The sequence below is a fragment of the Rhizobium sp. ZPR4 genome (genome assembly GCF_040215725.1).
Taxonomy (GTDB): domain Bacteria; phylum Pseudomonadota; class Alphaproteobacteria; order Rhizobiales; family Rhizobiaceae; genus Rhizobium; species Rhizobium rhizogenes_D.
Genome location: NZ_CP157967.1, coordinates 1015252 through 1071978, shown reverse-complemented (window position 1 = coordinate 1071978; position 56727 = coordinate 1015252). Strand labels below are relative to the sequence as shown.

The window sequence follows — 56727 nt, the reverse complement described above, 5'->3', positions numbered from 1 at the left end:
CGCTGGGCAAGGCTGATATACGGGTTCAGTGCGACCCCACCATGGATGGTGATCTTTCCCAACCGGGCAAACAGGCGCAGGAAGGTCTGCTCGAAGCTCCAATCGTGAGCGGAAACCACCCTCCACTTCTGACTGCGTCTGGCCGAGAAACCTGCAAGCACGATCGCGCCGGGCAATTTCAGATCGCTGAGCCAGAGCGCCATGGCAAAGCCGCTCGTCGGCGTCTTGCCCTCCGTATAGAAATCCGAACAAAAGCCCACAAGGTCGAGGTGGCCGGTCGGCGCTCCCTGAAAATCGGCGGCGGGATTGAGCTTTTCCTCCAGCCCGAGACGAATGTTCATGATGCCGAGGAAATATTCCTGCGGAAAGAATTTGACGACCTCGCCCACTTCGCCGCGATAGACGATGTTGGCACCGCGCGGCTGACCACGCGAGATCAGCAGCGAATGCCCATGGAACGGGCGATCCAGAACCTTGTAGACCTTATTGAAGAAGACGAAGAGCGCCGTCTGCGGAAACTGCGCCTGCAGGCTTGCGATATCGACCGCGTCGCTATTGGCGACCAGGACGATATGGGAAAACCCCATCAATATGGCCCGCCATTCGTCGGCGCTGTTCAAACCGGCCGCGGAGCCCGCAGCCGGTATGCCGACATCGATGTTTCCTGTCGTCTTATGATCCAAATCGCTCACTTCTGCTGGACGTGCAGCATGCGGTCGCGCATGGCAAACCATTCTTCAGCGTAATCGTCGTTGCGATATTCATCAAAATACGGGCCGCCATCGGTGAAGTGCACGAGCTTGGCATCTTCGCGATAGTCGTATTCGTTGACGAGATAGTTCCAGACGACCGGCACTTCGCCGATCTGATCGTCATTCTCCAGCCACTTGAACTGATGAAGCTGGAGGCCGGTCGCCGTATTGACGAAATCCTTCGTCAACGCCGTGCATTTGGCATTGTTGAACAGGATCATGCTCGACCAGTTCTTCTTCTCATACTTCGTCTGCGTCTGACCGAGGAACTTGGTTTCGATCTTCGGCTGATAGTCGTGCTTGACGCACATGGCGGCATAGCGGTCGTCGCGCAGCGCCCAAAGCTCGGCAATATCGGTGCGGGCGAGCATGTCGCAATCCATGAAGATGCTCCAGCCCTGGTAATCGCTGAGATAAGGCACGAGGAAGCGCGAGAAGGAAAATTCGGTCGACTGCAGCGGGTTGCGCTCGCGCGTGAAGATCCCCTCAAGATTGTTGAGCACGATCGGCGAGAACACCACCGGAATAGACGAGCGCTCGATGATGCTCTGGGTCAGGACGTGATAGGCCACGACCTCCTTGGAATCGAACCCGACAAAAATACGTGCAACATTATCCTTCATGACACCTCCGAAACGGCTGAGCGCTTACAGGTCAGCCGGCTATTATCTTTCGCTACGACGCAAATCGCGCGCTGTTCACCCTTGAGACCCATCGGCCGGAGGGTGCTGGTTCGAAACACGGGCGCGGATATACCGGCCATGCGCTGCAATCTCTAGGAGATGCTTCGCGAACGCAACCCTACTTAAATAAACGGCGTTATTTGTCGAGTGTTTGGGGAAGCATTTTTGGTTTTGTTGCGTAACAAATGGAGAGGCACCCTTATCCGGATTGATGCCTTTGCCGGGCGCCAATGCAAAGCGCCCGGCCGATCGCAGGGACCGCGTCCCCTCAGACCTTCACATATTTGCGCCAGTCGTGCTCTTCCTTGAAGCCCAAGACTTCGCGGATCTTGCGATTGGACAAGAGGCCCTCGTATTCACCGATCTCGCGCGTGAACGGAACGTTCGGAAAGTGCCTGGCAGCGAGTTCGCGCGACGGTGTGCTGGCCGATACCGTATCGTTGGCGGCATTGAACACCTGGAAGCCGAGGCCATTCTTCTCGATGCAGAGATGGACGATCTGGCCGAGATCGCGAGCATCGATATAGCTCCAGGCGATACGCTTGCGGATCTCGCTGTTGGCGAAAAACTCGGGGAAGCGCTCGTACTCGTGCGGCTCGATGACATTGCCGATGCGCAGCGCATAGATGTCGATGCCGAAGCGCTCGGCAAAGGCGCGGGCAGTCTTCTCGTTCACGACCTTGGACAGACCATAGGAATCCATCGGATTGACGTCGTAATCCTCTTCCAGCGGGAACTGATGGAAGTCGCGATGGCCTTCGGCGAAGCAGATCCCATAGGTCGTCTCGCTGGAGGCGACGATGATCTTCCTCACACCGAGCTTCGCCGCCGCCTCGATGACATTGTAGGTGCTCATCGTGTTGATGCGGAAGGTCTCGTTGTCGGGCTTGATCAGGATGCGCGGAATGGCGGCGAAATGCACGACGGCATCGAACGGCTGCACGCCGTTGCCATGATCGAGATCAGGAAAATCGCGATGCATGCTGAGGACATTATAGACTTGTCCCGCATCGGTGACATCGGCCTGCAGATTGGTGACGCCGGGGCTATTCAGCGGCACGAGATCGACATTGTGGACTTCATAGCCGGCATTGACCAGCCAGGGAACAGTGTGACGTCCAGCCTTGCCGCTGCCGCCAGTGAACAAAATACGTTTCTTCATGAAATCTCCTCCAGATAAAATCGAGCGATACATAGGCCCTTGCCTCCGTTTCGCAAGACACGGCTTGGTGACCTCACACTTTCCCGGCAAAATAATAGCATCGACTCGGCAAAGCATATGTCGCGCGGCGAAAGGAGATAAGTGAGATGCGGCCGATCGCGCTCGTCGAATATGATCCGCAATGGCCCCTTCTTTTCGAACATAGAAGCAAGGTAATTGGCCTGCTGCTTGGCCAGCCCGCTGCGTTTCATCATATCGGCAGCACTGCCATCACCGGATTATGCGCCAAGCCCAAGCTCGACATCGATGCGGTCCTTTTCTCGGAAGAGGACAGGCTCGCCGCGACGGAGCGCCTGAAGGAAGGCGGATATCGTTTTCACGGCGATCTGCATGGCGCCGGCCGCTGGGCCTTCACCAAGGATGAGACGCCTTGCGGCACGCGCCTTTATCTTTGCCTGCCCGACAATCAGGTCCACCGGGAGCGCCTTCTCTTTCGCGATTATCTGCGCGCCCATCCCGAACTTGCGGCGAATTATGCGACCTTGAAACGGCGCCTGGCCGAAGAGGCCAACGGTGACTGGGACCGCTATACCAGCGGCAAGAGCGATTTCGTTGAGGATGTCGTGCGCCGTGCGAAGGCCGAATTCGGATCGACGGAAAATATCACCGCCTGGTGATAACATTCTCGGACTAATCGATCAGGTGCCTCAGAACACCATCTACGCTCTGCTTGAGCGAAAGATGGCTCGTATCGAGAATCTCAAAGCCGATTGCCTGGGCTTCGTGGCGCAGATAGGCGGCCCAGTTCATCATGTTCGCATCGGCAAGCTCCGGCTGGCCCCGCTCGACGGACAGGCGATGTCTCCTGGTTGCATCATCGCAATCGATCAAGATGATACGATAGTCATCGAGGCTGGCAGCCACAGCCGCCTCGACGATGAAGGATGGCCGCATCTGCCCCTCGAAAAGAACGGCCCTGCCCTTCTGTGCCTGCGGCACGAGCCGTGCCAGCCATTCGATGGTCTTGTCGCGCTGCCATGCCTCGGGCGAACCATGATCCCTGGCCATGGCCTCAAGCGACGGTACGCCGATGCTGTCGAAATGATAGACGGCTAATGTCTCCGCGCTGTCCCTGGCGATCGCCTCCGCGATAGCAGTCTTTCCCGAGCCGGAAGCGCCGGTCAGAATGATCAAGCTCATGCGAACCTCCGAATGCAAAAAGGCCCCGCTGTTTCCAGCGGGGCCTTCTTATAAAGGAATAATCCTGAGATTACTCGACGATGGATGCGACGATGCCTGCGCCGACGGTACGGCCGCCTTCGCGGATTGCGAAGCGAAGCTTTTCTTCCATCGCGATCGGAACGATCAGCTCGACGGCAACCGTCACGTTGTCGCCAGGCATAACCATTTCCGTGCCTTCCGGAAGCGTCACGATGCCCGTCACGTCCGTCGTACGGAAGTAGAACTGCGGACGGTAGTTCGTGAAGAACGGCGTATGACGGCCGCCTTCTTCCTTCGTCAGGATGTAGGCTTCTGCCATGAACTTCTTGTGCGGCTTGACGGAACCCGGCTTGCACAGGATCTGACCACGCTCAACGCCGTCACGGTTAACACCGCGGATCAGCGCGCCGATGTTGTCGCCGGCCTGGCCCTGATCGAGCAGCTTGCGGAACATTTCAACGCCGGTAACCGTCGTCTTCGACGTCGGACGAATGCCGACGATTTCGACTTCTTCACCAACCTTGACGATACCACGCTCGACGCGGCCCGTCACAACCGTACCACGGCCAGAGATCGAGAACACGTCTTCGATCGGCATCAGGAACGGCTGGTCGATCGGACGCTCTGGCGTCGGGATGTAGGCGTCAACCTGAGCCATCAGCTCGCGGATCGCGTCTTCGCCGATCTTCTTGTCCGAATCTTCAAGTGCAGCAAGCGCCGAACCCTTGACGACCGGGATATCGTCGCCCGGGAAGTCGTAAGACGACAGAAGTTCGCGAACTTCGAGCTCGACGAGCTCGAGAAGTTCTGCGTCGTCAACCTGGTCGACCTTGTTCAGGAACACCACGATCGCCGGAACGCCAACCTGGCGAGCAAGCAGGATGTGCTCGCGCGTCTGCGGCATCGGGCCGTCAGCGGCAGAGCAAACCAGGATCGCGCCGTCCATCTGCGCGGCACCCGTGATCATGTTCTTGACGTAGTCGGCGTGGCCGGGGCAGTCAACGTGCGCATAGTGACGGTTCGGCGTCTCGTATTCAACGTGGGCCGTCGAGATCGTGATACCACGAGCCTTCTCTTCCGGAGCCGCGTCGATCTGGTCGTACGCCTTGAACTCGCCGAAGTACTTCGTGATCGCTGCCGTCAAGGACGTCTTGCCGTGGTCAACGTGACCGATCGTACCGATGTTAACGTGCGGCTTATTGCGCTCAAACTTACTCTTTGCCATTTGAATGCTTCCTGTGAACGTAATGAGTGACCCCGGCGAACCGGTTTAGTGCCGCCGTTTAAGGCTTTCGTCGCATTTGCGCAAGACTTAATTGCAGCCCCTATTCCGGGCGAAGCCTGGTTGACGGCGGATGATCTCAAGCCTTCAACATTCCTTCGCCGCGCAAGGTTCGCCGGTCGATCCGGTAAGATGTAAAAGCATTTGCCGGTTCAGGCGCTTAGATAGGAGCGCTAAGGAAGGAATTCCAGATGTCCGGCGCGTGAAGCCCGGCCAGACATCTGGCCGCTACACAACAAAACGCGCCCTCGCCCATCGGCGGGAGCGCGCAATCGCTAAACGACAATGATCGCTCACTGCCACGATCGGTATTGCGATCCGGCGGCGTCCGCAATGGGCCGACCGCCGGGACGAAAAACGATCAATCGAGAAGATCGGCCGGCACCTTGCCGCCATTGTCGGCAAGCTTCTGCAAAAGAGCTTTGTGAAGGAACATGTTCATCTTGGCGGAGTCACCGGCATCGCCGGTATAGCCAAGCTCCTGCGCCAACTCCTTGCGCTCCGAAAGGCTCGCATCCATGCCGAGCGCCTTCATCAGGTCGACGATCGAATGTTTCCAGTCCAGCTTCTGACCGCTCTTCTTGACGGCGGCGTCGAGGATCGAGGCGACATCCACTGGCGCGGATGGAGCGCTCGTCGCGGGCGAGGTTGCCGCCGTGGTCGACGAAGGAGCCGGCGTCGACGCAGGTTCCGGATTGGCGGTTGCGGCGGTGGTCGTCGGTGCAGGCGCGGCCTCGGCAGCCTTTGCCTCTCCCCAGATTGCACCCTTGATCTTGTCGAAGATACCCATTTGCGCTCTCCCGTTTCGGTTGCCTGAGCAATATCTATCGCTCGCGGGGATTTAAGCAACCCTTCGTGTCAAATATGCAAAGATGGGAGTCGCACCACCTAATGAGGTCAATAAGTCGGAGACGCCTGGAGGGTAGATTGCCGAATTCTGCAAGTGCAGCTATGCGATAACGTCAAGCCGCGGATTAACGTCATTGACCTCGACCTGGAGATCATTGCCGAGGTCAAATAACGACAAAACTTACTAGCGTTCGCGATGAACTAAGGACTGTGTAAGCAAATTTGTCACCGCCCAATCTGGTAGTGGATCGTCAATCAGGCCAGCGCCATCAAGGGGACCGGTCGCTTTGCATGAAGGACAAAATACGATCGATTGATTTCCGACCTCCGCCGCGTGCAATTCAATCGTGCACCTTTGACAGGTCTGATGGCGAACATTTTTGTTTGGCACAATAGGCCTCCTTTGAATTGAAGGCCCGACACGAACTCGGCTTGAGAAGTTCGGGGGTGGACGGAAAACCTCGGCCCGAGGCTCTTTACCCGTCTCACGATATTTAAAAGCCCTCAAAGAACAATTCAAGAGGAAGAGAGAGTAGCCCTCGGGAAGAGCATCTTGGATGGCCCTTGCCAAAGGCAATTGGCCACATAGTGACATGGGATATAACTAAATGACTGAAATAGCTGGAGCGGGTAGCGGGAATCGAACCCGCGTATTCAGCTTGGAAGGCTGCTGCTCTACCATTGAGCTATACCCGCGCGGGTGGCCAAGATCCTGTCCGGAATGGTGGAGGGAGTTGGATTTGAACCAACGTAGGCTGAGCCAACGGATTTACAGTCCGTCCCCTTTAACCACTCGGGCATCCCTCCAGTATTCCGACTGGATCTTGCGACCAAGTTGCTAGACCGTGGCGTCGCCGCTTCGATCTGCGCCGCGTATATGGCCGGACCACTTCCTTCTGTCAACACAAGGAATTGCCAAAAATGACAAAAAAATTTCAGCCCGTGGAAAAAGTCCACAGGTCAAAGAGGGCTATGCGCTCGCGGACACGCTGGTTATAAAGCCGCATGAGCAAAGATAAAACACCCGGCCACCAGGGCCAAGACAACACCGCCGGCGACAAGTCCGCCAAGGACGCCCACTACGCCACCCTGCGGCGCGCGCATCGCGACGCCAAGCGCGAGCGTGGCGAAATCCCAACGCCGGCGCCGCAGAAGCGCAAGAAGGCCGGCGCCGACGACTGGAAGCCGCCGGCGCTCGCGCCCGATCAGGTCTTTCTCTATGGCCTGCATACGGTTCGCGCGGCGCTGAGCAACCCTCAGCGCAAGAACATCAAGCTGTCCACGACGCAGAATGCGCTGGTGCGCCTGGAAGTCGGCCCGGTCGATCAACTCGGCATCCCGGTCGAGATCGTCTCGCCGCAGGATATCGACAAGGTGCTTGGCCCGGAAGCGATCCATCAGGGTGTGATGCTGGAGACGCGTCCCCTGCCCGTGCGCCGTCTCGAGGCGCTGAAGGACAGCCCGCTATTGCTCGTTCTCGATCAGGTGACCGACCCGCACAATGTCGGCGCCATCATGCGCTCGGCCGTCGCTTTCGATGCGGGCGCCGTCATCACGACGCAGCGCCACAGCCCGACCGAATCGGGCGTGATGGCAAAGTCGGCCTCGGGCGCGCTCGAACTCATACCTTATATACAGATCACCAATCTCGCGGATGCGCTCAGCGAGCTACACCGGCTCGGCTTCACGACGATCGGGCTCGATTCGGAAGGCCCGGCACCGCTGGAAGGCACCTTCAGCGGTGACAAGATCGCCCTCGTGCTCGGCTCCGAGGGCAAGGGCCTGCGCCAGAAGACGCGCGAAACGGTGAGTGCGCTTGCCCGGCTCGACATGCCGGGCGCGATCAAATCGCTCAATGTCTCGAACGCAGCCGCGATCGCGCTATATGCGACGCGGTCCTATCTCAAATCATAGTGACGCCTGTGGCGGCCGCAGCACGTTGGGAGAATTTGCTTTGATCCGTCTTCTCGGTCTAGCGGCGGTTTCCGCCGCCTTTGCTTTGACAGCGGTCCTGCCGGCGCGCGCCGCCGATGACGAAATGGTCCAGGCGCAGGCCGGTCAATGGCTGGTCGCACCCGAAAGCGGCGCCAAGGGCTGCCGCCTGACCTTCGGAACGAACACTGCTTCCGGCGGCTACGAAATCACCGGGGCGGATGCCTGCACGACGCCCCTGCCCGCTCTCGCTAAGGCCAAGATCTGGAATTTCACCGACGACGGTTCGCTTGCCATCGCCGATGCCGAGGGCAAGCCGCTCATGCGCTTCCAGCAGGAGGAAGGCTCGCCGTGGGAAAGCGAAGGCGGCGACCCGACCTGGCTGCTGCCGGCGCTCGGCGACGTCGATCACGTGCCGACTGCCGCAAGCCTTGCCGGTGCGTGGCGCATCCAGACACCGGACGGCAAGCCCGTCTGCGATATCACGCTCACCACCGACAAGGATCAGGACGGCACGGCCAAGATGTCACCGGCCAGTGATTGCGCCAGTGAAGTCGGCGACCTCAAGCTCTCCCTCTGGGCGACGGAAGGTTTCGGGCTTGTCATGCTGGGCAATGACGGCTCCTCACTCTCCTTCGATATGAAGCCCGACGGCAGCTTCCAGAAATCCGAGGAAGAAGAAGGCGAACCGCTGCTGCTGGTCCGCAAATAGAGCCGCTGAACCATGCCCAAGCGCGCTGCGGCTTGACGTATCAGAAATGTGACTATGTTTTTTTAAACCGGCATGAGGTCGGCAAAGAGTGTCACATAAGCGGACGGGTGCGGCGCGCATGGTACCATCGAATATCCGAAAATTCATTTTCCACGACCTTCGCAGCGTGGAGGGATATATCGATCCACCGGACGCCCTCGTTTTTCTTTCACTCCTCGAATGCCAGAGACAACACGGCCTTCATGGCGGCCTGGCCGAAATCGGCATCTATTTCGGACGATCCTATTTTCTCCTGAAGAAGATCGCCGCGCCCAACGAAGATGTTCTCGGCATCGATCTCTTCGACATCGGTAACGTGTCGGATGGCACGTCGGACCAATATCGTCTGTTTCTTGAACACGGAGATCGGCTCGGCCTGCCCGTCGACGAGGAGATGCTGCTTGTCGGTGACAGCAGGACGTTCTCTGCGGAGGAGATTACGGACAAGATCGGTGCGGTGCGTTTCTTCAGCGTCGACGGCGGGCACAGCCTGCCCAATCTCGTCTCCGACAGCCATCTGGCCCGGGACACGGTTGCGGATCATGGCATCATCGTCTTCGACGATACGTTCAATCCGGCCTGGCCGGAAGTGACTGTCGGCATGGCGGATTTCATCCGCGATAACGACGATGCTTTTTCGACCTTCTGCATGACGAAGTACAAAACCTACGTCTGCCGTCGCGAGTTTCACGACTTCTATCGTGCGGCCATAGAGCAGGCTCCGCATCTCGGAGCATTCGAACTGGCCGACACGCATTTTCTCGGATGCGATGCCATACGCCTGCACAACCCCTTCAGCCGCCGCCTTCTTTACGAGCTTATGACCCGCTCAGGCATGGGCGCCCTATCCGAGCGCGCCTATCGCTGCCAGTAGGTTGGATTGGCAATGCTCAGCGAAGCAACATCGGCGCCGGATGCCAGGCCGATTGCCGCAAGGGCAACCTCTCGGTAACCGGACATCCGTCTTGCAGCTTTGCCCATGAGGTGACATTCAGATTCATCTCGCATTGCGCAAGATAACTCTTGTCGCCCACGGTCATGCAGGCGATCTCGCCGACCGCATGCTGCTTTCCATCCGTATTTTTGCAGTAGCAATTTTCGCCAGCTGAAACCGACGCGCTTGCAATCACCGCGATCACGACAAGCGGCAATCCCAAGACGACATGCCTCGATATCTCGCGCATGAACGCATCCTCACCCGCCATTGACGAGCGAAGTCTATGCCTATTTCCGGCGTTGTAAAAGTTCCGGCATTTCAGCCGATGACCGGCCCCCGCTCCACCACGAGCTTCTGCACGGCAAGACAGCTCGAAACGCGCAGGCAGGATCAGTGAATCGCAGGGTCCGCTTCGTCGAAGAACGACCTGATTCCATCGCGAGCGATCGTCGCCAGGAACTCATCGAATGCCTCGCGATCGGTCGCGAAGGGTTCCTCCCATTCGATCAGATCTTCTTCCGGAGTGATGACCTCCATCCTCCAGTCGGCGTTGGTGCCGGCCGGGCGAAAGATATCGACCAGGACGGTCACGCCATCGTCGGTGAATTCACCCGAAAGCTCGGAGTGTTCGAGTTTAGGCTTCTTGGGCTTGCTCGGCATATGGTTCCAGGCACACGGATATAATATTGATGACTGTTACGAGCGTTCGGAGCTCGTTAGCAACGACATATTATGTCTCTGCCGCCGGTTTTCCATACCAGAGATGAAACGATCGATGATTTTCAGCAAAAAATTCTGGTGCCCCCGGCAGGGTTCGAACCCGCGACCCCCTGATTACAAATCAGGTGCTCTACCAACTGAGCTACAAGGGCGTATCGGCATGCCAAGTAACAGATTTTGAAATCCTGTAAAGGGAAAATCGGTCGATCCGCGTCAAAGCTGGGGATCGGCGATTCACCAGTTCAAGCGAAACGTCTTGTCGCGGCAAGGGAATAACATTACGTAGAATCGCCATTCAAAGGACATTGCATGTCGCGCAATCTTCAATCCGTTTGTTTTCTCGCCTCCACCGCGCCAGAGGCTCAAGCGGCGCAGCAGGAGCTTATTCTCCTCTACGGCCAGACATCGCAGGAAGATGCGGATATCGTCGTGGCTCTCGGCGGCGACGGTTTCATGCTGCAGACGCTGCACAAGACGATGAATACGGGCAAACGCGTCTATGGCATGAACCGCGGGTCCATCGGCTTTCTGATGAACGACTACCGCACGGACGGCCTGGCCGAGCGCATCGAGGCGGCTGTCGAAAACGCGTTTCATCCCCTGCAGATGACCACGCGCAATGCTGATGGCAGCTCCTGCGTCGCGCTCGCCATCAACGAAGTCTCGCTGTTTCGCCAGTCCTATCAGACGGCAAAGCTGAAGGTGGAGATCGATGGGCGGGTCCGCCTGCCGGAACTGATCTGCGACGGGCTGATGGTGACGACACCGGCGGGCTCCACCGCCTACAATCTCTCCGCCCATGGCCCCATACTGCCGCTGGAAGCGCCGCTGCTCGCCATGACACCCGTCAGCGCCTTCCGTCCCCGCCGCTGGCGCGGCGCTCTTCTTCCGAACAAGGTGACGGTCGACATCACCGTACTCGAAGCAGAGAAGCGGCCGGTCAACGCGGCCGCCGACAATACCGAAGTCAAATCGGTTCTCGGCATCCAGATCCGGCAAAGCGAAGATACGACGGCTCGCATTCTATCCGATCCGGACAGATCATGGTCGGACAGGATTCTTGCGGAACAATTCTCGGATTGAGCGGGACATCTGCGCCAGGCCCAAGAGGCCGGAGGCAGTCAGGCAGGATGCACCATGAAAAAAGCCCCGTCTCCGGGGCTTTTTTCATGCTTGAACGGATGCGACCTTATTCGACGTCGTCGATGACGGCATCGGCAGCACCGCTGATGCGATGCGCAAGGGCTGCTTCCATGAACTCGTTGAGATCACCGTCCAGAACGTCGCTGGGCGCCGTGCTGGCAACACCGGTGCGCAGATCCTTGACGAGCTGGTAGGGCTGCAAGACGTAGGAGCGGATCTGGTGACCCCAGCCGATGTCCGTCTTCGAGGCGGCTTCGGCATTGGCAGCCTCTTCCCGCTTCATCAATTCGGCCTCATACATGCGGGCGCGCAGCATGTCCCAGGCCTTGGCGCGGTTCTTGTGCTGCGAACGTTCCTGCTGGCACTGCACGACGATCCCGGTCGGGATATGCGTGATGCGTACGGCCGAGTCGGTCGTGTTGACGTGCTGACCGCCGGCGCCCGACGATCGGTAGGTATCGATGCGGCAATCGCTTTCGTTGATCTCGATCTGGATCGAGTCGTCGACGACGGGGTAGACCCAGATCGACGAGAAAGACGTGTGACGGCGCGCGTTGCTGTCATAGGGCGAGATGCGCACCAGGCGGTGCACGCCCGATTCGGTCTTCAGCCAGCCGTAGGCATTGTGGCCCTTGACGAGCAGCGTCGCGGACTTGATGCCCGCTTCTTCACCGTCATGAACTTCGAGCAGCTCCACCTTGAAACGCTGGCGTTCGGCCCAGCGGGTGTACATGCGCAACAGCATGTTCGCCCAGTCCTGGCTCTCGGTACCGCCGGCGCCGGAGTGGACTTCGAGGTAGGTATCGTTCGAGTCGGCCTCGCCCGAGAGCATGGCTTCCACCTGCCGGCGTGCGGCTTCTGCCTTCAGGGCTTTCAGGGCGTCCTCGGCGTCGCGGACGACATCGGCGTCGCCCTCTTCCTCGCCAAGCTCAATCAGCTCGATATTGTCGGCAACCTGCTGCTCGAGCGCACGCACGCCGTTGATACCGTCATCAAGCTGCTGGCGCTCGCGCATCAGCTTCTGCGCTTCGGACGCATCGTTCCAGAGGGTCGGGTCCTCTGACTTGTTATTCAACCAGTCCAGTCGTCTTACCGCCTGATCCCAGTCAAAGATGCCTCCTCAGCAGGGTGATAGCCTGCTTGGTTTCGTCGACTATTTTCTCGATTTCGGCTCTCATGATCCTGCTTCTTCAGTTCGCCGCCCAGGACGAGCGACATTCAATTCTGGAGCTCTTCCGCTTATTTTCGAATCGCGAAAACGCTCAATCTTTTGTTTCTTGACGCATTCCTGACGGAAAACCGCTGCGCACTTTTCCCGGAAATGCTCTAGGAGTGCTGGTGACATAGATATACATGCCGCTGGTGTAAAGCCCCGCAGCACGATGATCGGAAAATTGGAAAGGATCAGAACAGGCCGCCCGATCCGGACGTGACAGCCTGGTTCGCCTGCGGCGAGGTACGCAGAATTTCCTCAGGCGCAACCTGCGCGGCCGCATCGCCGCCGCCAATGACCTGCAGGCTGGTGGCCGGGCCGGTGCCGGGCTTGAAGGCTTCCATGATGGCATTCGGCTCGCCGGGCTGTGCGGCCATGCCAGTGGCGCGGTTAACGGCGACCATGGTCATGCCGGCCGGAACCTGGAATTTCTCCGGCGCCTCGTCCTTGGTGGCAGCCTGCATGAATTCGTTGAAGATCGGTGCCGCGAGCGCGCCGCCCGTGCCGCCACGGCCGAGCGTGGCCGGCGTGTCGTAGCCGATGTAGAGACCGGCGACGAGGCTCGGCGTGAAGCCGACAAACCAGGCGTCCTTCTCATCGTTCGTGGTGCCGGTCTTGCCGGCGACATCAGTGTTGAGCTTGATCTTGCCGGCGGCCGTGCCGCGGATGATGACGCCCTGCATCATCGACGTAACCTGATAGGCCGTCATCGGGTCGAGCACCTGTTCACGGTTGTCGGCGATGACAGGCTCGTCCTGGTTCTGCCAGGCGTTGACGTTGCAATTATCGCAGACGCGTTCCTCATGTTTGAAGATGGTCTTGCCGTAACGGTCCTGAATGCGGTCGATCAGCGTCGGCTTGATCTGCTTGCCGCCATTGGCGATGACCGAATAGGCAGACACCATGCGCAACACGGTCGTTTCGCCGGCACCGAGCGACATGGCGAGCACAGGGTTCATATGGTCGTAGATGCCGAAGCGCTCGGCATATTCGGCAACCAGCGGCATGCCCATGTCGGAAGCAAGACGGACCGTCATCAGGTTGCGCGAGTGCTCGATCGCGAAACGAAGCGTATGGACGCCACCGCCCTCGCCTTCGTAGTTGGTCGGCTTCCACACATCGCCATTGCTGAGCGTGATCTGCAGCGGATCGTCGAGAATGACCGAGGCCGGCGTATAGCCGTTATCCATCGCAGCCGCGTAGACGAAAGGCTTGAACGACGAGCCCGGCTGGCGCTTGGCCTGCGTGGCGCGATTAAATTCCGACTGCGCGTAGGAGAAGCCACCGACCATGGCGAGCACACGGCCCGTATGCGGGTCCATGGCGACCAGGCCGCCCTGCACCTTCGGCGGCTGGCGCAGGCGATAGCTGCTCGAATCGGCATTACCGGTCTTCTGCACATAGATCACGTCGCCCGGGCTCAGGACGCCACTGGGCGATTTGACGGACTTACCGCCGGCCGAGCGATAGGCCCAGCGCATGTCGGCGGGAGCGATCGTGCCGCGCGTCCGCTCCGTCGATACCTTGCCGGCGGCATCGACGCGCGGCTGCAAGCCGATATCGACACCTTGATCCGATACGGACAGGACAACAGCGACCTGCCATTCCGGCACATCGCTCAGGCTTGGAACCTTGGCAAGCTCGGCGCCCCAATCCTGCGAGGTGGCAATCTGCTTGACCGGGCCGCGATAACCGCGACGCTCGTCATAATCGACCAGACCATCCTGCAACGCCTTGCGAGCTTCGAGCTGCATCTGCGGATCGAGCGACGTACGAACGGAAAGGCCACCTTCATAGAGGGTCTTTTCGCCATATTGGTCGATCAGCTGGCGACGAACCTCTTCGGCAAAATAGTCGGAGGCAAAGAGCGAAGGGCCGCTCTTCGGCGGTACGACGCCGAGCGGCTGCTTCTTTGCCTCTTCGCCGTCGCTCTGGCTGACATAGCCATTCTCGACCATGCGGTCGATCACCCAGTTGCGGCGGGTCAGCGCTGCCTCGGCCCGGCGGAAGGGATTGTAGTTCGACGGGCCTTTCGGAAGCGATGCTAGATAGGCCGATTCGGCAATGGTCAGTTCGTTGACCGACTTGTCGAAATAGGTGAGAGCGGCGCCGGCAATGCCGTAGGAATTGAGGCCGAAATAGATCTCGTTCAGGTAGAGTTCGAGGATCTTGTCCTTGCTGTAGGCCTGCTCGATGCGGAAGGAGAGAATCGCTTCCTTGATCTTGCGGTCGAACGTCTGGTCGGCGGACAGCAGGAAGTTCTTGGCGACCTGCTGCGTGATGGTGGACGCGCCGACGAAGCGGCGGCCGGAACCGATATTCTGCAGGTTCACGGCCACGGCGCGGATCAGACCGCCGACATCGACGCCGGGATGGTTGTAGAAATTCTTGTCTTCAGCCGAAAGGAAAGCCGCCTTGACGCGATCGGGAATCGCCTGGATCGGCACGAAAAGCCGGTTCTCGCGCGAATATTCCTTCATCAGCGCACCGTTGCCGGCGTGAATGCGCGTCGTTACCGGCGGCGCGTATTTGGCAAGCACCTCGTAGTCGGGCAGTTCCTTCGAGACCACGCTCAGATAGATGGCAGCCGCAGCCGCTGCACCCAGAAACAGGAGGCAGCCGAGGCCAAAGAAATATCCAATCAGTCTGATCATCTGATACTACCGGTGCTTGTTCTTCATGCGGCACGTGCGCGAGATCATCGCATAGTCACGGGCGTTTTGCACGCTCGCGGCGTGAATGCAAGACGGCAATGGGACAAAGCCATGCTTCATACGCGAGCAAATGATACTTCGCTGTAACGGCGGGAATGTGAGCAAAATAGGGCTCGCCGCCGGTATTCCAATTTCATCCAATTCTAAAGTGCATCGCTGTTACATGGAAGCCACGGCAGATCGCCCCATCCGGTGTCATCAGCCGCCGTTTGCGATAATCGATACGCGATACTGCTTCACCGCTTCCGTCAGCCGGTCGGCGACCTTCTGTCGCCAGTCGGCATCAAGTAGCAGCTTCTCATCCTCCTTGTTGGAGAGAAAGCCGAGTTCGAGCAGGATCGAGGGCACATCCGGCGCCGTCAGAACCTGAAAACCGGCATGGCGATGCGGATTGTTGATCATGGAGATCTGGCCATTGAACGAGGACAGTACATCCTGCGCCAGCGAAATGGAGAAGGCCTGGGTCTCGCGGCGTGTCAAATCCATCAGAATGTCATTGACGGCGGCCGGCTGCGTCTGGGCCTCGGCGCCGGCGATCTGATCGGAATTGTTTTCACGATCGGCCACTTCACTGGCGAGCCGGTCAGAGGCCTTGTCCGAGATAGTATAGACGGTCGCGCCGCGAATATCCTTCTGCTTCAGCGTATCGGCATGCAGCGAGATGAAGAGCGAGGCGCGATTCTGCCGGGCGATCGTCACACGTTCGGACAGGGACAGATACTGATCCTTGTCGCGCGTCAGGAAGGCCTTGATGCCAGGCTGCGCATTCAGCTTGTCGGCAAACATCTTCGCAAATGCGAGCGTGATGTCCTTTTCCTGCGTGACACCGTCCGTGCCGGTCGCGCCGGCATCGATACCGCCATGCCCGGCGTCGACGGCAACAAGGAATACATTCGGATCGGCTTTCTGGGTCGGCTCGACCGGACCGACGTCCTTGGCGGTATCGTCGCTGGTCCAGCTCTGTTTCTTCACCAGTTCGGCAAATTGTTCAGCCGGCAACATCTCGGCATCGAGCACAAGGCGCTGCCCCTTGCCGTTTTCATCGGCCTGAACCTTGGCCGTGACCAGCTTCACCGGTTTCTTTGCCGTCAGCACGATGCGGGCGCTGTCCGCATCCATCGTGCCGTAGCGAATGTCCTTGAAGAGGCCTGTCGGCTTGAGATTACCGGCCGGAAAGCCGAATGCTGTCGCCGGGAGATCGACGACGACACGGACGGGATTGTCAAGGTAGTGAACCGTGAAGGTAGGAGCTCGGTCCATGTCGATCACGATACGCGTGCGGGCATCGTCACCGGCAATGCGGGCGCCATAGGCAAGCACCGAATCATCCGCCGCCGCTACGGGCGCAAATGCCGAAACCGAAACGAGAATCACCAGGGCGAAGGCCGCCGCCACAAATCGCAAAGCCCTCACGCCAATCTCCGCCACATGCCGCAATCCCTTTACCAAGTGTCCAACGCGCCCCATATTGGTTTCGACGTTGTTTTTGAAGTCCCAATAACGGGAACCAGGTTTGACCTGTGATGGCTGCATCGATGATGCGCCGGGAGACGAATCGACAAGACACCCTCCAGCGTTCTCATCATCCGACGAATCCATCAATATTATGGCATACTTGGCTTTTCCCTTGCTATTGTGACAGATAAACCATACAACGCATATTAGGGTAGAAGTGTTGACGGGATAGAGTCGTCGCAAAGGCAGCCGCCTCCGAGTACCAGGCGCCAATAAGCGGCATTCATCCGCCGTCTGCAGTACTTCTGCTCGAAACAGTGGATATCTGAATTTCCGGTTTCAAACGGGAAATTCATCGGTGGAGAGCCACCAAACGCTCTTTAGAGAGCACATTCATCGGGCCCATTTGTGGGCCTAAGGCATAGTCGATCTCGCTTGGTTACGGATGCTACCGCAGCAGCTTTTTCAGGAAGTGAACAGACCCCAGGGATATGATGCCCCGGCTGCCGTCTGGATGCTGTCATCGCCGAACCAATCGCGACTTTCATTATCCGGTGCAACAATTGCGGATCATATCCGGCCTGTCCCTGCGACAGGCAGGCCCCCATCCGGTTGTCTGCGCCGAGGAGCACAGCTTTCATGGCAGACAAAATGCTTATCGATGCGTCTCACGAGGAAGAGACGCGCGTCGTTGTCGTTCGCGGGAACCGCATAGAAGAGTTTGACTTCGAGTCACAGCACAAGAAGCAAATTCGCGGCAACATCTATCTTGCAAAAGTAACGCGGGTAGAACCTTCGCTTCAGGCCGCTTTCGTCGATTACGGCGGCAACCGGCACGGCTTCCTGGCCTTTGCCGAAATCCATCCCGATTATTACCAGATCCCGCTTGCCGACCGTCAGGCGCTGCTGAAGGCCGAGGCCGAAGAACATCGCCGCGAAGACGATGTCGAGCATGTCGAGACGGCGCTTGATCTTTCGCAGCAGGAACAGCCCGATATCGGCATCGTGGCGAAGGAAGGCGAAGAAGCCGAGGTGCCGGCTGCGACCGGCGAAGAGGCTCCTGCCGCAGAGGCAGCCGCACCCGCCGAAGAAGCAGCTCCGGCCAAGAAGGCAAAGCCGCGCCGCAGCCGCAAGAAGGCGGTAGCAGACGCTCCCGCCGAAGAGACGCCCGCCCCCGAAGCAACGGCTGCCGTGGATGCGCCAAGCGACGAAGAAGAAGGACCGTCGGGCGAAATGGCCGCGATGGTCGAAACCGATTCGATCTCCGAGGATGTCGCGACCTCCAAGCGCCGCCACGATGACGACGATGATGACGACGATCACGACCATGAAGAGGAAGTGATCGAATCCGTCGGCGCCGAGGACGCGATGGAAGAAGTTCCGGATCGCACCCAGCGCAAGCCGCGCAAGCAGTACCGCATTCAGGAAGTCATCAAGCGCCGCCAGATCCTGCTGGTGCAGGTGGCCAAGGAAGAACGCGGCAACAAGGGTGCCGCACTCACCACCTATCTCTCGCTCGCAGGCCGCTATTCGGTGCTGATGCCGAACACGGCGCGCGGCGGCGGTATCTCCCGCAAGATTACCAATCCGCAGGACCGCAAGCGCCTGAAGGAAATCGCCAAGATGCTCGAAGTGCCGCAGGGCATGGGCGTCATCCTGCGCACCGCCGGTGCCAACCGCACCAAGGTCGAGGTAAAGCGCGATTTCGAATATCTGATGCGCCTGTGGGAAAATGTCCGTACGCTGACGCTCGCATCGACCGCGCCGTGCCTGGTCTATGAAGAAGGCAGCCTGATCAAGCGCTCGATCCGCGATCTCTACAACAAGGATATCGGCGAAATCATCGTTGCCGGCGAAGAAGGCTATCGTGAAGCGAAAGACTTCATGAAGATGCTGATGCCGAGCCACGCCAAGGTGGTTCAGCCCTATCGCGACATTCACCCGATCTTCTCGCGCTCCGGCATCGAAGCGCAGCTTGACCGCATGCTGCAGCCGCAGGTAACGCTGCGTTCGGGCGGCTACCTGATCATGAACCAGACGGAAGCGCTGGTCTCGATCGACGTCAACTCCGGCCGCTCGACCCGCGAACATTCGATCGAGGACACCGCACTCCAGACGAACCTGGAAGCCGCCGAGGAAATCGCGCGCCAGCTTCGCCTGCGCGACCTCGCCGGCCTGATCGTCATCGACTTCATCGACATGGAAGAAAAGCGCAACAACCGCGCCGTCGAGAAGAAGCTGAAGGAATGCCTGAAGAACGACCGCGCCCGCATCCAGGTTGGCCGCATCTCGCATTTCGGCCTTCTGGAAATGTCGCGCCAGCGCATCCGCGCTTCGGTTCTCGAAAGCACGACGCAGATCTGCTCGCATTGCGGCGGCACCGGCCACGTGCGCTCGCAGTCTTCCGTTGCCCTGCACGTCCTGCGCGGCATTGAGGAATACCTGCTCAAGAACACGACGCACGATATCACCGTGCGCACGACGCCGGACATCGCGCTCTATCTGCTCAACCACAAGCGCCAGACGATCATCGATTATGAAAGCCGCTTCGGCGTCGCGATCGTCATCGATGCCGACAATGCGGTTGGCACGCAGCACTTCGCGATCGACCGCGGCGAGCCGGTTGCCAATCCGGTGAAGATCGAAAGCCTGTTCAACTTCGCAGCCATCCCCGACGATGATGACGACGATATCGTCATCGAGGCGGATGAGGATGAAGACGAAGAGCTGGAAGAAAAGGCCGCAGGCGCCGAGCAACAGCCTGCTGCTCGCTCCGAAGGCAATGATGGTAACCGCAAGCGCAAGCGCCGTCGTCGGCGTCGTGGCCGCGGCAATGACGGCCAGGCTGCCTCGGCTTCCGATGACGCCTCCACGGCCAATGCTGCCGAGGATGCAGACGGAGAAGACGGTGACGACGATGATGCTGATGCCGGCGCGGAAAATGCCGCATCCGCCGGCGGCGACGATGACGCGCAGCAGAAGCGCAAGCGCCGTCGTCGCGGCAAGCGCGGTGGCCGCCGCAATCGTGAAAACGAAGGCAACGAACAGATTGCTGCAGGCGAGGAAGCTGGTTCCGACGAAGCTGATGACGCCGAAGCGGAAGATAGTGACGAAGCAACCGTAACGGTCGCCGAGATCGTCGTTGCCGAAGCCGAATCAGCCGTCGAGGCGCAGCCCGCCATGGCAGCGGTGGAAACAGCAGCCGTCGTCACCGAAGACGTCAAGCCCGCCAAGGGCCGCGGTCGCCGCAAGGCAAAGGCGGTCGAAGCATCTCCGGTCGAGACGCCTGTCGTCGACGAAGCGCCGACAGCAGATGTCGAAATCGAGGCAGTTGCCGAGGTCGCCGAAGTTCTGGACAATTCGGCCGAAGCGACAGCACCCGAGGCAGCTGAGGACGCAGCCAAGCCGGCCCGTGCCAACCGCGAATCCAACGTTTCCTCCTCTGCTCCGGTGGTAAAGTCGACCCGCACCAATGAAGGTGGCGAAGGCGACGGAGAGCCGACCAAGCCGAAGAAGGCCGGCTGGTGGCAGCGCCGCGGCTTCTTTTAAGAAGCCCGACCGCACATGATTTGACAAAATCCGGCCGTGGCGACGCGGCCGGATTTTTCGTTTCCGGCATCCGATGTATTCGCCCGTCATGCCGAAGCACGCCGCGCAAAAGCATGTCGCGGTCTTGCAATAGCGACGGGAAACAGATCGAGGGTCTAAGCCGAGAGAAGCGAGCCTCGGAGATCGCGACGCACTTTACGCATACGGCCTCGGGACTTGCGAAAGCACTTTCGCAAGCTGGCACAAGCTGTTGATTGCGGATTCTATTTCAGCCAGGCCGCCATGCGTTCGGTGGCTTCCTCGATCTCGGTATTCGAGCCGGCATAGGAAAAGCGCATTGCGCGATGTCCTTCCACGGGATCGAAATCGAGGCCGGGCGTGGCGGCGACATTGATTTCCGCCAGCATCTTTTGTGCAAAGACCATGCTGTCATTTGTGAAGCGGCTGACATCGACATAGGCGTAAAAAGCGCCATCCATCGGCGAGGCAATACGGAAGCCGATTTCCGGCAGCCGACGCATGAGGAAATCGCGGTTGCGACCGTAGCTCTCACGATAGACATCGAGTTCGGCGCCGGCGCCGAGCGCGGCCTCAGCGGCAATCTGCGACAATTCCGGCGCGGAAATGTAAAGACTCTGGGCCACGCGCTCGATGGGGCGGACCAGCCGTTCCGGCAAGACCATCCAGCCGATGCGCCAGCCGGTCATGCAGTAATATTTCGAGAAGGAATTGATGACGATTGCCTCGTCGGTCAGCTCCAGCGCGCTCGTCTCCTCGCCGACGAAAGTCAGCCCATGATAGATCTCGTCGGAGATGAAGGCGATGGAACGGTCGACGCAATAGTCGGCCAGCGCCTTCAGCGCCGCCCTGCCCGTCACCGTGCCTGTGGGATTGGCGGGGCTTGCGAGCAGCACGCCCTTCAGGCGCTTGCCGCTTGCTGCCTGTGCCGCCTCCAGGCTTTCGGGCGTGAGCGTAAACTGCGTTTCCTCGGTAACCGGCACTTCGACGACATCGAGGCCGAGTGCAGCCAGGATGTTGCGATAGGCCGGGTAGCCCGGCCGGGCGATGGCGACGCTATCGCCGGCATCGAACAAGGTCAGGAAGGCAAGATTGAAGCCGGCCGAGGAGCCCGTCGTAATCGCAATGCGCTTCGGATCGATGCTCAGGCCGTGGCGTGCCTGGTAATGGGCGGAGAGTGCCTGCCGCAAAGCCAGAGTGCCGAGCGCATCCGTATAGCCGATGCGGCCATGACCGAGAGCCGCCCGTGCTGCCTCCAGAGCCGCTTGAGGTGCGGGATGGGACGGCTGTCCGACAGCCATCGAGATGACCGAGTGTCCGGCCTGGCGTCGCCGCGTCGCTTCCGCCAGCACGTCCATGGCGTGGAAAGGTTCGACATCACTGCGCTTGGATAGGGAAAACAAGGTCAATTCTCTCTCGCATCGGATAGGCAAGCGACATTTGCCGCAATATCGGCTCGTTCACAATCCTGCGATTGCGGCTTTGTCGTGAAAATTCCTGTTTCTGGAAGTAAGGACGCACCGTAAATTGTCGATGCTTATTTGCGGATGTTAACCCGACGATGCTATGGCGCATCCGAGAATGACGTCTCCGATCAGATCCAAACGAGGACCCAATGACCTTTTCTCTCAAAAGCCTGCTGACGGTTTCGGCGATTGCCCTGACAGCGTCCTTCGCCACAATCCAGCCGGCCGCCGCGCTGGACGACCAGCAGAAGAAGGAAATCGGGGATTTCATCAAGGAATACCTCGTCGAGCATCCGGAGGTGCTGCTGGATGCGCAGGCCGCGCTCGAAAAGAAGCAGGACGAAGCCCGCATTGCGCAATCGGCCCAGGTGATCGAGCAGAACAAGGATGCGATCTTCAACTCCAAGAACGATGTGGCCATCGGCAATCCGAAGGGCGATATCACCGTCGTCGAGTTCTTCGACTATAATTGCACCTATTGCCGGCATGCGCTCGGCGATATGGACAAGCTTCTGCAGCAGGACAAGAATGTTCGTTTCGTCCTGAAGGAATTCCCGATCCTCGGTCAGGATTCGGTTGCCGCCTCCCGGGTTTCCAGCGCGTTCCGCCTGCTCGCGCCTGAAAAATATGCCGAATTCCATCACAAGCTGCTGGGCAGCGACGGCCGCGCTTCCGAAGACACCGCCATCGAGGTCGCCACCTCGTTTGGCGTCAGCGAAGCGGCCATCCGCGCCGAGATGGCGAAGGCTCCGAACACCGACATGATCAAGGCGACCTACCAGCTTGCCACCGATCTTGGCGTCAACGGCACGCCCGCCTATGTCATCGGCAACGAGATGGTTTCCGGCGCGATCGGGCTCGATGCCATCAAGGAGAAGATCGCCAACGTTCGCAGCTGCGGCAAAACGAGCTGCTGAACGGCGCAAAAATCCACTCTCAAAAGCGGATAAGCAAAGTGCCTATCCGCTTTTTTGAGAGCTTCGGAACGGCGCTGCGGCATGGCATGGCGCAAAAATGCCAAAATCACGGCGTTTCCACACCTAGAGGCACGCAACCTTCGCACCAGGGCTTTCCTACAGAGCCGTGGGAGTCTATAGGTTGCGCTGCACTTTGACGGAACCTCTGATGGCGCAAACTATTTTCGTCCTTAACGGACCCAATTTGAATGCTCTCGGCAAGCGCGAGCCGGGCATCTATGGCGGCAAGACGCTCAAGGATATCGAAGCCGACTGCAAGTCCGCAGGTGAAAGCCTGGGCTTCATCGTCGATTTCCGCCAGAGCAATCACGAAGGCGTGCTGGTCGACTGGATGCACGAAGCTGGCGATAAGGCCGCCGGCGTCGCGATCAATCCCGGTGCCTATGGTCATACGTCGATCGCGCTGCATGATGCGATCCGCGCCATCTCCATTCCGGTCGTGGAGGTGCATATCTCCAACATCCACGCACGCGAAGAATTCCGGCACAAATCGATGATCGCGCCCGCTGCAAAGGGCATGATCTGCGGTTTCGGACCTCATAGCTACATCCTGGCGCTTCATGCGCTGAAATCCATCACCCAATAACAAAAATACAGGGCAAGAAATCCAATGGCTGAAAAGAAATCGGGTATCGACCAGGCGCTGATTCGCGATCTCGCCAACATCCTCAACGACACGGATCTGACCGAGATCGAAGTCGAACAGGAAGATCTGCGCATCCGCGTGTCGCGTGCCGGCACGACCCAATATGTTCAGGCGCCGATTGCTGCACCGGCCGCTTACGCTGCTCCTGCTGCCGTTGCAGCAGCGCCGGCCGCCGCTCCCGCAGGCAAGACCCGCAATCCCGACAACGTCGTCAGCGCGCCGATGGTCGGCACCGCCTATCTGGCCCCGGCACCAGGCTCTGCTGCCTTCATTCAGGTCGGTGCAGCCGTCAAGGAAGGTCAGACGCTGCTCATCATCGAAGCAATGAAGACGATGAACCAGATTCCTGCGCCGAAGTCCGGTACGGTTACCGAAATCCTCGTTCAGGACGGCCGTCCGGTCGAGTACGGCGAAGCCCTGGTCGTCATCGAGTAAGGTCGGCCCATGCCCATTATTTCGAAGATTCTCATAGCCAACCGCGGAGAGATCGCTCTGCGCGTGCTGCGCGCCTGCAAGGAGCTCGGCATTGCGACCGTTGCGGTGCATTCGACCGCGGATGGCGACGCGATGCACGTGCGCCTGGCGGATGAAAGCGTTTGCATCGGCCCGCCGCCGTCGCGCGACAGCTATCTCAACATCCACCAGATCGTTGCCGCCTGTGAAATCACCGGCGCGGACGCCGTGCATCCCGGCTATGGCTTCCTTTCGGAAAATGCCAAGTTCGCCGATATTCTCGATGCGCACGGTATCACCTTCATCGGCCCGACGGCGGAGCATATCCGCATCATGGGTGACAAGATCACCGCCAAGACCACGGCGCAGCAGCTCGGCATTCCGGTCGTTCCGGGTTCCGACGGCGAAGTGAAGACCGAGGAGGAGGCGCTGAAGACGGCGCGCGAGATCGGCTATCCGGTGCTCATCAAGGCAACCGCCGGCGGCGGCGGCCGCGGCATGAAGGTCGCCCGCACGGAAGAAGACCTGATCGAGGCCTGGTCGACAGCCCGCACGGAGGCCGCAGCCGCCTTCGGCAACGAATCCGTCTACATGGAAAAATATCTCGGCAAGCCGCGCCACATCGAAATCCAGGTTTTCGGTGACGGCGAAGGCAACGCGATCCATCTCGGTGAACGCGACTGCTCGCTGCAGCGCCGCCACCAGAAGGTCTGGGAAGAAGCCAATTCTCCGGCTCTCAACGTCGAGCAGCGCATGAAGATCGGCAATATCTGCGCCGACGCCATGAAGAAGCTCAAATATCGCGGCGCCGGCACGATCGAGTTCCTCTACGAGAACGGCGAGTTCTATTTCATCGAAATGAACACCCGCCTGCAGGTGGAGCATCCGGTCACGGAAGCCATCACCGGCATCGACCTCGTGCATGAGCAGATCCGCGTCGCTTCCGGCGGCGGTCTCTCGGTGACGCAGGACGAAGTGCACTTCCACGGCCATGCCATCGAATGCCGCATCAACGCCGAAGATGCCCGCACCTTCGTGCCCTCGCCCGGCACGATCACGCATTTCCATGCGCCCGGCGGCCTTGGTGTTCGTATCGATTCCGGTGCCTATCAGGGCTACAGGATCCCCCCCTACTACGACAGCCTCATCGGCAAGCTGATCGTGCACGGGCGCACCCGCGTCGAGTGCATGATGCGCCTGCGCCGCGCGCTTGACGAATTCGTGGTGGACGGCATCAAGACCACCCTGCCGCTGTTCCAGGATCTGGTTTCCAATCAGGATATCGCCAACGGCGATTACGATATCCATTGGCTGGAAAACTACCTGGCGAACACATCGGCCTAGCCTATGCCCGGAGCGCGCGGCAAACGTCCCGGCATTACCCCGGAGATCTTGCTGCGCGCCTACTCCATCGGGCTTTTCCCGATGGCCGAATCGGCAGACGATCCGGAGATCTTCTGGGTCGAGCCGGAATTGCGGGGGATCATTCCCCTCGATACGTTCCACGTCTCCAAAAGCCTCGCCAAGAAGATCCGTCAAAACCCCTTCGACATCCGTTTTGACACGGATTTCGAGGCGGTGATCGCAGCTTGCGGCGAGCAGACGAGCAACCGCCCCAGCACCTGGATCAACGATACGATCCGCTCGCTCTACGCTACCCTGCATCACATCGGCCATGCCCATTCCGTCGAGGCCTGGGAAGGCGATAGGCTGGTCGGCGGTCTCTATGGCGTTTCGCTGGGGTCGGCCTTCTTCGGCGAAAGCATGTTTTCCCGACGCACGGACGCTTCCAAGATCTGTCTCGTCTATCTCGTCCAGCGCCTGCGCGAGCGCGGCTTCACCCTGCTCGACACGCAGTTCACCACCGAGCATCTGAAGACGTTCGGCGCTATCGACGTACCGAAGGATGCCTATGCCACGATGCTGGAAAAAGCGATGGAATCGCCCAATCTCAGCTTCTCCGGCGGTGGAAATCTGCCCGAGATGAATTGATTCTAATCGGTACTGCCCTAAGTTCGGCGCAACAGCCGAGGGTAGAATAGTGAAGAATCATATTGCAATTGTCTTTCTGGCTGCGTTGACGATCACAACGCAGGCCAACGCCAAATCCTTCCACGATATGTTCGGAGCAGAGCCGCCGGCGGGCGATGAAGGCACCGTGCTGAAAACGCTGGATTTCCAGCAGGGCGCGATCAAGCTTCCCGCCGCCAATGCCACGCTGAATGTTTCGAACCAGTTTTACTATCTCAATCCGCAGGATTCGAAGAAGGTGCTGGTCGAGCTCTGGGGCAACCCGGAAAGTTCGGTTGGTAATCCGCTCGGCATGATCTTCCCGGTGAAATACCCGCCGACCGACCCACATTCCTGGGGTTCCGTCATCGACTATGACGGCAGCGGTTATGTCTCCGACGAGGATGCCGCATCGACTGATTACGACGATCTGCTCAAGAAGATCCAGGAAGCAATCAAGGAAGCGAATCCCGAACGCGAACAGCAGGGTTTCGATCCGATCACGCTTGTCGGCTGGGCAGAGCCACCGCATTACGATAAGGCGACCCATGCCCTGCACTGGGCGCGTGATCTGATTTTCGGCAAGGACCCGAACGCCGGCCACACGCTGAACTATTCCGTGCGCGTGCTGGGGCGAGAGGGAGTCACCGAACTCGATTTCGTTGCCGGGCTGGATCAGCTGCAGGAAATCAATGCTGCCATCCCCAACGTCATCAACACCGTGCAGTATGACAGCGGCAAGCGCTATGCCGACTTTGCCAATGGCGACAAGATTGCGGCCTACAGCATGGCGGGGATGATCGCTGCCGGCGCAGGCGTGAAAGTTGCGGCAAAGCTCGGGCTTCTGGCGGTCGTTCTCGGCTTCTTCAAGAGTTTCGGCGTCGCGCTTCTGGCATTGAAGAAAGGCCTCATCGTCGTGCTGGCGGGTGTTGTCGCGGCCGGCCGCAAGATCCTGGGGCTGTTTCGCCGCAAGGGGAACACCGACACCTGAGGCAATCCAGGCCTGAGGTTCTTTGCGACTTCAAATCCTGATTGTACTCTGCTATCCCTGCTCGCGAAGAGCTTTGGTGCGTAGAGGTTCCACTTTGCCGTCGTAAATACCGGTCTCATCCAAATCACCCTATGTATCGGGGCGACCTAGTGTCGTCCGATGCATATTCATGTCCATCGGGTGATGGCCTGAGACCGGTTTGGCATTGTCAAAACGCGCCTAATGCAGCAGCCGCTGTCTCAGCTCTTCAGCCGTCCCGCAACATCGCCATACCGTGCCCTGACGGGCTTGTCTCACCGCCAGCTTGGTGGACTTCCAGACGGAAGACCAAGACGGTATGTGCAATATTCTTCAGGTCCGTTGGACCATTTCGCCGAAAACACCCCCTCAGCCATGGATCGCCTGCAGTGGCTGCGGATGTCAGAAACCCTTCAGATCGAGCGGCAAGATCAGACTCAACGCCAATGGCAAGCGGCTCGATGCCTGGCTCGTCTACAAATGCATCGATTGCGACAAGACGTGGAACCGGACGCTTTTCGAACGCCGGACCGTTCACGACCTCACTCCCTCCACTCTCGAGGCCCTGCAGCGTAGCGATCCGGATTGGGTGCGAGCGCAGGAATTCGATCTCGACGGGCTGAAACGCAAAGCCAAGCGCATCGACGAGCCGCCCGATGTGACCATCCGGAAGGAGCCGATATGTGTGGCAAGCGATTGGACTGCGCTGGAGATCGAAATAACAGCCAAGTTCACGGTGAACCTGCGCCTTGACCGGTTGCTGGCGTCGGAGTTGGCAATCTCGCGCTCGCGGCTCCAGGCTCTCCACGACGCAGGCGCATTGAAAGCCCATACGAACCGCAGCGACTTCCTGCGCCATAAGCCCAAGGACGGTTTGCGGGTCATTCTCGACCTGTCGGAAGCCACTGATCGTCGAGCGATAGGCGCGGCCGCCACCAATTCGGATCAGGGTTAAAACGATGCCCGCAGGAGCAAGGCTTCTGCGGGCTGCATAATACTGCGGCGAATGTCTTGGTAGCGATTACTTCGCGCCAGCGCCAGCGGTATCCGGCGCCGGCACGTCCGACTTCTGCTTGCACTCTTTCAGCCAGACGTCATAAATCGGATGCTCGACGGCGTTGAGGCCAGGGCTATCGGCAAACATCCAGCCGGTGAAGATGCGGCGGATACGGCGATCGAGTGTGATCTCGTCGACTTCGACGAAACCGTCCACCTTCTGCTGCTCGGTATCGTCTCGCGAATAGCAGGCACGCGGCGTCACCTGCAGCGCGCCGAACTGAACGGTCTCGTTGATGTAGACGTCGAAGGTAGTGATGCGTCCGGTGATCTTGTCGAGGCCGGAGAAGACGGCGACCGGATTGGCAATGCGGGCAGCCTCGGCGGTGGAAGCTGCCATGATGCCCGTGACGAGGGCAACGCCGGCTACGGCCAGTGCACGCAAAGAAGCGCTCCGCGTGAAAACCATCATATCCGCCACTCTCCGCTTGGTCTCGGTCAAGGCGCCGAGCAAAAGCCGGCATATGTCGCGCCTAAAGCCCAATTGTGGCCAAAGGACGAGCCGGCTTCTCGGCTCAGTTGCCAGGCGTCCAGGCGTCGTAGTCGCCAGTCACGCGCGGACGCTCGCCGGCAACGGCCAGAGAGCCCGGCGGGCGATAAGCCTGCGGCGAACCTGTGGGATTGGCGCGATGTTCCTTCTGCCAATCCTTGGCGGCGTAGTTTTCCTTGGAGGGCGGAACGTCGGTGCGGTGATGCATCCAGCCATGCCAGCCCGGAGGAATGGCCGAGGCTTCGGCATAGCCCTTGTAGATCACCCAGCGCTTCGGAAGGCCGTAGGAGGACATGCCGCCTTCGTAATAGACATTGCCGAATTCATCCTCGCCGACACGCTTGCCAAAACGCCAGGTCGCGAAGCGCGTGCCCATGGTCTGACCGTTCCACCAGGTAAATGTCTGTACGATGAAATTCCACATGTCTTTTCCTCGATACCCGCTGAGGGGCGAGCGATACCAGAATTCGATAGTTTGCTTATGCCGCCACGGGACCGGCTTGTCCAGTGATTCCAGCAGGCAAACAGCCTCATTTCAATGCCATCTTGAAGCCCAGATGAGTCGGCTTGAAACCCAATCTCTCGTAGAACCGATGAGCATCCTTGCGCACCGCGTTCGAGGTCAACTGCACCATGCGCATATCGCGGCTTTTTGCCTCGTCGATGCAGAAATCGATCATCGCAGCCCCGATCCCCTGCCCGCGCATATCGTCCCGCGTCTGGACCGACTCGATGATCATCGCGGATGATCCCCGCCCGTGCAGCGAGGTGACGACGATCGTCTGGAAGGTTCCAACAATCTCGCCAGCAAGTTCGGCGGCATAGAGCGTTTGGTCCGAGGATGCAGAGATGGTGCGAAAGGCGCGCAGATAATCGTCATAGGCGGAAAGATCGGTCGTATCGCCGTGGCCACCCATGGTGTCGGCAGCGAATAGGCCGATCAGAGAAGGAAGGTCGGATTCTTTCGCTTCGCGAATTACCAGGCGGACGTCTTCCATGAATGATCTCGCCTGTTCCCTTAATGGCCCGCGAGCGGCTTCTCGAATATCAGCGTCGGCAAGCCCGACTGCCCCTGCCCGCTATTGTCCGAGCGGCCGACCTCGACGAAACCGTGGGCCTTATAGAAGGCAATCGCCGGTTCGTTCTGCGGGTCGACTTCGAGACGCATGATTTCAGCGTCCGGGAAGCAGGTCTCCAGCTCGGCGAAGATATCGCGGCCGATGCCCTGCCGCTGATGGCGGGGGCTGACATAGAGCATGTAGAGCATGACGGTTTTCGTCATCTCCTTGGACATGGCGGCATAGCCCATGCCGCCGATCGTCCGGCCGTCATCGGCCACAAGGAATTCGGAGTTCTTGTTCGCCAGCCGCGCCTTCAGCGAGGCCGGCGAGTGCCAGGAGGCATGCAGCTCGTTGACCTTTTCCGGACCGAAGATCCGGTCGTAGGTCGCATGCCAGGTCTCGCCCAGCAGAGCACGGACCTTTTCCAGATCCTGCTCGCCGGCGGTGCGCACGAAGAACACCGGCTATTCCTCTTCGATGCCGAGCTTGGCCTTGACCAGCGCCTGGACGGCCTGCGGGTTGGCCTTGCCGCCGGTCGACTTCATCACCTGGCCGACGAACCAGCCGGCAAGGGTCGGCTTGGCCTTGGCCTTGGCGACCTGATCCGGGTTGGCGGCGATGATCTCGTCGACAGCCTTTTCGATCGCGCCGGTATCTGTGACCTGCTTCATGCCGCGTGACTCGACGATCTCGGCGGGATCGCCGCCCTCGTTGAGCACGATTTCGAACAGATCCTTGGCGATCTTGCCAGAGATGGTTTCGGCCTTGATGAGATCGATGATCGCGCCGAGCTGAGCAGGCGAAACCGGAGTCTCTTCAATGTCTTTGCCGGTTTTGTTCAGAGCGCCCAAGAGGTCGTTGATGACCCAGTTGGCCGCCATCTTGCCATCGCGACCAGCGGCAACGGCTTCAAAATAATCGGCGATCGCCTTTTCCGAGACGAGCACGGACGCGTCGTAGATCGAGAGGCCGAGTTCACGGACGAAACGCTCCTTCTTGTCGTCGGGCAATTCCGGCAGATGCTCGGCAAGCGCCTTGACAAAGGCGTCGTCGAATTCGAGCGGCAGCAGATCCGGATCGGGGAAATAGCGATAGTCATGCGCATCTTCCTTGGTGCGCAGCGAACGCGTCTCGCCCTTGTTCGGATCGAACAAGCGGGTTTCCTGGTCGATCGTACCGCCGTCTTCCAGAATGCCGATCTGGCGACGTGCTTCGTACTCAATCGCCTGACCGATGAAACGAATGGAGTTGACGTTCTTGATTTCGCAGCGCGTGCCGAATTCGCCGCCCGGGCGACGAACGGACACGTTGACGTCGGCGCGCATGGAGCCTTCATCCATGTTGCCGTCGCAGGTGCCGAGATAGCGCACGATCGAGCGCAGCTTCGTCATGTAGGCCTTCGCCTCATCGGACGAGCGGATGTCCGGCTTGGAGACGATTTCCATCAGCGCGACGCCGGAGCGGTTCAGGTCGACATAGGACATGGTGGCGTGCTGGTCATGCAGCGACTTGCCGGCGTCCTGTTCCAGATGCAGGCGCTCGATGCCGATCTCGATATCCTCGAACTGGCCCTGACGATCAGGGCCGAGGGAGATGACGATCTTGCCTTCGCCGACGATCGGGTCCTTGAACTGCGAAATCTGATAGCCCTGCGGCAGGTCGGGATAGAAATAGTTCTTGCGGTCGAAGATCGAACGATTGTTGATCTGCGCCTTGAGGCCAAGACCGGTGCGCACGGCCTGCTTGACGCATTCCTCATTGATGACGGGCAACATGCCGGGCATGGCGGCATCGACGAGCGACACGTTGGAATTCTGCGGCTTGCCGAACTCGGTCGAGGCACCGGAGAAGAGCTTGGAGTTGCTCAACACCTGGGCATGGACTTCCATGCCGATAACGATTTCCCAATCGCCGGTGGCACCGGGAATGAAGCGTTTCGGATCTGGCGTGCGGACGTCGACAAGGGTCATTGGAAGCTCTTGAAATGCTGTTCTTCTGAACTTTGTGAGGTAGAGCAATTGGCGAGGCGGCGCAAGGCTTTCGGCATCGACAGCACGCTATATGCCCGGGCCATAGACGCCGTCGCTATCATCAACCAGCGATTTCGAAAGCCCGACAGTCGGCACGTCGCTGTCGAGCTTCGGCGAATAGACGATCGACAGCCAATGGATCTCATAGCCGCGCGCCTTGAAGAAGGCGATGGCATCTGTATTGCCCGCGTGGCTCTGCAGCGAAACCTTCTCCAGCCCCTGCTCTCGCACATCCGCTTCGATCCGCGCCAGAAGCGCCGAACCGAGGCCGCGCCTTACGAAATCCGGATCGATCCAGAAATCGGAGATCGACTCATCGAGCGCCTCGCGCGCCGCCCATCCCACAGCTTCGCCGTTCAGCTCGATGACTGATATCGTCAGCCAGAGATTGCGGGTGAAATTTTCAAAAGCCTCGCTTGCGCCCTCCAGCAGTTCGCCGCTGCCGCCGATCGCGCCCATGGCTTTCTGCCAGGAGCGCAAGCCGATACTCGCCAGGACCGCTGTTTCACCTTCATGGGCATTGCGAATGTGGATCATCAGGCCCCCGCCATTTGCAAATAGTAAAGCACCGCCCGCAGGCTTTTGCCAGCGGCGAGATTTGCCGGCTTACCTGCTAAGAAACCCCAGAAACAGTTGAACTTGACTGCCGAGCACAACCTGCTTTAGAGAGGAGTATCAACGGAGTTTTGATGTCTAACTTTTGTCAGTGCCGGTAAAGGCCTCGCTCGCAAGCCTTCTTGCGTGCCGGGCCTGAAAAAAACGAAGCCCCGACTTCCCTGAAGGGAAGCTTCGGATCGTTTTTCTGCGCCTTTTGGCGCTATACGGATTCTGACAATAATGGACATTTCCCGCGCAGAACAGCGCATCCTGCACCTGCTCGCCCAGGGGCGGCCGCATCGAAATCGAACGCAGCAAAAACAAGAAGGCCGAAACCGCCTGCTGCTTCACGCGTGACGGCTGGGTCTATCCCGATTTCGGCATCGACCTCTTCCGGCGGCTGAAGCGCCTCAAGGCCATCAAATCCATCGACGGCCAACCCTATCGCATTAGCGAAAAGGGATTGCAGCTGGTGAGGGCGCAGCTGGATAATAGATAGAAAAAGTAGAGGGCCGCCCGACCGGACGGCCCTCTGCTTTTCGTGCCGTTGGCATGAGAAATTGCCGGGCAATCAGAATGTCCTGATGATCTCCGCCACCTCATCGCCACGACGATCGCTTTCTGCCTGCACCGTAGCGCGCCTTTCGTTCATCGCAGTGATTTGATCCTCGCTGTCTGACAGAGCCTTCAAATAGCGTTTCTTCAGATCGCTATTATCAGGTACTGCACCGAGATTCTGTCTTATCCGTTCCTGTTCGCCGGTAGTTTTCTCTATTTCGCCGTCGAGGCTCTCCAGATCGTTCTGGACGGCGGCCTGTCTTTTGCGCGCGTCCGCCAGGTTTGCAAGCTTGTCCGTCAACGCCTTGTCTTGGGTCGAGGCCGACCATCCAAGCAGCATGTCCGGGTCAGTATCGACCAGCGCGTAGCTGTTGCTCTGAAGCTGCTCGTCGATCGCTGTCAGCGTCTTCTCGGTGCCGGCAGGCACAACGACCTTGAGCCGCTGATGCGTTGCCGTCTTGCCGAAGCTTTCAGCCGACGAGAACGACCAGCCATCCCTGATCGGATGCTCGACGATGACAGTCCGCTCGCCATCGAGCGCGCCTGACACGGTGTATGTCGTCGTCTGGCGATATCTAACGACGGCATTCATCACGCCATCGGAAACCTTCAAAGAGGCAATCTCCTCCGTCGGGGTCTGTTGCTCGCTGATCGACACCTTGCGATCGGTGGCGAAACTGGCGAGGCGCGTGTCGTCCTTTGGCAGTGCCGAGAGCTGGGAATCGCCGATATAGCCGGTCTTGCTATCATACAGCGTGAGAATTCCAGCGGGCATGCTGACCCCTGTGGTGTTCTTGAGCATCACGGCGGCGATGGGATTACGATAAGCACTGCCCGCCCGATACATATCCACCATGCCGGCTTCCACATCCGCATCCATGATCGGCACGGATAGCGTGTCGCCATTTGCGAGATCGTAGGCGCCGGGGAGCTCAAAAGTGGCAGAGATATCGCTTTCGGCGGCCGTGGCGGGATCGGCCGCAGCCACTTGCATGGGCGCCGCGGGCCTTTCCAGCTCGTCAGCCGTGCCTGCCGCCTTTCGGCTGACGCCGCCCATCATGGCTTTCGCAGGCGCCGGTGCCGCCCGTTCCTCGACATTTGCCGGCAGGCGCTGCCGGTTGGACAGATCGCCGCTATCGGGATCGGGGACATTGTTCGATGCCGTGTTGACCGGCACCTCCTGCCGCTCGCGCCAGTAGAGCTGGTGCAGACCCTGCTTCAGCGTCACCGGCTCGGCCGAGGTCAGCGTCAGCTTGATGCCCTTCCAGTCCTCGCCGCTGGCATTTTCCAGCACCGTCCATGCCTGCAGACGCGCCTTGTCATTTCCCTCGATGACGACCTTGTAGGCGGTTTTCCAGATCGGAGACGGGACGACATAAGTCAGGCCGATATCGCCGCTGTTCTTCACGCCGTTCACCTTGATATCGATGGCACGGGTGCGATCATTCTTGCCACGGGCAATGGCCGCCGCCGCCCTGGCGAGCTTTGCCCGCATGTCGGGATCGTCAAGCCGGACGGACGCATCCTCGCCGAGCGCCAGCGTCTCCACCGCGCCATCCTTGTCGATAACGGTGAGCAAGGGCACCGTTGTCTTCTCGTCGACCTTCCTCGTCTCGATACCAAGAATATTTCCCTCAACGGTCTTGCCGCCGCTGGTGACCGCCACCTTGCCACCCTGCAGCGACGTCAGAAGCGACGGTACGGACGAGAGCGCTTCCAGACTGAATGGCAGGCCCTTGAAGGTTTCCTGCAACGGCCGCGGCCCCGCCAGCGACATGCCGGCCACAGAGCCTGCAGATCCGTTGACCACCAGGCTCTTCAGAATGTCATCGACCTGATCAAGAGGAACCTCGATCCGGATCACGCCGTCGCTACTGATATCGGCCGATCGAGACACCTGGGCCAGACCGCCCGAGGACAAGGTAATGGATCGAATGGCCCCATTGTCGGCCGCCAGCGCAATCGCTGGAGATGACACGCTGAGGAGCAGGATCGCCGTGACTTGCTTGAGCATGAAGAGACCTTCCGATTCGGTTGCAGAGGACGAGACCAAGCGGTCCGCTGCAATTTATGATCGTATTTCGGTCCAAAATGTGATGGCGGCAGGGCGGAATATTGGCACGTAAAAAAGGGCCGCCCGGATTTCCGGACGGCCCTTCCTGTCAGTGACATTAGATGTCGCGAAGCTTGACGAGATCGTTCATCAACCCGCTCGTGCCGTTGTGGATCGTCAGGTTATCCACCTTGCCGGCGATCGATTCCAGAGCTTCGAGCTCCTTCAGACGCAGCATGACCGGGTGCTCCGCCATCACCTTCGCCGTGTTGAGCAACGAACGAGTGGCGTTCGTTTCCTCACGGCGGCGGATGACGTTGGCTTCGGCCTGCTTTTCGGCGGCGACTACCTGGTTCAGGATCTCACGCATATCGCCCGGGAGGATCACATCCTTCAGTTCGATATCCGAGATCTCCACGCCGATCGCCATCATATCCTCGCGCACCTTTTCGGCGGCTTCGGCATTGATGGAAACGCGGCGCTCCAGGATCTGGTCCAGCGTCATCGTGCCAAGCGTGCGGCGGAAAGCCAGTTGCAAAGCACGATAGAGCGCATCCGCGAAATCCTTGACGGAGCCCACGGCCTTGACCGGATCGACCACGCGATAATCCGCGGAGATGTTGACGCGGATCGTCACGCGATCCTTGGTCAAGAGCTCCTGTCCGGCAACATCAAGCGACTGACGCTTGAGGTCGACGATCTTGACCTGCAGAGCCTTGCCGACATTCCAGAAGGTATGCATGCCCGGATCGAGCGTCCGCAGGTAGATACCATCGACGAACAGCAGACCCACCTGCCCTTCGAGCACGGCGTAGCTCGCCACGAAATCGTGCTTCCGTGCCAGCCCAAGACGACGTGCAAGGACCCGGTCGACGGAAAGCTCGTCTGCGGTATCGACGCGCGTTTCCTTCCACGGGCCGGATTCCGTCCACACGACCAGCTTCTGGCTCGGACCAAGCGTGGCATAGATTGCGCCATCTCGCTCGATGACGGCGACCTCGCCGACATCGGTACGAAACACGGTCAGATGATGTTCGGCAACTTCCGGGAGCTTTTCGAACAACGCCTTCTCGTAGACCGATATGAAAACCGGGTTGGCCAGATCGTAGCGGAAAACATCCAAGCTATTGCGTCGGTTCGGCAATACCTGCTGACCCGGTCCGAAAATGCCGAGGATCATCCCCTTGTGCAGGGCGACCAAGCGTTCGTTTTCCTTTGCGAGGACGCGCTTGCGCCCCAAGATCTTATCGAGAAATATCATCATTGTTCTTACTCCTTCGGCATGCGCTACGTCATAGACCGATGTTCCTTTCGTGTTTCGTTTCATGTGCCGATCATCGAGATCCGGAGACCGGTGGCGGCGACGACGGGCGGATTTGCGAACAGCGGGTTGCGCAGTATCCCGACGGCTTTGGAGGGCTTCCTCCTCGCTGGTCGGGGCACGGCGAAATCTTCAACGCCAATCGAGCCCATAATCCCGGCGCTCGTCTTTCCATCCAGGCAATCCCTTGAGATCGCACGGATATCCGAACTTGCGCATTCCGGTCCCCGGACCGTCATTGGTAAACAGCTTCGCGGGCTGGTGCCGGCCTTTCGACCGGCGGTTGGAAAAGGATTCGAACCTTCGACAATCAGATTAGGAATCTGATGCTCTACCTAGCTGAGCTATCCATTTGGCCGGTGCAGCGGGATTCGAACCCACGACCTCCGGACGAACGTCCGGCGCTCTACCTAACTGAGCTATACTCCAAAAGCCTTCCCGTCTCCCGACACGGCATTCGTATACAGAACGGCAAACCGCCTGCACGGGAGGAGCTTTGGAACTCCAACCATCAACGCTCGCATCGGCACGACGACCGGGAAGGCGCGTATAGCTCCAGTTTAGAATCGCTTCAAGGTGGGGAAATGTATCGACACACGTATGCTGACGTGTTGTTGCAATTATAACACGACTTATTGATGTGCGATTTACTCAGGAATAACCGCGCCGATTGCTTGCTCGGCGCGATCAGAAAGAGACGGTGTTTACCACCACTTCGCCGGTGTGAACTTGCCGGCGGCCTGTTCGATGACGTGGGCGGTCTTGAAGAGGGTTTCCTCTTCGAACGGCTTGCCGATGAGCTGCAGGCCGAGCGGCAGGCCCTTCGGGTCGAGGCCGGCGGGGACGGCGATGCCGGGCAGGCCGGCCATGTTGACCGTCACCGTGAAGATGTCGTTCAGGTACATCTTTACCGGATCGGAAGCGAGGTCCTCGTCGGCAATGCCGAAGGCCGAGGACGGCGTGGCAGGCGTCAGGATCGCGTCGACGCCGGCGTTGAAGGCCAGTTCGAAATCGCGCTTGATCAGCGTGCGAACCTTCTGGGCGCGCAGGTAGTAGGCATCGTAGTAACCGGCCGAGAGAACGTAAGTGCCGATCATGATGCGGCGCTTCACTTCCTGGCCGAAGCCGGCAGCGCGCGTCTTCTCGTACATGTCGACGATATCCTTGCCGTCGACGCGCAGGCCGTAGCGGACGCCGTCATAGCGGGCGAGGTTCGAGGAGGCTTCGGCGGGGGCGACGATGTAATAGGCCGGCAGCGCATATTTCGTGTGCGGGAGCGAGATATTGACGATCTCGGCGCCGGCATCCTTCAGCCAGGCGATGCCCTGCTGCCAGAGCGTCTCGATCTCTTCCGGCATGCCATCGACGCGATATTCGTTCGGAATGCCGATCTTCATGCCCTTCAGCGACTGGCCGAGCGAGGCTTCGTAATCCGGCACCGGCAGGTCAACCGAGGTCGTGTCCTTGGCATCGACGCTTGCCATCGACTTCAGGAGGATGGCGGCATCGCGCACGTCGCGGGCGATCGGCCCGGCCTGATCGAGCGACGAGGCGAAGGCGACGATACCCCAGCGCGAGCAGCGGCCATAGGTCGGCTTGATGCCGACGGTGCCGGTGAAGGCGGCCGGCTGGCGGATGGAGCCGCCGGTATCGGTGGCTGTCGCGCCGGCGCAGAGATGCGCGGCAACGGCTGCGGCCGAACCGCCGGACGAGCCGCCCGGAACGAGCTGCTGGTTGGAACCCTCGGCACGCCAGGGGTTGATGACCGGGCCGTAGTAGGAGCTCTCGTTGGAGGAGCCCATGGCGAACTCGTCCATGTTGAGCTTGCCCAGCATGACAGCGCCGTCATTCCAGAGGTTCTGCGTGACGGTCGATTCATAGCGCGGCTTGAAACCGTCGAGAATGTGGCTGCAGGCCTGGGTGTGGATGCCTTCGGTGCCGAACAGATCCTTGATCCCGAGCGGAATGCCGTCGAGCGCACCGGCCTTGCCGGCAGCAAGGCGTGCATCAGAAGCCTTGGCCATCTCGCGCGCCTTGTCGGGCGTGACGGCGATATAGGCATTGATTTGACCGTTGGCGGCATCGATCGCCGAGATATAGGCCTCGGTCAGTTCGGTGGCGGTAATCTGCTTGGCGCGCAGCTTGTCGCGGGCTTCGGCAATGGTCAGGCTGGTCAGTTCGCTCATTTTGGTTCGCTTCAGATCTGGAATTGGGCAACGGGTCGGAAAGGCTCGAAGGAACCGTTATTCGACGACTTTAGGCACCAGGAAGAAATTCTGATCGGTATTCGGCGCATTGGCGACGATGTCGGCGGCCTTGTTGCCGTCCGTGACCTCGTCGGTGCGCTTCTTCATCGCCATCGGCGTGACCGAGGTCATGGCTTCGACGCCATCGACATTCACTTCGGAGAGTTGCTCGACGAAGCCCAGAATGCCGTTCAGCTCGCCCATCATCCGCTGCGCTTCGTCTTCATTGACGGCGATACGGGCAAGATGGGCGACGCGTTTGACGGTGGCGAGATCGACGGACATGGCATTCTCCGGATAGCAAGATTATCCACTAAAAGTGGATTTGCTTCACGCTATAAAGGCCATGCCCGCTATACGCAACGGGTATCGTCAGGCAGAAACGCTCTCGCCCACCTTCGGCGCAGCAACCGCGGTCTTGGAACCCTCCATGCCGGCGATGAACTTTTCCGGGGTCTGGTCGATGATCGGGAAAGTGCCGTAGTGGCAGGGAATGGCGGTCTTGAAGTTGAAGAAGCGCTGGCAGGCAAGTGCCGCCACGGCACCGCCCATGGTGAAACGGTCGCCGATCGGCACGATGCCGATATCGGGCTGATGCAGCTCGTTGATGAGAGCCATGTCCGAGAAAATATCCGTATCGCCCATGTGGAACAGCGTCGGCTCGTCGTCGAAATGCAGCATCAGGCCGTTCGGATTGCCAAGCGCATGGGAAACGCCGTCCTCGGTGATCTGGGCGGAGGAATGCAGCGCATTGGTGAAGGTGGCCGAGAAGCCGCCGAGACCGACGGTGCCGCCGGTGTTGCCCATTTCCAGCTTCTCGACACCTTTAGTCCCGAGCCAGGCTGCCAGATCGGCGTTGGCGAGAACCACCGCGCCGGTGTCCTTGGCGATCTGGACCGCGTCGCCGACATGGTCGGCATGGCCATGGGTCAGCAGGATATGGGTCACGCCGGCGGCAGCATCCTTGATGTTGAGACCGGCAGCGGCAAAGGAAGGATTGTAGGTGAAGAAAGGATCGATCAGTATTTTTGCCTTCGCCGTTTCGATACGAAAGGCGGAATGGCCGAGCCAGGTGATCTTCATTGGATTTCTCCTTATGACTTGATTTGAAATGGAAGGCTGCTGTCCAGAGCATTTCCAGGGGAAACGCTCTATCCATTTGTTCTTCCGCATTTCCCGACGCAAAACCGCTGTGCGCTTTTGCTGGAAATGCTCTAGGAAATATCCCAAACCGCAGCAAAGAAAAGCGGTTTTGGCTTCAATTTGTTTTGACGAGAGCGAGACCCCGATGACGACGCTGACCATCGAAGACCTAGCCGTGATGCTCCTGCCCGGTCAGCCGATCGCCGGTCTCGATCTCGGCACAAAGACGATCGGGCTGGCGATGTCCGATCTCGGGCGACGCTTTGCCACGCCGCGCCCGGTCCTCAAGCGCGTGAAATTCACTCAGGATGCCGAAACCTTGCTCGCCTTTGCCGAGAAGGAAAAGGTCGCGGCCTTCGTCATAGGGCTCCCGATGAACATGGATGGCTCGGCCGGGCCGCGTGTGCAGGCAACCCGCGCTTTCGTGCGCAGCATGTCGGAAAAGACCGCCCTGCCCTTCGTCTTCTGGGACGAGCGGCTTTCGACCGTCGCGGCCGAGCGGGCGCTTCTGGAAATGGACGTCTCGCGGGCCAAGCGCGCCGAGCGCATCGACTCGGCAGCGGCCAGCTTCATTCTTCAGGGAGCCTTGGACAGGCTATCGGCGCTTGGCAGAGCAACCTTGCCCGATCTCGACGCCTGACGGCGGCGCCACCATTCCATGATCGCAGCACGCCGGCGGAAGCCGAAAATCGCGAAGACCAGCAGGCTGTCGAAAGCGATGGCGCGCGCCACCAGCGGCGGGATCGTTTCCGGCGGGATGCCGAGGATCTTGCCGTATATGTCAAACACCAGCTCATGTGCCTGCCGCGTCAGCATGAAGACGCCGAAGCTCATGTCGTAGTACGACAGATAATACCATGCCCCGAGAAACGAGACCGGTCCTGCCCAGCAAATCAACAACCACTTCATGCGGTCCCTCTCCGACGCGGATACTGCGTCGTGCCAGCCGACTGAACGAGCCAGTTCGACAGAGCCATGGCGCTCAACACCATTGCCGGCAGCGTGATATCTAGTGCGAGCGCCGCGAAGAACAGCATCGCTGCGACGAGAAACACTAATTTTGCGGGTCTGAACCCCATGGCTGCACGCTTGATGGTTAACTAATCGTCTTTTCACAGTGACGAGTTAACCGCTGCGGCGCAATGTAAACCATTTGTTAAGGTTAACAGCGGAGCGGGCTTGTGGATATCCTTCGCCAGGGGCCGGTATCAGCCATAGACGCCGCGCACGATCCGCTTCAAGGCCGTTGCCGCCTTCTCCCAGTCCTTCCCGTTTTTCAGGGCGAGACCCGCGCATTGGTCGCTGACGGCAGCGGCCAGGACGATGTGCTGAATGGCAGCAAAGATCATGGCATTGACGGCTTGGGTATCGACACCTTTGGGCGGCGCGAGCGAGCCGCGCATGCGTTCGATCCAGCCGGCGAGTGCCTTCGAGCGGGCTTCCGACAGGCGGCGCACTTGCTCACTGCTTTCGGAGACTTCCCAGGCGACGATGCGGCGCATCAGCGGATCGGCGCGCAGGGCATCGAGAAACAGCATCGAAAGCCGCTCCATCAGGTCGCCATAGGTCAAAAGGAACATGCCGCCGGTATCGTCGGGGATGCGATCCGTTACCCAGCTGCCGAGATCGGTGCCGATGGCTTCCACGAGGCCATCGAGGCCGCCGTAATAGCGGTAGATCAGCTGCTTGTCGCAGCCGGCGCCGCGGGCGACCGCATTGATACCGAAATTCTGGAATCCTTCCTCCGCCAAAAGCCTCTTGGCGGCGTCCAGGATCGCCTGTTGGGTTGCGGCACGATTGCGCACACGCTTTTCCGCAACAGGCATTTCCATGGGGATTTTAACGGCAGCGTTTGCACCGACCATCGACTCGACTCCAATCTGTCACCGATCGGTGAATAGCAAGCCAGATCGCCTCGAACAACAAAGCCATCAGGCCTCTGTCCGCCAAAACGCGCGAATCCACAGATTAGAGAAACTGACCAAACCACACTGTCGTTTCGGACACCAGAGCCGGCGGAAGTTCCACAGGGGCGAAACCACGTGACGACCAGAAGCGGATGCCGTCATGATTGCTTGCATTGGCGCCCAAGTGGATGCCCTTGACGCCATTGGCGCGGGCGTTCGCTATCCACCGATCGAGCAATGCCGAGCCGATGCCCTTGCCCTGAGCTCGAGGCAAGAGATTCATATGAATATGAGCGGGGAATTTTTCGACAAGCGGCGCCGGCGCTCGATTCGGATGATGGATAGCCGATATTCGTTTCTGATCGGCATCCCAAAGCGCGGGATCGCCTTGTGGATCGGGGTAATGCCGACGCAAATGCGGCCACCACTCACGCTCCAGCCGCTCGTCGAAGGCAATCGTATCGAAGACACCGGAGATGTAGCCGAACACGCCTTCATCATCCTCCGCGACGAAAACCAGCTCTGGATGAAGCGTCGCGTAGGGTGCGGAATAGATATGCCCGATCAACCGGCCGTCGCGATGAAGCGGCGTCGCATCCTTGCCGGCATCGCCGGTCAGGAGCGAGATGGCGTAGAGCTGTTTGATGTCTTGGGGTCGCACCATACGAAGATTGATCATAAGTGTCTCTGAAGGCGAGCGTAAAAACCATGTGGGGCCAAATCGAGCAAAACTCCAAATACCTTTTCAAAGGTGCCGGCCTACATCCATCCGCCGATGCAATATGCGAATGATGGCGATCTCGGCATCGCGCAAGAGATAGTAGACCATATGGGAACCGACGGCGTACTTGAAATATCCGTGGCGGATATCGGCGGGACGGCCAATTTTCAGACCGGATGCCAATCCTTCGAGAGCCTCAAAGATTTCGGCATGATAGATTTCGGCTTGCCTAAGAGACCAGCTCTCGACTGTATACCGCCAGATGTCTTCAAGATCGGCCTCAGCAAGCGGGGATAGACCGATTCTGCGAGGCTTATTCGCCATAGGTGGTGCGCATTCGCCTCAGGAATGCGGCGTTGTCGAAGGGAGAAACGTCTCCCGATTCTTCGCCGGCAATCAAGGCATCCTGAAGAGCCTTGACCTTCGCCTCGTGCTCTTCGAGCAGGCGCAATCCTGCGCGAACGACATCACTGGCGGAGCCATATCGGCCCGTCTGGATTTGCGCCTCAATGAAGGCGCTGAAATGATCGCCAAGCGAAACGGATGTGTTGCGAGCCATGAAGCACTCCCCTATCAGTACCAATATATAATAAATATTGGTACTGCATCAATCGAAGATGCAGCAACGAAACCGCTTGGCGATTACCGCTTACGTCGCTGGCGGATACAGCAGATCGACGATGTAGCTGGCGTCGAAACGCGAATCGAGCATGCCGTAGGTCGCGCGCCAGCCGCCGGCCAGACGGGTTTCGATGAAAGCATCGGCGATCTTGCCGGCTCCGAGGCGATAGAGTTCGGCGGCGCCAGCTGCGAGCGCCAGCTGCTCGACCAGCAGGCGGGCGGCGCCCTCATCCTGTTCGCAAAGCGCCATGGCCGCGCGCAGGACATCGATGGTCTTCTTGCCGGCCGGGCCAAGATCGCGGGCAAGACCGGCAAAGACGGTCTCGAACAGGTCCCTGCCCCGGTTCAAGACGCGCAGCACGTCAAGCGCCATGACGTTGCCGGAGCCCTCCCAGATCGCGTTGACGGGGGCCTCGCGGTAATGACGGGCGATCGGACGCTCCTCGATGTAGCCGCTGCCGCCGATGCACTCCATGGCTTCATAGATCAGCGCCGGTGCGATCTTGCAGCACCAGTATTTGGCGACCGGCGTCATGACGCGGGCATAGGCCGCATCCTCACTGCTGCCGCTCGCCTTGTCGAAGGCTTCGGCCAGACGGAATGCAAGCGCGGTGGCAGCGGCGACATCGAGCGCCATGTCGGCAAGCACGCGCGTCATGATCGGCTGGTTGACCAGCATCTTACCGAAGACACTGCGGCCGCGCGCGTGATGTACGGCTTCGGCGAGCGAAGCGCGCATGATGCCGGCGGAGGCCAGCGCGCAATCGAGCCGCGTGAGCGTCACCATGTCGAGGATCGTGCGGATGCCGGCATCGGGTGCACCGAGCAGGAAGCCGAACGTATCGGTGAACTCGACTTCGGAGGAGGCGTTCGAGCGGTTGCCGAGCTTGTCCTTCAGTCGCTGGAAGTGCAGGCCGTTGGCCGAACCATCTTCCAAAAGACGCGGCACCAGGAAGCAGCCCATGCCATCCTTGGTCTGGGCGAGCATGATGAAGGCATCGCTCATCGGCGCCGACATGAACCACTTGTGGCCCGAGAGCCGGTAGATGCCTTCGCTGACCTTGTCGGCGCTCGTCCTGTTGGCGCGCACATCCGTGCCACCCTGCTTCTCCGTCATGCCCATGCCGATGGTGACGGCGCTCTTCTGCATGGCGGGCTTGTTGGACGAATCATATTTGCGCGAGAGAATCTTCGGCGCCCAGTCCTTCTGTACGGCCGGCGAGGCCATCATGGCGGCCACGGAGGCGCTGGTCATCGTCAAGGGGCACAAATGGCCGCATTCAAGCTGCGCCGTCAGATAGAAGCGGGCGGCACGCACTTTGTGTGATTGGCCTCTCGCTTCCGGATCGGCCTGCGCATCCCAGATCGAGGAATGCAGGCCCATCGCCATGGAGCGGCGCATCAGCGCATGCCAGGCCGGATGGAATTCGACGACATCCAGACGCTCGCCGCGCGGGCCGTGGGTACGCAGCTGCGGCGTGCCCTGGTTCGCCATGCGCGCCAGTTCCTGTGCCTCGTGCGAGGTGACGAAACGACCGTGCTGCTCCAGCTCTTCCCGTATCGAACGCGGCAGGCCGGAGGTGAGATCGACGATCAGCGGATCGGAACGATAGGCATTGATGCCGGTCCAGAGGCTCGGCTGGTTCAGGTCGGCAAAGGGGTCGTCAGTCCGGGTCGGTTGGGTCATGAATCGCTTGTAGAGCAAGTAGGTTGCAAAGGGAAATTGGAAGTTATGTCTCCCACCGGCATGGCTCCTGTAGCGGGATTCGGGCGAAATTGCATGGGGAACAAAGGGCCTCGGCACATACCCCCGCTTGCCCCATCGGCGCTCCCTCTTTATAGACCGCCTGACGAAATCCGGAGGCAGGTTCATGGTCTTCTTTCCCCACCGCCACCTCATTGGCATCAAGGGCCTCACCGAGCAGGATATCACCTATCTTCTCGACAAGGCCGACGAGGCGGTCAAGATCAGCCGCCAGCGCGAAAAAAAGACGTCGACGCTTCGCGGGCTGACGCAGATCAATCTCTTCTTCGAAGCATCGACGCGCACGCAATCCTCGTTTGAACTCGCCGGCAAACGGCTCGGCGCCGACGTGATGAACATGTCGGTCGGCAACTCCTCGGTCAAAAAGGGCGAGACGCTGATCGATACGGCGATGACGCTGAATGCCATGCGGCCCGACGTGCTCGTCATCCGCCATTCGAGCGCGGGCGCCGCTGCACTGCTGGCCCAGAAAGTGTCTTGCTCCGTCGTCAACGCCGGCGACGGCCAGCACGAGCATCCGACCCAGGCCCTGCTCGACGCGCTGACCATCCGCCGCGCCAAGGGCAAGCTCTCGCGCATCATCGTCGCCATCTGCGGCGACGTGCTGCATTCGCGCGTTGCCCGCTCGAACATCCTGCTTCTCAACGCCATGGGCGCCCGCGTCCGGGTCGTCGCACCCGCCACGCTGCTGCCGGCGGGCATCGCCGACATGGGCGTCGAGGTCTTCCATTCGATGAAGGAAGGGCTGAAGGATGCCGATGTCGTGATGATGCTGCGGCTGCAGCGCGAGCGCATGTCCGGTGCCTTCGTGCCTTCGGTGCGCGAATACTATCATTTCTACGGGCTCGACGCCGAAACGCTAAAGGCGGCCAAGGAGGATGCGCTCGTCATGCATCCGGGTCCGATGAACCGTGGGGTGGAAATCGCCTCCGAAGTGGCGGACGGCCCGCAAAGCGTCATCGCCGAACAGGTTGAGATGGGCGTCGCCGTGCGCATGGCCGTGATGGAGACCCTGCTCGTTTCGCAAAACCAAGGGCCTCGCAGCGAGGGAGTGGGCGCATGAGCAACTCGATCATCCTCCAGAACGTCCGCATCATCGATCCCTCGCGCGATCTCGATGAGATCGGCACGATCGTCGTCGAAGACGGCGTGATCGTTGCCTCGGGCAAGGATGCGAAGAACCACGGCATTCCCAAGGGCGCGACCGTTCGCGATTGCAATGGCCTCGTCGCCATTCCCGGCCTGGTCGATGCGCGTGTCCATGTCGGCGAGCCCGGTGGCGAACATCGCGAAACGATTGCCTCCGCAAGCCGCGCGGCAGCCGCTGGCGGCGTCACGTCCTTCATCATGATGCCGGACACCGACCCGGTCATCGATGATATCGCCCTCGTCGAATTCGTTCGGAAGACGGCCCGCGACACGGCCGTCGTCAACGTCTATCCGGCAGCGGCTCTCACCAAGGGGCTTGCCGGCGAGGAGATGACGGAAATCGGCCTGTTGCGGGAAGCCGGAGCCGTCGTGTTCACAGACGCGCATTCCAGCGTCCACGATAGCCAGGTTCTGCGCCGCATCATGACCTATGCGCGCGAATTCGGCGCTGTTATTTCCTGCGAGACGCGCGACAAATATCTCGGCGCTAACGGCGTCATGCATGAGGGACTGCTCGCTAGCTGGCTTGGCCTTTCGGGCATTCCGAAAGAGGCCGAACTGATTCCGCTGGAGCGCGACCTTCGCATCGCGACGCTGACGCGCAGTCATTATCATGCCGCGATGATTTCGGTGCCGGAATCGGCCGAGGCGATCCGCCTCGCCCGTTCGCGCGGCGCCAAGGTCACCTGCGGCATCTCGATCAACAATCTCGCGCTCAACGAGAACGACATCGGCGAATACCGGACCTTCTTCAAGCTCTACCCGCCGCTGCGCTCCGAGGATGATCGCACGGGCATGATCGAGGCGCTGGTAGACGGTACGATCGACATCATCGTCTCCTCGCATGATCCGCAGGACGTCGATACGAAGCGCCTGCCGTTCGGAGAGGCGGAGGACGGTGCCGTCGGCCTGGAAACGCTGCTTCCGGCCGCACTCCGGCTCTATCACAGCGGCCAGGTCAGCCTGATGCGGCTCGTCGATGCGCTGTCGACGCGGCCGGCGCAGATCTTCGGGCTGCCCGCTGGCACACTGAAGCCCGGTGCCAAGGCCGATATCGCGCTTGTCGATCTTGACGAGCCTTGGCTTGTCGCCAAAGACATGCTTCTGTCGCGCTCGAAGAATACGCCCTTCGAAGATGCAAGAATGAGCGGCCGGGCGGTGGCAACCTATGTCGCCGGCACGCTGGTTCACAGTCTCTAGGGCGGACCTAAGGGTTTACGGAGAATAAGACGTGATGGCTGATTTCTGGACTTGGCAGCTTACCCCGCAGACCGCCCTGGCCGCCGTCGTCATCGGCTACCTGCTCGGCTCGATCCCCTTCGGACTGTTGCTGACACGCATGGCCGGGCTCGGCGATGTGCGCAACATCGGCTCGGGCAATATCGGCGCGACCAATGTGCTGCGCACCGGCAACAAGGGGCTTGCGGCCGCGACGCTGCTGCTCGATGCCTTCAAGGGTACGGCCGCTGTTCTTATCACCGCGCATTTCTTCGGCGAGGATGCCGGCGTGCTCGCCGGTTTCGCTGCCTTCATCGGCCACATCTTCCCGGTCTGGATCGGCTTCAAGGGCGGCAAGGGAGTGGCAACCTATCTCGGCATCCTGCTCGGGCTCGCGCCGCTGATGGCGCTGATTTTCGCCATCGTCTGGCTGGCGATCGCCTTTACCACCCGCTACTCCTCGCTTTCCGCACTGGTTGCAACCCTTGTCATCCCGGTTGTATTGTGGATATTGGGCGTCGACAAGATCGCCGCCGTCATGGCGCTGATGACCGTCATCTCCTGGTACAAGCACAGGGCCAATATCATCAGGCTGACCGCGGGAACGGAAGGCAAGATCGGAGCAAAGGGATAATGGACACGGGCAGCGCAAGACGGACCGGAGTTGCGCTGACCGAAAAACAAAGGATCGCCTGGCTCAGGCTGATCCGTTCCGACAATGTCGGTCCGTCCACCTTTCGCGACCTCATCAATCACTATGGTTCAGCCGAAGCAGCTCTGGCCGCGCTGCCGGAGCTTTCCCAGCGCGGCGGCTCGACACGCGCCATCCGCATTGCCGACGAGCGGGACGCCCTGCGGGAACTGGAAGCTGCCCATCGCTTCGGTGCGCGCTTCGTCGGCATCGGCGAGCCGGACTATCCCCCTGCCCTTCGCGAGATCGACGGCGCGCCGCCGCTGCTTGCGGTCAAGGGCAACATGCCCACAGCGACGCGGCCGGCGATCGGCATGGTCGGCTCGCGCAACGCCTCGATCAGCGGCACCAAATTCACCGCGATGATCGCGCGCATCTGCGGCGAGGCCGGTTATGCGGTGGTTTCCGGCCTTGCGCGCGGCATCGATACGGCGGCCCATCGCGCCACCCTCTCAACCGGTACGATCGCCGCCATGGCGGGTGGCCTCGACCAGCCCTACCCGCCGTAGAATATCGGGCTGCTCAACGACATCTGGGACGGCAACGGGCTTGCCGTCAGCGAGATGCCATTCGGCTGGGAGCCAAGAGCGCGCGACTTTCCCCGCCGCAATCGCCTCATCGCCGGCATTTCTCTCGGCGTCGTGGTCGTCGAGGCGGCAACCCGCTCCGGCTCGCTCATAACTGCGCGTCTCGCCGGTGAATTCGGCAGGCTCGTCTTTGCCGTTCCCGGCTCACCGCTCGATCCGCGCTGCGAAGGGACGAACGGACTGCTGAAAGACGGCGCGATGATCGTGACCGCGCCGGACGATGTCGTCGAAGCGCTGCGACCGCTCGCCGAGCCGGATCTCTTTCGCCCGCGCCCCGCCGCACCGCCCATTGAGAGAAGCAGACCGCTCTCCACGCCGCCCGATGATGCCGAGCGCGACCACATCGTCGAGGCTCTCGGCCCGACGCCGGTCGAGATCGACGATATCGTGCGCCACACCGGCCTGCCGATATCGGCCGTTCATTCTGTTCTTCTCGAACTCGACATGGCCGGCCGGCTGCATCGGCATCCCGGCGGACTGGTGTCGATCTCCATGCTGGATTGAAAACTGTGACACGCGTACCAATTCTAAGCATCCCATCGTCGCGCCAAGCGCAAAAATCGCATTACAGCGCCGCGCGTCACATATGACGCGCAAAGGTCGCTGTAACACGTTAAAGGTGCTGCATAATTTTATCCTTCAATCGATTCCGATTTAAGGAATTATGCAGTAGCCTCTTGACCGCGACGATTTCCCTGTCCATGTCGGAAGGCCGGGAAGACGGAAAAACCCGGTATCTCCCGCGTCTTATACCGGCGCGACCTCGTATTCAGAGACTTGATGATGAACGTTGTAGTGGTGGAATCGCCTGCCAAGGCCAAGACAATCAATAAATATCTGGGACCCGGATATAAGGTTCTTGCATCCTTCGGCCATGTGCGTGACCTGCCCGCCAAAGATGGTTCGGTGCTGCCGGACCAGGATTTTGAAATGCTGTGGGAAGTCGATGGTGCCTCGCAAAAGCGCATCAAGGACATCGCCGATGCGATGAAATCCTCCGACGGCCTGATTCTCGCGACCGACCCGGATCGCGAGGGTGAAGCCATTTCCTGGCATGTGCTCGATCTTTTGAACAAGAAGCGTGTCATCAACGGCAAGCCGGTGAAACGCGTCGTCTTCAACGCCATCACCAAGAAGGCCGTGCTCGACGCCATGGCCGAGCCGCGCGACATCGACGTGCCGCTGGTGGATGCCTATCTCGCCCGTCGCGCCCTCGACTATCTCGTCGGCTTCAACCTATCGCCGGTGCTCTGGCGCAAGCTGCCCGGCGCCCGCTCGGCCGGTCGCGTACAGTCCGTGGCCCTTCGCCTCGTCTGCGACCGCGAGTCCGAAATCGAACGTTTCATCTCGGAAGAATACTGGAACCTCTCGGCGATCCTGAAGACCCCGCGCGGCGATGAATTCGAAGCCCGCCTGGTCTCTGCCGACGGCAAGCGCCTGCAGCCGCGTGCGATCGGCAACGGCGAAGAAGCCGGCAAGCTGAAGGCTCTGCTCGAAGGCGCTTCCTACGTCGTCGACACGGTCGAGGCAAAGCCGGTCAAGCGCAATCCAAGCCCGCCCTTCACCACCTCGACGTTGCAGCAGGCCGCTTCCTCGAAGCTCGGCTTCTCGGCCTCGCGCACCATGCAGGTGGCGCAGAAGCTCTATGAAGGCGTCGACATCGGCGGCGAGACCGTCGGTCTCATCACCTATATGCGTACCGACGGCGTGCAGATGGCACCGGAAGCGATCGATGCGTCGCGCCGCGCCATCGCCAACCAGTTCGGCGACCGTTACCTGCCGGAAAAGGCACGTTTCTACTCCACCAAGGCAAAGAATGCTCAGGAAGCGCACGAAGCGATCCGCCCGACCGACTTCGACCGCGTGCCGGATCGCATCCGCAAGTTCCTCGATGACGACCAGCTCAAGCTCTACGACCTGATCTGGAAGCGCGGCATCGCCAGCCAGATGGCATCGGCCGAAATCGAGCGCACGACCGTCGAGGTCCTGGCCGACAATGCCGGTAAGAAGGCTGGCTTGCGCGCCGTCGGCTCCGTCATCCGTTTCGATGGCTTCATCGCCGCCTATACCGACCAGAAGGAAGACGGCGAGCAGAGCGACGACAGCGAAGAAGGTGGCCGCCTGCCGGAGATCAACGCGCGGGAAAATCTCGCCAAGCAGAAGATCAATTCGACCCAGCATTTCACCGAGCCGCCGCCGCGTTATTCGGAAGCATCACTGATCAAGAAGATGGAAGAGCTCGGCATCGGTCGCCCCTCCACCTATGCCGCAACGCTGGCGACGCTGCGCGACCGCGACTACGTGACCATCGACAAGCGTAAGCTTATGCCGCAGGCCAAGGGCCGGCTGGTGACAGCCTTCCTCGAAAGCTTCTTCACCAAATACGTCGAATACGATTTCACCGCGGATCTGGAAGAGAAGCTCGACCGCATTTCCGCCGGCGAGCTGAATTGGAAGGACGTGCTGCGCGATTTCTGGCGCGATTTCTTCGCCCAGATCGAAGACACCAAGGAACTGCGCGTCACCAACGTTCTCGACGCTCTGAACGACGCATTGGCGCCGCTCGTCTTCCCGAAGCGCGAAGACGGTGGCGATCCGCGCATCTGCCAGGTCTGCGGCACCGGCAACCTGTCGCTGAAGCTCGGCAAATACGGCGCTTTCGTCGGCTGCTCGAACTATCCGGAATGCAACTATACCCGCCAGCTGTCGTCTGAAGGCGGTGCGGAGGCCGAATCCAATGGATTGAACGAGCCGAAAGCACTCGGCGCCGATCCCGTTACCGGCGAAGAGCTGACGCTGCGTTCGGGCCGCTTCGGGCCTTATATCCAACGCGGCGACGGCAAGGATGCGAAGCGCGCGTCGCTGCCGCGCGGCTGGAAGCCAGAAGATATCGATTACGAGAAGGCGATGGCGCTGATTTCGCTGCCGCGTGATATCGGCAAGCATCCGGAGACCGGCAAGATGATCTCTTCCGGCATCGGCCGCTATGGGCCTTTCCTTCTGCATGACGGCGGCTACGCCAACCTCGAAAGCGTCGAAGATGTCTTCACGGTGGGCTTGAACCGCGCCGTGACGCTGATTGCCGAAAAGCAGAGCAAGGCAGGCGGTGGAGCACGCGGCGGAACGCCCGCTGCACTGAAGGATCTCGGCGCGCATCCGGATGGTGGCGGCGCGATCACCGTTCGCGACGGCAAATACGGCCCCTATGTCAACTGGGGCAAGGTCAATGCGACGCTGCCGAAGGGCACGGACCCGCAGGCGATCACCGTCGAGGAAGCCCTGGCTCTGATCGCCGCCAAGGCCGGCAAGAGCGGCGGCACCACCAAGAAGGCGCCCGCCAAGGCAAAGACCGCGGCCGCAGGCGCAAAAGCGACGAAAACGACCGCCAAGCCGAAGGCTGCTGCAAAGAAGCCTGCGGCGAAGACGGCAGCGAAAAAGAAGAGTGCAGAGTGAGCAGAGAACCGCGCGGCAGGAACCCATCGTCGGAACGGCGTTCCGGTAAGCCCGGCCGCGCCGGTAAGGCAGGCGGCGACGCTGAGCCGATGATGGCAATCATCCATGGCGAGCTGCCGCCGCGCGAGGTCCTCCTGCGCTTCATCGCCGATCATCCGCAGCAGGCCTCAAAACGTGAGCTGGCCAAGGCTTTCGGTCTCAAGGGCGAAAGCCGCGTTGCACTGAAGGGACTGCTGCGCGAGCTCGAAGAAGAAGGCATGGTGCAGAAGAGCCGCAAGTCGCTCATCCGTCCCGGCGCGCTGCCGCCGATTGCCGTTCTCGATATCACCACGCGCGACAAGGATGGCATGTTGATCGGTCGCCCCGCCGAATGGGCCGACGAAAACGGCGTTGCGCCCGCCGTGACGATCAAGCAATCCTCTTCGCCGGCCGGCCGCAATGGCAAAGGCAAGGCGCCTGTCGCCGGCATGGGCGACCGCATTCTTGCGAAGATCTTCCCGGCGGTGGATCGCGGCGGCCCGGCCTATACGGCCCGCATCATCAAGGTCATCGACAAGCGGCAGGGCGCCTCGATGGGCGTCTTCCGCGAAACGCCAGGCGGCGGCGGACGTCTGATGCCGATCGAGCGGCGCGGCGAGGAAATGGTCATCGACCCGGATTATACCGGCGGCGCCAAGGATGGCGATCTGGTCGAGGTCGAAGTGGCTCGTCTCGGCCGTTTCGGCCTGCAGCGGGCCAAGGTCCTGTCGGTCGTCGGCTCCGTCGCCTCCGAAAAGGCGATCTCGATGATCGCCATCCATGCGCACGGCATTCCGCATGTTTTCCCCGCTCCCGTGATCGCAGAAGCCGATGCGGCCAAGCCCGCGACCATGTCGCACCGCGAGGATTGGCGCAGCCTGCCGCTGATCACCATCGACCCGGCCGACGCCAAGGATCATGACGACGCCGTCTATGCCGAGATGGACCCCTCACCCGACAATCCGGATGGCGTGATCGTCACCGTCGCGATTGCTGACGTCTCCTGGTATGTGCGCCCGAACTCTCCCCTCGACCGCGAGGCGCTGAAGCGCGGCAATTCGGTCTATTTCCCCGATCGCGTCGTGCCGATGCTGCCCGAGCGTATCTCCAACGATCTCTGCTCGCTGAAGGAGGGTGTCGACCGCCCCGCCCTCGCCGTGCGGATGATCTTTTCCAAGGAAGGCCGCAAGGCCGGGCATACGTTCCATCGCATCATGATGAAGAGTGCGGCCAAGCTTTCCTACCAGCAGGCACAGGCGGCGATAGACGGCCAGCCCGACGACAAGACCGGACCAATGCTGGAGCCGATCCTCAAGCCGCTCTGGCACGCCTACGACATTCTGAAGAAGGGCCGCGAACGTCGCCAGCCGCTCGAGCTCGACATGCCCGAGCGCAAGATCCTGCTGAAGCCGGACGGCATGGTCGATCGCGTCTTCGTGCCGCCGCGCCTCGACGCGCACAAGCTCATCGAAGAGATGATGATCCAGGCAAACGTCGCCGCCGCCGAGACGCTGGAAAAGCGCAAGCAGGTGCTGATCTATCGTATCCATGACGGCCCGACGCTCGCCAAGCAGGAGGTGCTGCGCGAATTCCTGGCAACCCTCGGCATATCGCTTGCCAAGGGCGGCAATGTGCGGGCCAACAGCTTCAACGGCATTCTTGCGAAAGCCGAGGGCACCGCGCATCAGACCATGGTCAACGAGATGGTGCTGCGTTCGCAGAGCCAGGCGATCTACAGCCCCGACAATATCGGGCATTTCGGCCTGAACCTTATGAAATACGCGCATTTCACTTCGCCGATCCGCCGCTATGCCGACCTGATCGTGCATCGCGCGCTCGTCGGCTCTCTCGGCCTCGGCGAAGGCGGGATCACCCCGGACGAAGAAGCGTCGCTCGACGATATCGCTGCGGAAATCTCGACCTTCGAGCGCCGCGCCATGGCTGCGGAGCGTGAGACGGTGGACCGGCTTATTGCCCACCATCTTGCCGGCCGTGTCGGCGCGGAATTCGAGGCGCGGGTCGGCGGTGTCACCAAGTCGGGACTTTTTGTCACCCTGCCGGACTATGGCGCGGACGGTTTCATCCCTATATCTACGCTCGGCACCGATTACTTCATCTACGACGAGGCCCATCAGGCGCTGACAGGCGAAAGAACGGGGCTTGGCTACCGTCTCGGCGACGATGTGACGGTGAGACTGGCAGAAGCTGTGCCGCTTGCCGGAGCGCTGCGCTTCGAGATGCTGAGCGACGGTAAACCAATGCCGACGGCGGTTCGTTCCTTCCACAAGGCGACCCGCCGCAACAAGAACCAGGCCCGCAAGGCGCCGGGCACGAGACCGCCGCGCGGCCGCAGATAAAGGACGGCTGCCGGCACGGAGGAAGCGTATTCATGACGGGCAGCCCATCCGACTCCCCTACCCACTTCGGTGGGTCAGACGAGAGCGAACGTCCGCTCGGACGATCGATTTCCCGCGGCATGCTGAACCGCTGTCCGCGCTGTGGTACCGGCAAGCTCTTCCGCGCCTTCCTGAAGCCTGTCGACCGTTGTGCGGTCTGCGGCGAAGATATCTCCCATCAACGCGCCGACGACCTGCCGCCCTATCTGGTGATCCTCGTTCTCGGCCATCTCATCGTCGGCGGTTACATGCTGACGGACATGACCTTCAAATTGCCGATCTGGGCACATCTCGCCATATGGGCGCCCATTACCGTCATCGCAGCGCTTGCCATCATCCAGCCGATCAAAGGCGGTGTCATCGGCCTGCAATGGGCGCTCCGCATGCATGGCTTCGGCGGTCACGACGACAGCCCGGAGGAATGGGATCAAGGAAACGGCCAGCCGTGACCATGCTGTCCGCTTCATGTCGCCGATCTCTATCGACGGCAGAGATTGTTTCCGAGCATTGCGCTTCTATATCGAAAACTGCAGAGGTTTTGCTGCTTATTCGTGTTTCAGGCGAATTGCTTCACCGGCAACCGCTTGACATGGGCAGCATTTCTTGTCTGAACATGCCGCGCGTCATAGGGACTATTCCGGAGGGTGTGATCGATCACATGAAAGCCGACCCGTCACCTGAATTTGGCCGAGCCGTGCCTTCCTGTGTTCCGCATTCGGATCGATTCGCCCGCCTCATGCCCCAGGGATTTGTTTATGCTTGAACCGACGAACGACAAGGCTGGCCATGTCGAAGAAATTCACTGGCCCTCGCTCGTCGCAGCCATCGCCTCCGTCTCCGCTGTCGGCATCGCCATCGGACTTGGCCTGCCGCTCCTGAGCATCATTCTCGAAAAGCGCGGCATTCCTTCGAGCCTGATCGGGCTCAATACTGCAATGATGGGCATCGCCTCGATGCTGGCCGCAGTCATCACGACCAAGCTCGCGCACCGCTTTGGCGTCGTACAGACGATGATCTGGGCCGTCTTCCTTTCGGCACTGAGCTCGCTCGGCTTCTACTATGCGGACAATCTGTTGCTGTGGTTTCCGCTACGCATCGTCTTTCATGGGGCGACGACGACGCTGTTCATCCTGTCGGAATTCTGGATCAACGCCGCTTCGCCGCCTTCCAAGCGTGGCTTCGTGCTCGGCCTCTATTCCACCGTCTTCTCGCTGGGATTTGCGGCCGGCCCCCTACTCTTTTCCGTCGTCGGCAGCGAAGGCCTGATGCCTTTCATCATAGGCGCCTGTATCATCCTGGCGGCCGCCATTCCGATCTTCATCGCCCGCAACGAGAGCCCGATCGTCGACGAGAAGCCGGAACTGCATTTCGTGCGCTACATCTTCCTCGTGCCGACAGCGACAGCCGCGGTCTTCGTGTTCGGTGCGGTGACCGTCGGCGGCGGATCGCTCTTCACCAGCTATGCGACACGTCTCGGCTTCAACGAATCACAGGCCGCGCTACTGCTGACCGTCATGGGTGTCGGCAATTTCGTCTTCCAGATTCCGCTCGGCCTGCTTGCAGACCGCATGCGGGACAAGCGGCCGCTGCTGTCGATCATGGCCACTATCGGGCTTGTCGGAGCGCTGCTGCTGCCATCGCTGTCATCGAACTGGATCATTCTCGCGATCATCCTGCTCTTCTGGGGCGGCTGCGTTTCCGGCATGTATACGGTCGGGCTCAGCCATCTGGGCACGCGGCTGACCGGCGTCGATCTGGTGGCCGCGAACGCAGCCTTCGTCTTCTGTTATGCCGTGGGCATGGTTCTCGGGCCGCCGACGATCGGCACAGCCATGGATTTGGTCAATCCGAGCGGCTTTGCCTGGGCCGTTGCCTTTTTCTTCGGCCTTTATGTCTTCCTTTCGGGGATACGGCTGCTTTTCATGGGCAACAGAGGTTGACTTTTCGGGCGCGATTTGTATTTTCGCGCCAGAATTCGCCGTGGACCTCCGCACTGGCCGTCCACGGCGTTCATTTTTATTAAAGGCAGAACGACCATGGCTAAGGCTACCACCATCAAGATCAAGCTGCTGTCGACGGCCGACACCGGTTTCTTCTACGTCACGACGAAGAACAGCCGTACGATGACGGACAAGATGACGAAGACGAAGTACGACCCGATCGCTAAGAAGCACGTCGAGTTCAAGGAAACGAAGATCAAGTAAGTTTCCTAAACTTCAGGTTACAAAAAGGCGCGACCCATGGGTTAGCGCCTTTTTTGTTTTGTCGGTATCGTCTCGATCTGCGTCCGATTTTGCGACATCAGTTTGGAAATACCTGGGTCGAGGAGCAACGGCCCGCCGTGTCGACAAAAAAGAAAAACGCCGCCTTCGATGAACGAAGAGCGGCGTTTTAAATTGGGGGCCGGCTAGCCTGCAAAACGGCACGAGGAACCGTTACTTTCTGCCTGCCAGCCGACCGACCCCACGACCCAGGAGATGCGGCGGACCTGAGCATCATGGGGTATCTCGAAACCCTTGCGGGTTGTCCATGTACGAGACTAAATTCGCGCGAAATCGAAAGAAAATCAACAAATTCTTAATGATAAAAAATACTTGTCTGCTCGGATGGTTAAAATTCATGACTTTGGTGGAAAGGAATGTCCGATAGTCTTAGTGAAATAAATTCAAGAAACCATCAAGAATAAAGAGATAACGCCTCCTTT

At 60.0% G+C, this 56727-nt stretch carries 53 protein-coding genes, 4 tRNA genes and 2 pseudogenes (1 of these 59 only partly in view); 25 read left to right on the top strand and 34 right to left on the bottom strand.

Features of this window, described 5'->3' with window-relative positions:
• The 3 genes from ABOK31_RS05220 to ABOK31_RS05210 form a co-directional block, all read right to left on the bottom strand.
• Nucleotides 1-683: the 5' portion of a 3-deoxy-manno-octulosonate cytidylyltransferase gene (locus ABOK31_RS05220; protein WP_174174437.1), read on the bottom strand. 193 nt of this gene lie to the left of the window's left edge; only the first 683 of its 876 coding nucleotides appear in the window; its start codon is at nt 681-683; its stop codon lies off the left edge, out of view.
• Between the two features lie 5 nt (nt 684-688).
• Nucleotides 689-1375, bottom strand: a complete 687-nt coding sequence (locus tag ABOK31_RS05215) for a glycosyltransferase (RefSeq protein ID WP_174174435.1) — start codon at nt 1373-1375, stop codon at nt 689-691.
• Nucleotides 1376-1703: 328 nt separating this feature from the next.
• Nucleotides 1704-2597: an NAD(P)-dependent oxidoreductase gene (locus ABOK31_RS05210; protein WP_174174433.1), complete on the bottom strand. Its 894-nt coding sequence runs from the start codon at nt 2595-2597 to the stop codon at nt 1704-1706.
• 146 nt (nt 2598-2743) lie between these two features.
• Between ABOK31_RS05210 and ABOK31_RS05205 the strand changes: the two genes are divergently transcribed.
• Nucleotides 2744-3274, top strand: coding sequence for a GrpB family protein (locus ABOK31_RS05205; RefSeq protein ID WP_349957996.1), 531 nt, complete (start codon nt 2744-2746; stop codon nt 3272-3274).
• A gap of 13 nt (nt 3275-3287) precedes the next feature.
• On the opposite strand, the gene ABOK31_RS05200 is transcribed toward ABOK31_RS05205, so the two are convergent.
• From ABOK31_RS05200 to ABOK31_RS05180, 5 genes are all read right to left on the bottom strand, one after another.
• Nucleotides 3288-3797 carry a hypothetical protein gene (locus ABOK31_RS05200; RefSeq protein WP_349957994.1) on the bottom strand — a complete coding sequence of 170 codons (510 nt, stop codon included), beginning with the start codon at nt 3795-3797 and terminating at the stop codon, nt 3288-3290.
• 70 nt (nt 3798-3867) lie between these two features.
• A complete protein-coding gene (tuf, locus tag ABOK31_RS05195) occupies nt 3868-5043 on the bottom strand; it encodes an elongation factor Tu (RefSeq protein ID WP_075852341.1) in 1176 nt (391 codons plus the stop codon).
• Nucleotides 5044-5461: 418 nt separating this feature from the next.
• On the bottom strand, nt 5462-5890 hold the full coding sequence (locus ABOK31_RS05190; RefSeq protein ID WP_174174427.1) for a DUF3597 domain-containing protein: 429 nt from the start codon (nt 5888-5890) through the stop codon (nt 5462-5464).
• Nucleotides 5891-6571: 681 nt separating this feature from the next.
• Nucleotides 6572-6645 (bottom strand) — tRNA-Gly (locus ABOK31_RS05185).
• Nucleotides 6646-6671: 26 nt separating this feature from the next.
• A tRNA-Tyr gene (locus ABOK31_RS05180) sits at nt 6672-6756 on the bottom strand.
• A gap of 198 nt (nt 6757-6954) precedes the next feature.
• On the opposite strand from ABOK31_RS05180, the gene rlmB reads away from it, so the two are divergent.
• The 3 genes from rlmB to ABOK31_RS05165 all read left to right on the top strand — a co-directional run bounded on the left by rlmB (nt 6955) and on the right by ABOK31_RS05165 (nt 9506).
• Entirely contained in the window at nt 6955-7863 is a 909-nt protein-coding gene (gene rlmB / locus ABOK31_RS05175) for a 23S rRNA (guanosine(2251)-2'-O)-methyltransferase RlmB (protein ID WP_349957992.1), read from the top strand.
• A gap of 40 nt (nt 7864-7903) precedes the next feature.
• Nucleotides 7904-8593 carry an AprI/Inh family metalloprotease inhibitor gene (locus tag ABOK31_RS05170; protein ID WP_349957990.1) on the top strand — a complete coding sequence of 230 codons (690 nt, stop codon included), beginning with the start codon at nt 7904-7906 and terminating at the stop codon, nt 8591-8593.
• Nucleotides 8594-8711: 118 nt separating this feature from the next.
• Nucleotides 8712-9506 carry a class I SAM-dependent methyltransferase gene (locus ABOK31_RS05165; protein ID WP_349957989.1) on the top strand — a complete coding sequence of 265 codons (795 nt, stop codon included), beginning with the start codon at nt 8712-8714 and terminating at the stop codon, nt 9504-9506.
• A 16-nt stretch (nt 9507-9522) separates the two neighbouring features.
• Here the strand turns inward: ABOK31_RS05165 and ABOK31_RS05160 are convergent, their stop codons facing one another.
• The 3 genes from ABOK31_RS05160 to ABOK31_RS05150 form a co-directional block, all read right to left on the bottom strand.
• The gene (locus tag ABOK31_RS05160) at nt 9523-9816 is read right to left on the bottom strand and encodes a hypothetical protein (RefSeq protein WP_349957987.1); all 294 of its coding nucleotides are present in this window, start codon (nt 9814-9816) and stop codon (nt 9523-9525) included.
• A 143-nt stretch (nt 9817-9959) separates the two neighbouring features.
• Nucleotides 9960-10229, bottom strand: coding sequence for a hypothetical protein (locus ABOK31_RS05155; protein ID WP_015339580.1), 270 nt, complete (start codon nt 10227-10229; stop codon nt 9960-9962).
• Nucleotides 10230-10365: 136 nt separating this feature from the next.
• Nucleotides 10366-10441, bottom strand: a tRNA-Thr gene (locus ABOK31_RS05150).
• A 157-nt stretch (nt 10442-10598) separates the two neighbouring features.
• Between ABOK31_RS05150 and ABOK31_RS05145 the strand changes: the two genes are divergently transcribed.
• Entirely contained in the window at nt 10599-11372 is a 774-nt protein-coding gene (locus ABOK31_RS05145) for an NAD kinase (RefSeq protein ID WP_349957985.1), read from the top strand.
• A 106-nt stretch (nt 11373-11478) separates the two neighbouring features.
• Here ABOK31_RS05145 and prfB read toward each other — a convergent pair.
• The 3 genes from prfB to ABOK31_RS05130 all read right to left on the bottom strand — a co-directional run bounded on the left by prfB (nt 11479) and on the right by ABOK31_RS05130 (nt 16772).
• Nucleotides 11479-12610 (bottom strand): peptide chain release factor 2 gene (prfB, locus tag ABOK31_RS05140; RefSeq protein ID WP_174174416.1). Its coding sequence is split into 2 segments (ribosomal slippage): nt 11479-12540 and nt 12542-12610, totalling 1131 coding nucleotides; the frame shifts between segments, so codons are not numbered across the junction.
• A gap of 226 nt (nt 12611-12836) precedes the next feature.
• Nucleotides 12837-15299, bottom strand: a complete 2463-nt coding sequence (locus ABOK31_RS05135) for a penicillin-binding protein 1A (protein ID WP_174174414.1) — start codon at nt 15297-15299, stop codon at nt 12837-12839.
• Nucleotides 15300-15557: 258 nt separating this feature from the next.
• Nucleotides 15558-16772, bottom strand: a complete 1215-nt coding sequence (locus ABOK31_RS05130) for an N-acetylmuramoyl-L-alanine amidase (protein WP_174174412.1) — start codon at nt 16770-16772, stop codon at nt 15558-15560.
• A gap of 681 nt (nt 16773-17453) precedes the next feature.
• Here ABOK31_RS05130 and ABOK31_RS05125 point away from each other — a divergent pair.
• Nucleotides 17454-20363, top strand: coding sequence for a ribonuclease E/G (locus ABOK31_RS05125; protein WP_174174410.1), 2910 nt, complete (start codon nt 17454-17456; stop codon nt 20361-20363).
• Between the two features lie 263 nt (nt 20364-20626).
• Here ABOK31_RS05125 and ABOK31_RS05120 read toward each other — a convergent pair whose 3' ends face one another.
• The gene (locus ABOK31_RS05120) at nt 20627-21784 is read right to left on the bottom strand and encodes an aminotransferase class I/II-fold pyridoxal phosphate-dependent enzyme (RefSeq protein ID WP_174175013.1); all 1158 of its coding nucleotides are present in this window, start codon (nt 21782-21784) and stop codon (nt 20627-20629) included.
• Between the two features lie 212 nt (nt 21785-21996).
• Between ABOK31_RS05120 and ABOK31_RS05115 the strand changes: the two genes are divergently transcribed.
• The 7 genes from ABOK31_RS05115 to ABOK31_RS05085 all read left to right on the top strand — a co-directional run bounded on the left by ABOK31_RS05115 (nt 21997) and on the right by ABOK31_RS05085 (nt 27897).
• Entirely contained in the window at nt 21997-22764 is a 768-nt protein-coding gene (locus ABOK31_RS05115) for a DsbA family protein (RefSeq protein WP_174174408.1), read from the top strand.
• A 208-nt stretch (nt 22765-22972) separates the two neighbouring features.
• On the top strand, nt 22973-23410 hold the full coding sequence (gene aroQ, locus ABOK31_RS05110; protein WP_174174406.1) for a type II 3-dehydroquinate dehydratase: 438 nt from the start codon (nt 22973-22975) through the stop codon (nt 23408-23410).
• Nucleotides 23411-23434: 24 nt separating this feature from the next.
• Nucleotides 23435-23905, top strand: coding sequence for an acetyl-CoA carboxylase biotin carboxyl carrier protein (gene accB, locus ABOK31_RS05105; RefSeq protein WP_174174404.1), 471 nt, complete (start codon nt 23435-23437; stop codon nt 23903-23905).
• Between the two features lie 9 nt (nt 23906-23914).
• On the top strand, nt 23915-25267 hold the full coding sequence (accC, locus tag ABOK31_RS05100) for an acetyl-CoA carboxylase biotin carboxylase subunit (RefSeq protein WP_349957982.1): 1353 nt from the start codon (nt 23915-23917) through the stop codon (nt 25265-25267).
• A 3-nt stretch (nt 25268-25270) separates the two neighbouring features.
• On the top strand, nt 25271-25915 hold the full coding sequence (gene aat / locus ABOK31_RS05095) for a leucyl/phenylalanyl-tRNA--protein transferase (RefSeq protein ID WP_349957980.1): 645 nt from the start codon (nt 25271-25273) through the stop codon (nt 25913-25915).
• 49 nt (nt 25916-25964) lie between these two features.
• Nucleotides 25965-26924: a DUF2167 domain-containing protein gene (locus ABOK31_RS05090; RefSeq protein WP_349957978.1), complete on the top strand. Its 960-nt coding sequence runs from the start codon at nt 25965-25967 to the stop codon at nt 26922-26924.
• 337 nt (nt 26925-27261) lie between these two features.
• Nucleotides 27262-27897 carry a DUF1062 domain-containing protein gene (locus ABOK31_RS05085; protein ID WP_349957977.1) on the top strand — a complete coding sequence of 212 codons (636 nt, stop codon included), beginning with the start codon at nt 27262-27264 and terminating at the stop codon, nt 27895-27897.
• A gap of 66 nt (nt 27898-27963) precedes the next feature.
• On the opposite strand, the gene ABOK31_RS05080 is transcribed toward ABOK31_RS05085, so the two are convergent.
• The 6 genes from ABOK31_RS05080 to ABOK31_RS05055 form a co-directional block, all read right to left on the bottom strand.
• Nucleotides 27964-28410 carry a DUF2155 domain-containing protein gene (locus tag ABOK31_RS05080; RefSeq protein ID WP_349957976.1) on the bottom strand — a complete coding sequence of 149 codons (447 nt, stop codon included), beginning with the start codon at nt 28408-28410 and terminating at the stop codon, nt 27964-27966.
• 103 nt (nt 28411-28513) lie between these two features.
• Nucleotides 28514-28912 (bottom strand): NADH:ubiquinone oxidoreductase subunit NDUFA12, encoded by a 399-nt coding sequence (locus ABOK31_RS05075; protein WP_174174394.1) that lies wholly within the window; start codon nt 28910-28912, stop codon nt 28514-28516.
• Between the two features lie 106 nt (nt 28913-29018).
• Nucleotides 29019-29486, bottom strand: a complete 468-nt coding sequence (locus ABOK31_RS05070) for a GNAT family N-acetyltransferase (protein WP_349957974.1) — start codon at nt 29484-29486, stop codon at nt 29019-29021.
• A 20-nt stretch (nt 29487-29506) separates the two neighbouring features.
• Nucleotides 29507-30010, bottom strand: a complete 504-nt coding sequence (locus tag ABOK31_RS05065) for a GNAT family N-acetyltransferase (protein WP_349957973.1) — start codon at nt 30008-30010, stop codon at nt 29507-29509.
• Between the two features lie 3 nt (nt 30011-30013).
• The gene (gene gatB, locus ABOK31_RS05060; RefSeq protein WP_349957972.1) at nt 30014-31519 is read right to left on the bottom strand and encodes an Asp-tRNA(Asn)/Glu-tRNA(Gln) amidotransferase subunit GatB; all 1506 of its coding nucleotides are present in this window, start codon (nt 31517-31519) and stop codon (nt 30014-30016) included.
• An 87-nt stretch (nt 31520-31606) separates the two neighbouring features.
• Nucleotides 31607-32116, bottom strand: a complete 510-nt coding sequence (locus ABOK31_RS05055) for a GNAT family N-acetyltransferase (protein WP_349957970.1) — start codon at nt 32114-32116, stop codon at nt 31607-31609.
• 300 nt (nt 32117-32416) lie between these two features.
• Between ABOK31_RS05055 and ABOK31_RS05050 the strand changes: the two are divergent.
• Nucleotides 32417-32675: pseudogene (locus ABOK31_RS05050) on the top strand (YjhX family toxin).
• Nucleotides 32676-32747: 72 nt separating this feature from the next.
• Here the strand turns inward: ABOK31_RS05050 and ABOK31_RS05045 are convergent.
• The 6 genes from ABOK31_RS05045 to ABOK31_RS05020 all read right to left on the bottom strand — a co-directional run bounded on the left by ABOK31_RS05045 (nt 32748) and on the right by ABOK31_RS05020 (nt 39437).
• A complete protein-coding gene (locus ABOK31_RS05045) occupies nt 32748-34748 on the bottom strand; it encodes a DUF4139 domain-containing protein (protein ID WP_349957969.1) in 2001 nt (666 codons plus the stop codon).
• 157 nt (nt 34749-34905) lie between these two features.
• Complete coding sequence (locus ABOK31_RS05040) at nt 34906-36051, bottom strand: slipin family protein (protein WP_349957967.1); 1146 nt, start codon at nt 36049-36051, stop codon at nt 34906-34908.
• A gap of 340 nt (nt 36052-36391) precedes the next feature.
• Nucleotides 36392-36459 (bottom strand) — tRNA-Arg (locus ABOK31_RS05035).
• Between the two features lie 353 nt (nt 36460-36812).
• Entirely contained in the window at nt 36813-38294 is a 1482-nt protein-coding gene (gatA, locus tag ABOK31_RS05030) for an Asp-tRNA(Asn)/Glu-tRNA(Gln) amidotransferase subunit GatA (protein WP_349957966.1), read from the bottom strand.
• A 57-nt stretch (nt 38295-38351) separates the two neighbouring features.
• Nucleotides 38352-38639, bottom strand: coding sequence for an Asp-tRNA(Asn)/Glu-tRNA(Gln) amidotransferase subunit GatC (gene gatC, locus ABOK31_RS05025; protein ID WP_015339557.1), 288 nt, complete (start codon nt 38637-38639; stop codon nt 38352-38354).
• Between the two features lie 87 nt (nt 38640-38726).
• Nucleotides 38727-39437 carry a metal-dependent hydrolase gene (locus tag ABOK31_RS05020; RefSeq protein ID WP_349957965.1) on the bottom strand — a complete coding sequence of 237 codons (711 nt, stop codon included), beginning with the start codon at nt 39435-39437 and terminating at the stop codon, nt 38727-38729.
• 205 nt (nt 39438-39642) lie between these two features.
• Between ABOK31_RS05020 and ruvX the strand changes: the two genes are divergently transcribed.
• Nucleotides 39643-40137, top strand: coding sequence for a Holliday junction resolvase RuvX (gene ruvX / locus ABOK31_RS05015; protein ID WP_174174376.1), 495 nt, complete (start codon nt 39643-39645; stop codon nt 40135-40137).
• Here ruvX and ABOK31_RS05010 read toward each other — a convergent pair.
• The 7 genes from ABOK31_RS05010 to ABOK31_RS04980 all read right to left on the bottom strand — a co-directional run bounded on the left by ABOK31_RS05010 (nt 40074) and on the right by ABOK31_RS04980 (nt 44433).
• A complete protein-coding gene (locus ABOK31_RS05010; RefSeq protein ID WP_174174374.1) occupies nt 40074-40406 on the bottom strand; it encodes a DUF6105 family protein in 333 nt (110 codons plus the stop codon). The two genes, ruvX and ABOK31_RS05010, sit on opposite strands and share 64 nt — an antisense overlap.
• The gene (locus tag ABOK31_RS05005) at nt 40403-40576 is read right to left on the bottom strand and encodes a hypothetical protein (RefSeq protein WP_174174372.1); all 174 of its coding nucleotides are present in this window, start codon (nt 40574-40576) and stop codon (nt 40403-40405) included. Before ABOK31_RS05005 ends, ABOK31_RS05010 begins: the two co-directional genes overlap by 4 nt.
• A gap of 129 nt (nt 40577-40705) precedes the next feature.
• A complete protein-coding gene (locus ABOK31_RS05000; RefSeq protein ID WP_349957964.1) occupies nt 40706-41362 on the bottom strand; it encodes a TetR/AcrR family transcriptional regulator in 657 nt (218 codons plus the stop codon).
• Nucleotides 41363-41465: 103 nt separating this feature from the next.
• On the bottom strand, nt 41466-42083 hold the full coding sequence (locus ABOK31_RS04995) for a GNAT family N-acetyltransferase (protein ID WP_349957962.1): 618 nt from the start codon (nt 42081-42083) through the stop codon (nt 41466-41468).
• A gap of 66 nt (nt 42084-42149) precedes the next feature.
• A complete protein-coding gene (locus ABOK31_RS04990; protein WP_349957961.1) occupies nt 42150-42449 on the bottom strand; it encodes a type II toxin-antitoxin system RelE/ParE family toxin in 300 nt (99 codons plus the stop codon).
• Entirely contained in the window at nt 42439-42684 is a 246-nt protein-coding gene (locus ABOK31_RS04985; protein WP_349957960.1) for a type II toxin-antitoxin system ParD family antitoxin, read from the bottom strand. The genes ABOK31_RS04990 and ABOK31_RS04985 overlap by 11 nt, the downstream gene beginning before the upstream one ends.
• Nucleotides 42685-42774: 90 nt before the next feature.
• Nucleotides 42775-44433, bottom strand: a complete 1659-nt coding sequence (locus ABOK31_RS04980; protein ID WP_174174367.1) for an acyl-CoA dehydrogenase family protein — start codon at nt 44431-44433, stop codon at nt 42775-42777.
• A gap of 184 nt (nt 44434-44617) precedes the next feature.
• Here ABOK31_RS04980 and ABOK31_RS04975 point away from each other — a divergent pair, with 184 nt between their 5' ends.
• The 10 genes and pseudogenes from ABOK31_RS04975 to rpmG all read left to right on the top strand — a co-directional run bounded on the left by ABOK31_RS04975 (nt 44618) and on the right by rpmG (nt 56227).
• A complete protein-coding gene (locus ABOK31_RS04975) occupies nt 44618-45574 on the top strand; it encodes an aspartate carbamoyltransferase catalytic subunit (RefSeq protein WP_113233019.1) in 957 nt (318 codons plus the stop codon).
• The gene (locus ABOK31_RS04970; RefSeq protein WP_349957958.1) at nt 45571-46860 is read left to right on the top strand and encodes a dihydroorotase; all 1290 of its coding nucleotides are present in this window, start codon (nt 45571-45573) and stop codon (nt 46858-46860) included. The genes ABOK31_RS04975 and ABOK31_RS04970 overlap by 4 nt, the downstream gene beginning before the upstream one ends.
• A gap of 31 nt (nt 46861-46891) precedes the next feature.
• Nucleotides 46892-47512, top strand: a complete 621-nt coding sequence (plsY, locus tag ABOK31_RS04965; RefSeq protein ID WP_349957957.1) for a glycerol-3-phosphate 1-O-acyltransferase PlsY — start codon at nt 46892-46894, stop codon at nt 47510-47512.
• Nucleotides 47512-48660, top strand: a pseudogene (gene dprA / locus ABOK31_RS04960) (DNA-processing protein DprA). The gene plsY and the pseudogene dprA overlap by 1 nt, the downstream one beginning before the upstream one ends.
• 279 nt (nt 48661-48939) lie before the next feature.
• Nucleotides 48940-51609, top strand: a complete 2670-nt coding sequence (gene topA, locus ABOK31_RS04955) for a type I DNA topoisomerase (RefSeq protein WP_349958861.1) — start codon at nt 48940-48942, stop codon at nt 51607-51609.
• The gene (gene rnr / locus ABOK31_RS04950) at nt 51606-53984 is read left to right on the top strand and encodes a ribonuclease R (protein ID WP_349957956.1); all 2379 of its coding nucleotides are present in this window, start codon (nt 51606-51608) and stop codon (nt 53982-53984) included. The genes topA and rnr overlap by 4 nt, the downstream gene beginning before the upstream one ends.
• 32 nt (nt 53985-54016) lie before the next feature.
• On the top strand, nt 54017-54472 hold the full coding sequence (locus tag ABOK31_RS04945; protein WP_349957954.1) for a DUF983 domain-containing protein: 456 nt from the start codon (nt 54017-54019) through the stop codon (nt 54470-54472).
• Nucleotides 54469-54786: a hypothetical protein gene (locus ABOK31_RS04940; RefSeq protein ID WP_349957953.1), complete on the top strand. Its 318-nt coding sequence runs from the start codon at nt 54469-54471 to the stop codon at nt 54784-54786. The genes ABOK31_RS04945 and ABOK31_RS04940 overlap by 4 nt, the downstream gene beginning before the upstream one ends.
• Entirely contained in the window at nt 54779-55963 is a 1185-nt protein-coding gene (locus ABOK31_RS04935; RefSeq protein ID WP_349957951.1) for an MFS transporter, read from the top strand. The genes ABOK31_RS04940 and ABOK31_RS04935 overlap by 8 nt, the downstream gene beginning before the upstream one ends.
• Before the next feature lie 96 nt (nt 55964-56059).
• The gene (rpmG, locus tag ABOK31_RS04930; RefSeq protein WP_003587245.1) at nt 56060-56227 is read left to right on the top strand and encodes a 50S ribosomal protein L33; all 168 of its coding nucleotides are present in this window, start codon (nt 56060-56062) and stop codon (nt 56225-56227) included.
• Nucleotides 56228-56727 lie beyond the last annotated feature (500 nt).

Coding starts and splice junctions, on each gene's coding strand:
- ABOK31_RS05135 (WP_174174414.1), bottom strand. CDS start 15,299: ATGATCAGACTGATTGGATATTTCTTTGGCCTCGGCTGCCTCCTGTTT.
- ABOK31_RS04935 (WP_349957951.1), top strand. CDS start 54,779: ATGCTTGAACCGACGAACGACAAGGCTGGCCATGTCGAAGAAATTCAC.
- ABOK31_RS05020 (WP_349957965.1), bottom strand. CDS start 39,437: ATGAAGATCACCTGGCTCGGCCATTCCGCCTTTCGTATCGAAACGGCG.
- ABOK31_RS05145 (WP_349957985.1), top strand. CDS start 10,599: ATGTCGCGCAATCTTCAATCCGTTTGTTTTCTCGCCTCCACCGCGCCA.
- gatA (WP_349957966.1), bottom strand. CDS start 38,294: ATGAGCGAACTGACCAGCCTGACCATTGCCGAAGCCCGCGACAAGCTG.
- ABOK31_RS05085 (WP_349957977.1), top strand. CDS start 27,262: ATGTGCAATATTCTTCAGGTCCGTTGGACCATTTCGCCGAAAACACCC.
- ABOK31_RS05210 (WP_174174433.1), bottom strand. CDS start 2,597: ATGAAGAAACGTATTTTGTTCACTGGCGGCAGCGGCAAGGCTGGACGT.
- ABOK31_RS05200 (WP_349957994.1), bottom strand. CDS start 3,797: ATGAGCTTGATCATTCTGACCGGCGCTTCCGGCTCGGGAAAGACTGCT.
- ABOK31_RS05000 (WP_349957964.1), bottom strand. CDS start 41,362: ATGGTCGGTGCAAACGCTGCCGTTAAAATCCCCATGGAAATGCCTGTT.
- ABOK31_RS05080 (WP_349957976.1), bottom strand. CDS start 28,410: ATGATGGTTTTCACGCGGAGCGCTTCTTTGCGTGCACTGGCCGTAGCC.
- ABOK31_RS05160 (WP_349957987.1), bottom strand. CDS start 9,816: ATGCGCGAGATATCGAGGCATGTCGTCTTGGGATTGCCGCTTGTCGTG.
- topA (WP_349958861.1), top strand. CDS start 48,940: ATGAACGTTGTAGTGGTGGAATCGCCTGCCAAGGCCAAGACAATCAAT.
- accB (WP_174174404.1), top strand. CDS start 23,435: ATGGCTGAAAAGAAATCGGGTATCGACCAGGCGCTGATTCGCGATCTC.
- ABOK31_RS05005 (WP_174174372.1), bottom strand. CDS start 40,576: ATGGGGTTCAGACCCGCAAAATTAGTGTTTCTCGTCGCAGCGATGCTG.
- ABOK31_RS05115 (WP_174174408.1), top strand. CDS start 21,997: ATGACCTTTTCTCTCAAAAGCCTGCTGACGGTTTCGGCGATTGCCCTG.
- ABOK31_RS05205 (WP_349957996.1), top strand. CDS start 2,744: ATGCGGCCGATCGCGCTCGTCGAATATGATCCGCAATGGCCCCTTCTT.
- ABOK31_RS04995 (WP_349957962.1), bottom strand. CDS start 42,083: ATGATCAATCTTCGTATGGTGCGACCCCAAGACATCAAACAGCTCTAC.
- ABOK31_RS04975 (WP_113233019.1), top strand. CDS start 44,618: ATGGTCTTCTTTCCCCACCGCCACCTCATTGGCATCAAGGGCCTCACC.
- ABOK31_RS04980 (WP_174174367.1), bottom strand. CDS start 44,433: ATGACCCAACCGACCCGGACTGACGACCCCTTTGCCGACCTGAACCAG.
- ABOK31_RS05040 (WP_349957967.1), bottom strand. CDS start 36,051: ATGATGATATTTCTCGATAAGATCTTGGGGCGCAAGCGCGTCCTCGCA.
- aroQ (WP_174174406.1), top strand. CDS start 22,973: ATGGCGCAAACTATTTTCGTCCTTAACGGACCCAATTTGAATGCTCTC.
- rlmB (WP_349957992.1), top strand. CDS start 6,955: ATGAGCAAAGATAAAACACCCGGCCACCAGGGCCAAGACAACACCGCC.
- ABOK31_RS05010 (WP_174174374.1), bottom strand. CDS start 40,406: ATGAAGTGGTTGTTGATTTGCTGGGCAGGACCGGTCTCGTTTCTCGGG.
- rpmG (WP_003587245.1), top strand. CDS start 56,060: ATGGCTAAGGCTACCACCATCAAGATCAAGCTGCTGTCGACGGCCGAC.
- ABOK31_RS05070 (WP_349957974.1), bottom strand. CDS start 29,486: ATGGAAGACGTCCGCCTGGTAATTCGCGAAGCGAAAGAATCCGACCTT.
- ABOK31_RS04985 (WP_349957960.1), bottom strand. CDS start 42,684: ATGGCTCGCAACACATCCGTTTCGCTTGGCGATCATTTCAGCGCCTTC.
- aat (WP_349957980.1), top strand. CDS start 25,271: ATGCCCGGAGCGCGCGGCAAACGTCCCGGCATTACCCCGGAGATCTTG.
- ABOK31_RS04990 (WP_349957961.1), bottom strand. CDS start 42,449: ATGGCGAATAAGCCTCGCAGAATCGGTCTATCCCCGCTTGCTGAGGCC.
- ABOK31_RS05075 (WP_174174394.1), bottom strand. CDS start 28,912: ATGTGGAATTTCATCGTACAGACATTTACCTGGTGGAACGGTCAGACC.
- ABOK31_RS05190 (WP_174174427.1), bottom strand. CDS start 5,890: ATGGGTATCTTCGACAAGATCAAGGGTGCAATCTGGGGAGAGGCAAAG.
- accC (WP_349957982.1), top strand. CDS start 23,915: ATGCCCATTATTTCGAAGATTCTCATAGCCAACCGCGGAGAGATCGCT.
- ABOK31_RS05055 (WP_349957970.1), bottom strand. CDS start 32,116: ATGATCCACATTCGCAATGCCCATGAAGGTGAAACAGCGGTCCTGGCG.
- ABOK31_RS05155 (WP_015339580.1), bottom strand. CDS start 10,229: ATGCCGAGCAAGCCCAAGAAGCCTAAACTCGAACACTCCGAGCTTTCG.
- ruvX (WP_174174376.1), top strand. CDS start 39,643: ATGACGACGCTGACCATCGAAGACCTAGCCGTGATGCTCCTGCCCGGT.
- ABOK31_RS04945 (WP_349957954.1), top strand. CDS start 54,017: ATGACGGGCAGCCCATCCGACTCCCCTACCCACTTCGGTGGGTCAGAC.
- gatC (WP_015339557.1), bottom strand. CDS start 38,639: ATGTCCGTCGATCTCGCCACCGTCAAACGCGTCGCCCATCTTGCCCGT.
- ABOK31_RS05165 (WP_349957989.1), top strand. CDS start 8,712: ATGGTACCATCGAATATCCGAAAATTCATTTTCCACGACCTTCGCAGC.
- tuf (WP_075852341.1), bottom strand. CDS start 5,043: ATGGCAAAGAGTAAGTTTGAGCGCAATAAGCCGCACGTTAACATCGGT.
- ABOK31_RS05215 (WP_174174435.1), bottom strand. CDS start 1,375: ATGAAGGATAATGTTGCACGTATTTTTGTCGGGTTCGATTCCAAGGAG.
- ABOK31_RS05045 (WP_349957969.1), bottom strand. CDS start 34,748: ATGCTCAAGCAAGTCACGGCGATCCTGCTCCTCAGCGTGTCATCTCCA.
- gatB (WP_349957972.1), bottom strand. CDS start 31,519: ATGACCCTTGTCGACGTCCGCACGCCAGATCCGAAACGCTTCATTCCC.
- ABOK31_RS05125 (WP_174174410.1), top strand. CDS start 17,454: ATGGCAGACAAAATGCTTATCGATGCGTCTCACGAGGAAGAGACGCGC.
- ABOK31_RS04970 (WP_349957958.1), top strand. CDS start 45,571: ATGAGCAACTCGATCATCCTCCAGAACGTCCGCATCATCGATCCCTCG.